A 56,131-nucleotide genomic window follows, 5' to 3' on the forward strand; every position below is an offset into this window, starting at 1 on the left:
GGGACTGATCGCAAGTCTTCGGAAAAATAGTTTGCGCATGCCCCGCGAATCCCCATAGGTTCTAGGCACGGAAGCGGCGGCCTTCTCGAAGGCACCGAATCCGTGCTGTACTTGCACATCCGACGGACCGACGCATATCGGTCCCCCTAAGACGCCGAGAGGAGGCGAGTCCCGTGATCAGCATCGAAGCCAGCATCATCAGCGCGGCCAAACTGACCGATTCCCCGACCGTCTCCCTGTGCGTTCCCGGCACTCCCGTCCCCGGCACCGGTCTGTCCGGTGTCAATGCCGCACGCTCGGCGTCCTCCATCGCTCCCGTGGCTCTTCTGGTCCGCGAAGGCGATGAGCGACCGACCTGGGCACCGGCAGCAGCAGAGGCACAGGCAACCGCCTATGCCTTCGCGGCGACCGGTGCCGGATTCCGGAAGCAGACGACGCAGCACCACCAGATGTGGGCCTTCCGTGGGCCAGAACCCTGGAGTGATCCAGCCTGATCGCCGATCAGGCAGGTGCCTCCAGGGCCGCGGAACCCCATCCGGGAACCGCGGCCCTTCTGTTTGTCCCGAACAGGGACGGACAGCACCGAGGCGCCTCGGGACAACAGAAGAATCGGTATCAAAGCCGCCTCCCGGTCAACCGGCCGGACCTGAGAAGACGAGGAACACCACCCGTGCAACTCCAGACGCACGCCCCGTCCGTACCGCCCTCACCCACGCTCCCGCCCGGCTCCACGGAGGACCCCGCCTTGACCCCCCTGACCGCGCTCTCCGCGCTCGACGACGCCATCGAGAACCTCGGCGTACCCGTCCCCTGCCGCGCCTACGACCCCGAGGTCTTCTTCGCCGAGTCCCCGGCCGACGTCGAGTACGCCAAGTCCCTCTGCCGCACCTGCCCGCTGATGGAGGCGTGCCTCGCCGGTGCCAAGGAGCGGCGCGAGCCGTGGGGTGTCTGGGGCGGCGAGCTGTTCGTCCAGGGTGTCGTCGTCGCCCGGAAGCGGCCCCGTGGCCGTCCGCGCAAGAACCCGGTCACCGCATGAACATCACCGGAACGATCGACCGCCCCCTCACGCACGACCCCAAGAAGCAGGCCCCGATGAAGCCGTCCGCCCACGAGCCCCTCCGCTCAGCGACCACAGACTCCAGCAGCAACCGCGCGACCGCCTCGCGCCAGAACAGGACCCGAGAGATGCAACTCATCCCAGAAGCCCTGGCCCGTGCCCATATGCACGCCCAGCTGCACCACGCCGAGCGGGAGCGCCGGGCCATGCGCCTGGCCACCGCCCGGCGGATGCAGCGCCGTGCCGAGCGCGCCTCGCTGCGCGCCCGCCGCGCGCTGGCGATGGCCGTCATGCAGTAACCCGCTTCCACCGAAGCGGTGACCTCCCACGGCTGGGGAGGCGAACCATTCCACGGGGGCCGGTCCGGCAGAACGGACCGGCCCCCGCCGCATGCCCGGCGCCCTGTCCGCACCCCTGGCCGGTCACCCCCGGCCGGTTGGCGGCGGCGGGCCGAGGGGGCGGGTCGGGAGCGGTCCGTCAGCGATCGGTCAGCGATCGGTCAGCGGTCCGTCAGCGGCGGCGCGTGCTCACGCCTCCGCCGCCGCTTCCGGTTCCCGGTCGTCCTCCTCCGGACCGTCCTCCTCCAGGCCGTCCGGCTCCTCGTCCAGCGGGGCGAAGCCCGGCAGCCACTCCTCCAGCTCATCGCGCAGCCGCACCGTCGCGCCGAGCTGGCACAGCACACCGATCGTGCTCAGCGTGACCCGGTGGATCAGCAGATAGGCGGGCGGCAGGTTCAGCCGCTTGCCGAGCTGGTAGGCGGGGGAGCGGGGGTCCGCGATCCGGGCGGCCTGACCGCGCATCCAGGACCGGGTGAACGTGAACTCCTCCACCCGCGCCGGTTCGATGATCGGCAGCAGATAGTCGAGTACGGCGTCCGGGTCCAGCTCCATGTCGTCCTTGACGAAGCCCTCCTCGCACAGCAGCTCGTACACCGACTCCGCCTCGCCGTCCAGCGTCATCCGCAGCGAGTGGCCGATCGGCTCGGGCAGCCCGCCGGGCAGCCGGTCCACCGTGCCGAAGTCCAGCACCCCGAGCCGCCAGTCGTCGTCCCCGCCGGGACCGCCCGGCAGCAGCCGGAAGTTGCCCGGATGCGGGTCGGCGTGCAGCAGACCGGTGCGCGCCGGACCGGAGAACAGGAAGCGGGCCAGCAGCTGCCCCGCCCGGTCCCGCTGCTCGGGCGTACCGTCCGCGATCACCTCCGACAGCGGGACGCCGTCGATCCACTCCGTCACCAGCACCTGCTCGCACTGGTGCACCACCGCCGGGACCAGCACGTCCGGATCGTCCGCGAACTCCAGCGCGTGCGCCTCCTGGGAACTCGCCTCCAGCGCGTAGTCCAGCTCCTCGGAGACCCGGTCGCGCATCTCCGCGATCAGCGGCTTGATGTCCATACCGGGGATCAGCGGACCCAACAGCCGAGCGAACCGGCTCAGTTGGTTCAGGTCCGAGAGCAGGGCCTCACCGGCGCCCGGATACTGCACCTTCACCGCGACCGCGCGGCCGTCGTGCCACACCGCCCGGTGCACCTGCCCGATCGAGGCCGCCGCCGCGGGCCGGTCGTCGAACTCGACGAACAGCTCCTGCCAGTCCTCGCCCAGCCGCTCCGCGAGCACCCGGTGCACCGTGCTCGTCGGCATCGGCGGCGCCGCCTCCTGGAGCTTGGTCAGCGCCACCCGGTACGGCCCCGCCACCTCCTCGGGAAGGGCCGACTCGAAGACGGAGAGCGCCTGCCCGAACTTCATGGCGCCCCCCTTCAACTCGCCGAGCACCTTGAACAACTGCTCCGCCGTGCGCTGCTGCAGCTCTCTGCCGACGATCTCCGCGGACTCGCCCACGATGCGCTTGCCCAGCCCCCACGTGGCCCGGCCCGCGAAGCCGAGCGGGAGCGCGGCGAGCTTGGCGGTACGGGTGACCGCCTTGCGGGGAAGATCAGACATGCGCCCTCCAGGTCCCATTCGGCCGCGTCGGCACCGTCTCGGTTCCGTGCTCCGCCGACGGCCGTCGCACCGCCATTGTCGCGCGTGCCTCCCCCTCGGCGGAGGAGTGTTCCGCCGTGACTCTCTCCACAGCGCCGCACCCGCACTCCGGATGAGGCCGCACGGGCCGGGAACGCCAGCCCAGACCGGGCAGCGACGCCTCCCAGCGGGCGTTCGCCACCGACGGCGCGCCGCCGTCCAGGAAGGCCAGGGCGTGCGCGGCGGCGAGCCCCGCGACCGCCGTGGCGAGCGCCAGATCGCAGGCGCCCACCCGGCGCGCCCGGCCGCCGCGCCACTGGGCCACCAGCCGGGGCCAGACCGGATCACGGTCCGCGCGGCCGTGGTGCAGGCACCGCGCGCACGCCGTGGCCCCCGGTACCACCAGCGGCCCCACCACTCCGGTGCCCTCCACCACCCCCGCGTACAGATGAGGTGTGCCCGAGGCCATCAGCGGCTCCGCGGTGACCGGGTCCGGGGCGTGCACGGCGACGTCGTCCCGCGGGGCGACGATCACCAGCGCGTGGCTCTCCTCGCGGGCGGCGTGCCGTACGGCGACGGTGGTGCGCCGGGGGCGGCCGGGCGCGGCCCGCCGCACCGCCGCCCGCGCGGCCGTCTCCCGGCGCTCGCGCAGCGCGTCGGCCGACAGGCCGCCCGGCGCCACGTCCCACGGCTCCACCCGGCCCACGTCCCGCACATCCACCTCGCCCACCCCCGCCCCCGCGAGGACCGAGGCCAGCACCGCGCCCACCCGGCCCGCACCGCGCACCTGGACCCGCAGCGCACCCCGCGCGGCCAGCAGGGCGAGGGCATCGCCGGGCCCCGACGTGGTCAGCGACAGCGAGGCGAGGTCGGGCCGCAGCCGTTCCAGCACGTCCGCCCGCTCGCGCAGCGCGTCCGCCGCCGGACCGCCGCCCCGCGCGTCGTCCAGCAGCCCCGCCCCGGCCAACCCCGCCACCAGCGCGTCCACCTGCCCGTCCGACAAGTCCATCCGGCGGCCCTCCTCCCGCAGCAGCGGCAGCCCCCGCGTGCCGTTGAGCAGGTCCAGGAAGCTGCCCGACGCGGTGTCCATCGGGCCCACGGTCATCGCGTGCGCGGGCGTCATCCCGAACTGCACCGTGTTGAGGTCGCGCCAGCCGCGCCGCAGCGCCGGTTTCACCATCGGATGCATGGCAGGGTCCCCCTGATTCCGTACGGGTTCGTGCTTGCCGGTCCGGACGGCCGTTCGGCACGCCGGGATTCCGGCGGGACCGGTCACGCCCCGCCGACGTCCCTCAGCATGCCGCCCGCCGCGAAAGGGCGTCGCCGGTTGTCCACAGGCACGGGATGATCGTCGTACGAATGCCGCGCATGGCGGTCCCGTGCCTCGCCGAACGGTTCCCCGCCCGGGACTTCCGACCCTCCAGCGGGTAACGTCGGGGCGTGCCCGCCGATCCCCTGCACCGCGCCGGAAAACCACAGCGCAGCGCGTCGAGTCAGCCCCCGAGTGGCTCGGGAACCAGCGCGATCGAGGTCCGCAGGAGTACCCGGCGCCGCCGGACCGTCTCCGCGTACCGCGAGGGCGACCGCACGATCGTGCTGATCCCCGCCCGGATGTCCAAGGCGGAGGAGAAGCGCTGGGTGACGGTCATGCTCGACCGGCTCGCCGCCCAGGAGAGCCGGCGAAAACTGGGCGACAGCGACCTGGGCGAACGCGCCGGGCGGCTGTCCGCGCAGTTCTTCGGCGGCCGGGCCCGCCCCGCCTCGGTCCGCTGGGTCACCAACCAGAACACCCGCTGGGGCTCGTGCACCCCGGCCGAGGGCAGCATCCGCCTCTCCCACCGGCTCCAGGCCATGCCGGAGTACGTCGTGGACTACGTGCTCTGCCACGAGCTGGCCCATCTGCTGGTGCCCGGCCACGGACCGGACTTCTGGAAGCTGCTGGAGTCGTACCCGCGCACCGAGCGGGCCCGCGGCTACCTGGAGGGCGTCGCGGCGGCCGAACGGCTCCCCGGCGCGGCGGACGCGGCGGAGGCGTCGGAGGAGGAGTAGCGCCCGGCGCCCGAGGGAGGCACGGCGTCCGGAGGAGGCGCGGCGTCCCGAGGAGGCGCGGGCCCGCGCCCGTGCGTCTCACGGTCCTGTTCTGTACCGGCTCTGTACCGACCGCGTCCGTTGTCGGGGTTTGCGGTTAGCCTGGCGCGACGCAATCGCATTCGGGATGGGGGACGGTCGTAGCGTATGGCCAGGGAATTCCAACGCGGCCACAAGGCCAGGATCAGTGACCTGACGGCGGGCACCGATCTGTACGTGGGTGTGCAGATCTCCGGACCCGGACTGACCTTCGACATCAGCGCCTTCGGGCTCGACGCCGACGAACGCCTCTCCGACGACCGGTACTTCGTCTTCTTCAACCAGCCGAAGTCCCCGGAGGAGTCCATCCAGCTCCTCGGCGCGCAGGCGGGCGACAGCGAGTCCTTCCGCGTCACGCTGGACCGCATCCCCCCGCAGGTCCGGAAGCTGGCGTTCACCGCGACCCTCGACGGCGCCGGGCAGATGTCCCAGATCGGCCCCGGCCATGTGCGCGTCGTCGCGGGCGGCGAGGAAGTCGCCCGGTACTCCTTCGACGGGTCGGAGTTCACCACCGAACGGGCCGTCATGCTCGCCGACTTCTACTTCAAGGACGTGTGGCGGTTCGCCGCCGTCGGCCAGGGTTTCGACGGCGGTCTGGACGCACTGCTGAAGAACTTCGGCGGCGAAGTGCTGGAGGAGGAGGCCCCGCAGCAGCCCCAACAGGGCGGCGCCGCGCCCGCGTTCGCCCCACCGTCCTTCGCCCCGCCCGCCCATTCCGGCCCCCCGGCCCCCGTACCCCCGCAGGCACCGGCGCCCCCCGCGCCGACCCCGCCGGGATTCACCCCGCCCCCGGCACCCGGCCCCGGCGCCCCCGCGCCCGCCCTGCACGGCGCGCCCACGGTCATCGCGCCGCTCACCGCCCCGCCGGGCGCCCCCGTACCCCCGCCCGCCCCGGCCCCCGCGCCCTACGGCGGGCCCCCGCAGCCCTCGTACGGCGGCGCGCCCGGCACCCCGCCGGGGCCGCCCGGACCTCCCGGACCGCCCCTGCCTCCCGGCTACGGCCAGCAGCCCCCCGCCCCCTATGGGCAGCCCCCCGGCCAGCCCTCGTACACCGTGCCCCAGGGTGTCCCGCAGGGCGGCGGCGGAGTCTCGGCCGCGCTCCAGAAGTTCAAGGAGGCGCCCACCGGGCAGCGCTGGACGCAGCAGAACAGCAAGCTGATGCGGGTCGATCTCGGCGTCGGCGGCCAGCCGGTGCTGGCCCGTCAGGGCAGCATGGTGCTGTACCAGGGCAAGGTCGATTTCAGCTACAAGGGCGCCGGGATCGCCGGACGCCTGGTCGGCAACGCCACCGGCCAAGAGATGCAGCTGATGCGCTGCACCGGCCAGGGACAGGTGTTCCTCGCCGAGGACTCCACCCACCTCCACCCCGTCGAGCTCCAGGGCGACGCGATCTGCGTCTCCGCGGAGAACGTCCTCGCCTTCGACGAGAGCCTTCAGTACGAGGTGCGGCGCATCGAGGGCCACGGCATCCCCGGCGGCGCGCTGTTCACCATGCAGTTCCAGGGCACCGGCACGATCATCGTCAAGACGCACGGCACGCCCGTCGTGCTGCCGGTCACCCCGACCACCTTCGCGGACTGCAACGCGGTCGTCGCCTGGTCGGCGGCGTCCCAGGTGATCGTCTCCAGCCAGGTCCGGATGCGGCGCAACGCCTACCCCGGTGACACCGGCGAGGGCGTGAACCTCCAGTTCCGGGGCGCCCCCGGCAACTTCATCGTCGTCCAGCCGTACGAGGTCTGAGGGAGCCCGTCATGAACCAGCCGCTCGCGGGCTTCGCGCCCGCACCCGTCACCGCCCGCATGGAGAACCACGGCAACCACATGCTGAAGGTCGCCCTCCAGACCGGGCACGACCTGCTCGCCCGGGTGGGCTCGATGGTCGCCTACGAGGGCTTCGTGCAGTACGAGCCCAACCCGCCCGCCGTCCGGCAGATCGCCCGCGACTGGATCACCGGCGAGGGCGCCCCGCTGATGAAGTGCTCCGGCGACGGACTGCTGTACCTCGCGGACTACGGCGCCGATGTCGTCGTCATCAACCTCGACGGCGACGGGATCTCCGTCAACGCCACCAACCTGCTCGCCTTCGACGCCCATCTGAGCTGGGGCGTGGAGCGCGTCAAGGGGCTCGCCAAGTTCGCCGGGCAGGGCCTGTGGAACACCAGGATCTCCGGGCAGGGCTGGGTCGCGCTGACCTCGCGCGGCACCCCGATCGTCGTGGACTGCGGCGGCGGCGAGGACGAGACCTACGTCGATCCGGACGCGCTCGTCGCCTGGTCGCCCAACCTGAAGGTCAAGGGCAAGCGCAGCTTCAAGGCGCAGTCCCTGATCGGCCGGGGCAGCGGCGAGGCGTACCAGATGGCCTTCTCCGGTCAGGGGATCGTCGTCGTCCAGCCCAGCGAGGACAGCACCGACCGGCTCAGGGTCCGGGGCTGAGGGGGAGTTCGGAACACCATGCAGAGTTCGCTTTTCGCACACAACGACTCCCAGACCCAGGACCGCTGGAGCCTGCAGAACAAGCAGCTGCTGCGCGTCCTTCTGGACGGCCGTGACGACCTGCTGGCCCGCAAGGGCAGCATGGTCGCCTACCAGGGGATGGTCGAGTTCGACGCCGAGTACCGCACCCGCGGCCAGTCCCGCGCGCGGGCACGCACCGGCGAGGGCCTTGACCTGATGCGCTGCCACGGCCAGGGCGTCGTCTACCTCGCCAACCTCGCGCAGTACGTGCACGTCCTGGACGTCGAACCCGAGGGCCTGACCGTGGACAGCGGTTACGTCCTGGCGATGGACTCCGGGCTGCACCACGAGGTGATCGCCGTGGACAGTCTCTACGGCATCGCCGGGTCCGGGAAGTACCAGCTCAACATCACCGGCCACGGCAAGGTCGCCCTGATGACCTCCGGCGCCCCCCTGCTGATGCGGGTCACGCCCGACCGGTACGTCAACTGCGACGCCGACGCCATCGTAGCCTGGTCCACCGGTCTGCGGGTGCAGATGCAGGCGCAGACGCACTCCTCCGGCGTCTGGCGGCGCCGGGGCAACACCGGCGAGGGCTGGGAACTGAGCTTCATGGGCACCGGGTTCGCCCTGGTCCAGCCCAGTGAACTGCTGCCGCCGCAGAACGCGGTCATCGGCGGCGGTGTCGCCGCCCAGTTCGGCATGGGCCGGCACGGCGCCCACGGCCACAACCAGGGCAACGTCTGGAGCTGACCGCTCCCCCGGGCAGAACGTGTAAGGGGCGACCGCAGTGGCGGTCGCCCCTTACACGCACCTGCTGTGGCCCCAGCGACCCGGCAGCGGACGCGCACCCGCGCTCACAGCAGCGCACCCGCGCTCACAGCCGCGCGCGTGTCGCCTCCAGCAGCCGTACGACCGACCCGTCCGCCACATCGGGGACCTCGGCGTACGGGAACCAGCGCACATCCAGCGACTCGTCGCTCACCACGGGCACCGCACCGGACGGCGCGAGCGCCGCGTACTGCACGTCGAAGTGCCAGTGGCAGGGCGCCGGGATCGCGTGCCGGTCCAGCCGCACCGGGCCGCCGGGCAGCAGCGTCAGGCCGGACAGGCCGGACTCCTCGGTGGCCTCGCGCAGGGCCGCCGCCGCGAGCGTGGGATCACCCGGCTCGCAGTGGCCGCCCATCTGGAGCCACATCCGCAGCTTGCGGTGCAGCGTGAGCAGCACCCGCCCGCGCTCGGGGTCGATCACCAGCGCGCTCGCCGTGAGGTGCCCGGCACGGCAGGACTTCCACATGCCGTCCGGGTGGGCCGCCAGATGGTCCAGATACGACCGGCACAGCTCCGGCTGGTCCTCGTACCCCTTGAGGACGAGGACCGCGTCGTCGGCGAGGGTCACTCGGCGCCGTCGCCCTTCTGCTCCGGCTTCTCCGGGCCGTCCTCGCCGTCGCTCTCCGGCCGCTGCTTCGGGTCCGGCTTCCCGGCGGCCTCGCCGAGCATCCTGTCCAGCTCGGAGAAGTCGAGCTGCTCACGGTGGACGAAGCCGTCCGGGTCGTCCAGGTCGGTCGCCGTCGGCAGCATGTCCGGGTGGGCCCACAGGCCGTCCCGGCCGTCCACCCCGCGCGCGTCCGTGAGCGACGCCCACAGCCGCGAGGCGTCCCGCAGCCGACGCGGACGCAGCTCCAGGCCGATCAGCGTGGCGAAGGTCTGCTCCGCCGGACCGCCGGAGGCGCGGCGGCGGCGCAGCGTCTCGCGCAGCGCGTCGGCCGACGACAGCCGGGGCTTGGCGGCACTGTGCACCACCGCGTCCACCCAGCCCTCGACCAGCGCGAGCGCCGTCTCCAGGCGGGCCAGCGCCGCCTTCTGCTCGGGCGTGTCCTCGGGCTGGAACATGCCCTGCTGAAGCGCATCCTGGAGCTGCTCGGGGTTCTGCGGGTCGAACTGGCCGACCACGTCCTCCAGCTTGGCGGTGTCCACCTTGATGCCCCGCGCGTAGCCGTCCACCGCGCCGAACAGGTGCGACCGCAGCCACGGCACATGCGTGAAAAGCCGCTGGTGGGCGGCCTCGCGCAGCGCCAGATACAGCCGGACCTCCTCCTGCGGCACCCCGAGGTCCTTGCCGAACGCCTCGACGTTGGCCGGGAGCAGCGCGGCCCGCCCGGCCGGACCCAGCGGCAGCCCGATGTCGGTCGAGCCGACCACCTCGCCCGCCAGCATGCCCACGGCCTGCCCGATCTGGGTGCCGAACATGGCACCGCCCATCGAGCGCATCATGCCGATCAGCGGGCCCGCCATCGCCTGCATCTCCTCCGGCAGGACGTCGCCCATCGCCGCGCCGACCCGCTCGGCGACCGGATCGACCAGCTCCTTCCAGGCGGGCAGGGTCGCCTCGACCCACTCCGCGCGGGACCAGGCCACCGAGGTTCCCGCACCGGACGGCAGGGAGGTGGCGTCGTCCAGCCAGAGGTCGGCCAGCCGGACCGCCTCCTGCACCCAGGCCCGCTCGGCGCCGCCCACGCTGGCGTCCTTGACGCCGTCCGCGGTGCCCTGGGACACGGTCTGGCGGGCGATCTGCTTGGCCATGTCCCAGTTCACCGGGCCGCCCTCGTAGGAGAGCATCTGGCCCAGCTGCTGGAACGCCGCGCCCAGGTCCGTGGGGTTCATCGAACCGAACATCGCCGCGAACGGGTTGTCGGCGCCGGGGCCGCCCGGCCCGCCCGCCCCCGGCAGTCCGCCGAAGCCGAACGGGTTGGCCGGTCCCTGCCCACCACCGCTCTGCTGGTCCTTCTTCTTGCCCTCGTCGCCGTCGTCCGGCTCCTCCGGCGGAAGGCCGAATCCGAATGGGGTGTCACTCACGGGGTTCCTCGGCTGGTAGGGCCACCGGACTCGATCCGGCGGCGCGGCTGCCCGACATCACCACCCAGCGTAGACACCCCGACCCGATCGGGGCTCGGTGCTTCGTCCACGGACGGCCTGCGGCAGGATGGATGCTCCTGGTACGGGCGCGTCGTCCGCACCCGTACTGAAGACAACCGCTGGAGACGCCTGGTGAGTTCCCCAGATCCGCAGGTTCGCGCAGCGCGAAACCCCGAGACCGGTCCCGCGCCCGACCCGCGCGCCCCGGCCGCGCGCACCGGCCCGGCGCCCGCCGTACGCGGTCCCGTCGTGGCGGTCACCGGCGCGGCCGGCGGGGTGGGCGCCCTGCTCACCGAGCGGCTCGCCGCGTCCGAGGAGATCCGGCAGGTCGTCGCCATCGACGAGCGGCGCGGCGCGTGCGCCGAGGCCCGCTGGCACATCCTTGACGTCCGTGACCCGGCCATCGCGGACAAGCTGCGCGGCGCCGACGTGGTGGTGCATCTCGCGCTCGACCTCGATCTGGGCAGCGACCCGGCGGCCCGTACCGCCTACAACGTGCGCGGCACCCAGACCGTGCTGACCGCCGCCGCCGCTGCCGGGGTGCACCGGGTGGTGCTGTGCACGTCGGCGATGGTCTACGGGGCGCTGCCCGACAACGAGCTGCCGCTGTCGGAGGACGCCGAGCTGCGCGCCACCGCCGAGGCCACCGGCGTCGGCGACCTGCTGGAGATCGAGCGGCTCGCCCGGCGCGCCCCCCGCGCGCATCCGGGGCTGAACGTCACCGTGGTGCGCCCCGCGGTGCTGGTCGGCGGCACCGACACCGCCCTCACCCGCTACTTCGAGTCGCCCCGCCTGCTGGTCGTGGCCGGGTCCCGCCCGGCCTGGCAGTTCTGCCACGTCGATGACCTGTGCACGGCGCTGGAGTACGCGGTGCTGGAGAAGGTGGAGGGGGAACTCGCGGTCGGCTGCGACGGCTGGCTGGAGCAGGAGGAGGTCGAGGAGCTGAGCGGCATCCGCCGGATGGAGCTGCCCTCCGCGGTGGCGCTCGGCGCGGCGGCCCGGCTGCACCGCATCGGCCTCACCCCGTCCCCGGCGGGCGACCTGGCGTACACGATGTACCCGTGGGTGGTCAGCGGCAGTCGGCTGCACGACGCCGGGTGGCGTCCGGCGTGGACCAACGAGGACGTGCTCGCGGAACTGCTGGCGGAGGTCTCCGGGCGGCACACGGTCGCCGGACGGCGGCTGGGCCGGGTGGACGCCACGGCGGCCGGTGCGGCGGGCGCCACGGTGGCCCTGCTGGGCGCGGCGGCCGTGGTGCGCCGGGCCCGCAAGGCCCGCCGCCGCTGACCGGAACGCCCGCTTCCCGAGGCGGGAGGCGCCCGTTGGGCCGTACGGCTGACACGGGATCGGCCAAACGCGGCCGGGCGGGTGCCCGGCGGACGTCGTATTCCACCTCCTCCGGCGCGTACGGCACCATTGAGGCATGGCACCCATGAACAGTCATCCAGGCGAACAGGCGGCCGACGACCCGGTCAGGCTGATCGCGGTACGCGAGTCCCCGCTGTCGCTGGACGAGGTGTTCCGTGCTCTCGGGGACGAGGCGGCGGGCGGGATCGCCCTGTTCGTCGGCACCGTGCGCAACCACGACGGCGGTTCCGACGTGTCCGGGCTCGGCTACTCCTGCCACCCCTCGGTCGAGACCGAGATGCGGAGCATCGCGGAGAAGGTCGCCGTCGAGTTCCCGGTGCGGGCGCTGGCCGCCGTCCACCGGGTGGGCGATCTGGCGATCGGGGATCTGGCGGTGGTCGTCGGCGTGTCCTGCGCGCACCGGGGCGACGCCTTCGACGCCTGCCGTCGGCTGATCGACGACATCAAGCACCAGGTGCCCATCTGGAAGCACCAGACGTTCTCCGACGGCACCGACGAATGGGTCGGCGCCTGCTGACCGGGCGGCCCGCGCACCCGTCCGGCCCACCGCGGCCTCCGGTTGCGTAACCGGCCCCCTGCCGTGAGCGTTGTCTGTGCGAATGGTTAATCTGCTGATCAGTCAGTCGCGGACGCTCATGGGGTTGGGAGGTCGGTCGGCATGGCGGCGCTCGCCTGGTTGCTGATCCCGCTGGTGGCGGCGGTCGGTGCCGCTCTGTGGGGCAGCTGGGCCAACCGGACGCGCAGGGCCCGCAGCGACGGGCCCGAACTCGACGGGTACGCCCGGTTCCGTGAGGCGATGGAGAAGTCGGACAGTGGAGCGCGCGGCGCCTGAGCCGGCCCGCACGGGTGCCCTGACAGTGCGCTGACAGAGGCGTCACGTACTGTCGGTGCATGCCACGCCGCACCGCGACGATGCTCGCCTCCACCCTGATGCTCATCGCGCTCCTGTGCGCGGGAGTGCTCATCCCCGTGCCGTACTCGGAGATGTCGCCGGGGCCGACCGTCAACACGCTCGGGGACCACGGCGGCGAGCCGGTGCTGCAGATCTCCGGGCGCAGGACGTATCCCACCGACGGCCATCTGAACATGACCACGGTCCGGGTCACCAGCGCCGACTACCGGATGAACCTCGTGGAGGCCGTCTACGGCTGGCTGGCGCACGACGACAAGGTCGTGCCGCACGACACGCTGTACCCGGACGGCAAGACCGAGCAGCAGTCCACCCAGGAGAACGCCGAGGAGTTCTCGCAGTCCCAGGAGAGCGCCAAGGTCGCCGCCCTGAAGGAACTGCACGTCCCGGTGAAGTCCTGGGTGATCGTCTCCACGGTCGTCAAGGGCTCCCCGGCCGAGGGGAAGCTGCACGCCGGGGACGTGATCAAGGCCGTGGACGGCAAGGCGGTCACGCAGCCCGGTGACGTGGCCAAGCTGGTCACCCGGCACAAGCCCGGCCAGGACGTGGTGTTCACGGTGGTCCCGGCCAAGGACCAGGCCGCCGCCGAGAAGGCGAACCGGACGGCGACCACCACCCGCGACATCACCGTGCGGACCGCCGCCTCCCACGACGAGGGACCCGAGCGGGCCATCGTCGGCATCTCCGCCGGGACCGACCACACCTTCCCGTTCAAGATCGACATCAAGCTCGCGGACGTGGGCGGGCCCAGCGCGGGCCTGATGTTCGCGCTCGGCATCTACGACAAGCTGACGCCGGGCAGCCTCACCGGCGGCACATTCGTCGCGGGCACCGGCACCATCGACGACAACGGCACGGTCGGGCCCATCGGCGGCATCGAGATGAAGACCGTCGGCGCCCGCGACAAGGGCGCCCTGTACTTCCTGACGCCCGCCGACAACTGCGCCGCCGCCGCGTCGGACACCCCGAACGGGCTCACCCTCGTCAAGGTGCGCACCATCGGGGACGCGCTCGGCGCCCTCAAGGACATCCGCGAGGGCCACACCTCCGACCTCCCCAGGTGCGCCAAGAGCTGAACGACGCGCGGCGGTACGTACCGAGGGGCGCCCCTTCCAGGACGGAAAGGGGCGCCCCTCGGCCGTGTCGCTCCGAGCCCTCAGTCCTCGAACGTGGCCGCCAGCGCGTCCGCCAGGCCCGGCACCAGATCCCGGCCGGTGAGCACCTCGGTGGGGGAGTCCTTCTCGCGCAGCCGCACCGCCGCGTCACGGGTGCCGTCGCGCAGCACCGCCACCGTCATCCGCACCTCCTGCCGCTCCGGGTGCTCGGCCACCCAGCGGGTCAGCTTCGCGTCGCTGAGCCCCTTGGGGACCTGCGCCTCGGCGGACGGCGGCAGCATCAGCCGCTCCACGGTGAGCGCGCAGCCCACCACCGCGTCCGGCCAGGCGATGGTGCCGAGGAACTCGTCCAGCGCGCGGTCGGCCGGCACCTCGTCCTGTTCGATCGGGGTGAGTCCGGCGGACTCGGACTCGGTGTCGAGCCCGAGCTGGGTGGCGAGCGAGGGCTCCTGGGTGCGCAGCCGCGCGGTGTCTACCAGGGCGAAGAGTCGTGCGGGCCGGTCCCAGCCGAGCCCCGAGGCGTACTCGTCGATCTCCAGTACGGCGCGGGTCAGCGGGTTTCCTGCCATCGGTGTGTTGGACATGGTCACAATCCTGCCTCGTTCGCGGCCGGAATCGGGAACCGAGTAAACCGTGAGTAAGTTGGCATAGGTGGGGGCCCGCGATCTCGGGGGGCCGCCCGAGGTCCGCGAACGCCGGACCTGACGGATCGACAGCGAACTTCGAGGTGCGCACCTTGGCTTTCCAGATGCCGGACCGCGGCGGCGGCCCGACGGGACCGCGGATCAGAGCGGGCCGCCCGTCCCGGCGGGCCCGGACCCTGCTCATGACCCTGGGCGTCCTCGCCGTCCTCGGCATGGCGTTCACCATGTTCGCGGGGTTCTGGACGGACTGGCTGTGGTACCGCTCGGTGCGGTACTCCTCGGTGTTCACCACCACGCTGTGGACGAAGATCGGGCTGTTCTTCGTCTTCGGCCTGCTGATGGCCGTCGTCGTGGGGCTCAACGTCTGGCTGGCGCACCGGATGCGTCCCCCGCTGAGCGCCATGTCCCTGGAGCAGCAGAACCTCGACCGCTACCGCATGGGCATCGCGCCGTACAAGACGTGGCTGCTGCTCGCGGTGTCCGCCGTCGTGGGGCTGATCGCCGGTGCCTCGGCGGCCGGGCAGTGGCGCACCTGGCTGATGTGGGTGAACGCGGTGCCCTTCCACCAGAAGGACCCGCAGTTCCATCTGGACGTCGCCTTCTACGCGTTCGACCTGCCGTGGTACCGGTTCCTGCTCGGCTTCGGCTTCGCCGCGACCATCCTCGGCCTGATCGCCGCCGCGCTCACGCACTACCTGTACGGCGGACTGCGCGTCACCAGCCCCGGCGCCCGCGCCACCGCCGCCGCCACCGGCCACCTCTCGGTGCTGCTCGGGGTGTTCGTGGCGCTCAAGGCGGTCGCCTACTGGCTCGACCGGTACGGCCTGGCCGTGAAGTCCAGCGACTTCCGGGCCACCGACAACTGGACCGGCCTGAGGTACGTGGACGCCAACGCGTATCTGCCCGCCAAGACCATCCTGTTCTGCATCGCGGTCATCTGCGCGCTGCTGTTCTTCGCCACGCTGTGGCGGCGGACCTGGCAGCTGCCCGTCATCGGCTTCGGCCTGATGGTGCTCTCCGCGATCCTCATCGGCGGGCTCTACCCCGCCATCGTGCAGAAGTTCCAGGTCCAGCCCAACGAGCAGGCCAAGGAAGCGCCGTACGTCCAGAAGAACCTCAAGGCGACCCGCGAGGCGTACGGCATCGACGACACCAGGGTCAGCGAGTATCCGGGCACCTCGTCGGCGAAGGACCTCGCCGGGCTGCGCGACAAGGTGGCCGACACCGCCAGCCTGCGCATCATGGACCCGAACGTCGTCTCCCCGACCTTCCAGCAGCTCCAGCAGATCAGGAACTACTACGGGTTCCCGAACAACCTGGACGTGGACCGCTACCGGGTGGACGGCAAGGAGCAGGACACCGTCATCGGCCTGCGTGAGCTGAACCTGGACGGTATCCCGAAGAACAACTGGATCAACGACCACTTCCGTTACACGCACGGCTACGGCGCGGTCGCCGCCAAGGGCACCGAGGCCGACGAGGAGGGGCGCCCGGTCTTCACCGAGAAGAACCTCCCCTCGCGCGGCGACCTCGGCACCTACCAGCAGCAGATCTACTACGGCGAGAAGACCACCACCTACTCCATCGTGGGCGGCCCGCAGAAGGAGGTGGACTACTCCGACGACGAGGGCGAGAAGACCACCAGCTACACCGGCGGGAGCGGGGTCAACCTCGACAACGCGGTCAACCGGGCCGCCTACGCGGTGGCGTTCAACGAGCCGCAGATCCTGTACTCCGGGGCCATCGGCAAGGGCTCGCGCATCCTGTACAACCGCACGCCCAAGGACCGCGTGGAGGCCGTCGCCCCCTGGCTGACCATCGACGGCGACGCCTACCCGGCGGTGATCGACGGCCGCATCCAGTGGATCGTGGACGCCTACACCACCAGCAACGGCTATCCGTACGCCTCGCGCACCACCCTGGGCGACACCACGGCCGACTCGCTGACCGCCGCCAACAACTCCCGTGCGGTGGTGGCCCAGCAGAACCAGGTCAACTACATCCGCAACTCGGTCAAGGCGACCGTGGACGCCTACACCGGCGCCGTGAAGCTGTACCAGTGGGACAGCGCCGACCCGGTGCTGAAGACCTGGATGAAGGCGTTCCCCGGTACGGTGCAGCCCCGGTCGGACATCTCGACGGCGCTGATGGACCATCTCCGGTACCCGCAGGACCTGTTCAAGGTCCAGCGCGAACTGCTCACCCAGTACCACGTCACCGACGCGCAGACCTTCCTCAGCGGCAGTGAGGTGTGGCAGGTCCCCGACGACCCGAGCAACGACTCGCGCAGCGCGGTCCCGCCGTACTACCTGAGCATGAAGATGCCCGATCAGGCACGGCAGGCGTTCTCGCTGACGACCACCTTCACGCCCAACGGCCGGGACAACCTGGGCGCGTTCATGGCCGTGAACTCCGATCCGCGCACCTCGGACTACGGCCGGATCAGAATCCTGAAGCTGCCGACCAGTACGACGGTCGCCGGGCCCAAACAGGTGCAGAGCCAGTTCAACTCCGAGCAGGACATCGCCGAGACGATCAGCCTCCTCAGCAGAGGCCACTCCAAGGTCGAGTACGGCAACCTGCTCACCGTCCCGCTCGACGGCGGCCTGCTGTACGCGGAACCCGTCTATGTGCGCGGCGGCGAGCTGAAGTACCCGCTGCTGCGCAAGGTGCTCGTCACCTACGGCGGCCGGACCGCGTTCGAGGACACCCTCGACGAGGCGCTGGACAAGGTGTTCGGCACGGACGGCTCGCCCCCGCCCCCGGACACCGGCACCACCCCGCCGAGCACCACCGACCCCTCGGTGAAGGCCGCCCTGGACGACGCCCAGAAGGCCGTGGACGCCGGGAAGGACGCCCTCAAGGCGCCCGACGGCCCGGACTGGGGTGCGTACGCCAAGGCGCAGAAGGACCTGGAGGACGCCCTGAAGCGGGCCGAGGAGGCCCAGGCGAGGGCGACCGCGAAGCCCGGCGCGGGCTCCGGCGGCTCCGGGGGGAAGAAGAGCTGATCACAGCCCTCCCGCGCCGTGGTACGGTTGACACACAACGGCGCGGGGTGGAGCAGCTCGGTAGCTCGCTGGGCTCATAACCCAGAGGTCGCAGGTTCAAATCCTGTCCCCGCTACTACAGTTCAAAGGCCCGGATTCTCAGGAATCCGGGCCTTTGTGGTGTGCGAACCCTTGTGCTGGAAACCGGTACGGCCGTGCCGCCGTGGGGAGTTGGGACCTTCGTGTTTCACTTGTCTCTCTGTGGGCATGTCGATAAAACGCTGAAGTGACCTCAATGGCTTGGCGTATACCGGGTGTACCCAGGTTACGGGTGGTGCGACGATGGACGTTATGGGGGACAAGGCAACTCTGTTCACGACAGGGCGATTTGTGCGGCCTTCGGGTGAGGACCCGGTGCGGGACGAGATGGCCGAGACGGGAGAGGTCGCGGACGAGGTCAGGCTGCGGCTCGCGGCGCGCGCCGGGGACGCCGAGGCGATGAGCGTGCTCGGCGCGATGCTGCTGCGCGCCGGTGACCTGGACGCGGCCGAACCCCATCTGCGCGCCGCCACCGCGGCCGGTGACCGTGCCGCCGCCAACAACCTGGGTGTCCTGCTGCACCAGCGCGGCCATGTGGACGAGGCCGCCGGATGGTGGCGGGTCGCCGCCGTCGCCGGGTCCGCGCCCGCCGCGCACGCCCTCGGCCGCCATCACCGCGAGCGCGGCGACGAGCCCGCCGCCGAGTACTGGCTGCGCCAGTCCGCCGAACAGGGCCATGTCCTCGGCGCCTACGCCCTCGCCGACCTCCTGGAGCACCGGGGCGACAGCGGCGCCGGGCACTGGATGCGGGCCGCCGCCGAGCGCGGCCACCGCGAGGCCGCCTACCGGCTGGCCCGCTCCCTCGACCCCGCCGCCGACGCCGAGGGGACGGCCCGCAGGCCCGCCGACGGCGCCGCCGAGGAGGCCGAGCAGTGGTACCGGCAGGCCGCCGCGCGCGGTCACCGGCAGGGCGCGCTGCACCTCGGCGCCATCCTGGAGCGGCGCGGCGAGCTGAAGGAGGCGGGGCGCTGGTATCTGACCTCCGCCAAGGACGGCGAGCCGCGCGCCGCCTGCGCGCTGGGCTTCCTGCTGCGCGACGCCGGGGACACCGAGAGCGCCGCCGTCTGGTGGCTCAGAGCCGCCCAGGACGGCGACGGCAACGCCGCCAACGCCCTGGGCGCGCTGTACGCCGAGCGGGGCGAGACGCAGACCGCCGAGCGCTGGTACCGGGCCGCTCTGGACGCCGGTGACGACAACGGGGCGTACAACCTGGGGCTGCTCTGCGCCGAGCAGGGCCGGACCGCGCAGGCCGAGCAGTGGTACCGCCGGGCCGCCTACGCCGGGCACCGGGAGGCGGCCAACGCGCTCGCCATCCTGCTGCTGCGGATGGGCGACTCCGGCGGCGCGCAGCCCTGGTTCTCCAAGGCCGCCGAGGCGGGCAGTGTGGACGCCGCGTTCAACCTGGGCATCCTGCACGCCGGGCGGGACACCGCCGAGGACGCCCGGCAGGCGCTGCGCTGGTACGAGCGGGCGGCTGCCGCCGGGCACACCGAGGCGGCCCTCCAGGTCGGCATCGCGCGGCTGCGGGAGGGCGACGAGCAGGCGGCCGAGCGGCATCTGCGGTGCGCGGCGGGCGGCGGCAGCGCGGAGGCCGCGTACCGGCTGGCCACCGTGCTGGACGCGCGCCGTCCGCCGGAGCCCGCGCACGAACTGGGCGAGATCGCGCACGAGAAGACCGAGTGCGAGGAGTGGTACGAGCGGGCCGCGACCCAGGGGCACCGGCGTGCCCAGGTGCGCGTCGGCATGCTGGCCGCCGCGCGCGGCGACGTGGTCGAGGCGGCCCGTTGGTACCGGGAGGCGGCCGAGGCGGGCTCCCGCAACGGCGCCTTCAACCTCGGGCTGCTGCTGGCGCGTGAGGGCAGCGAGCCGGAGGCGGCGATGTGGTGGAAGCGTGCGGCGGGTGCCGGTCACGGCCGCGCGGCGCTGCGCCTCGCCCTGGTCTGCGCGCGGCGCGGCGACCTCACGGAGGGCCAGTACTGGGCCGACCGCGCGGTCGCGCTCGGTCCCGCCGAGGTCGCGGAGCGGGCGGGCCGACTGCGGGACGCGCTGCGCCAGGAACTGTCCGCCTAGCGGACGGTTCCTTCTCCGGCCGACGCCGCCGGAGGCTTCGCGGAATGGATTTGCCTCGCCGCGCTCCTCTCGCGTAGTGTCGTGTTCACCGACGCGGGGTGGAGCAGCTCGGTAGCTCGCTGGGCTCATAACCCAGAGGTCGCAGGTTCAAATCCTGTCCCCGCTACTCAAGGCCGAGGGCCGGAATCCGAGAAACGGATTCCGGCCCTCGGTGCGTTTGCGGCCGCGCGCACGCAAAAGGCGAGCGCGGAGGGCAACGGAAAGAGGGGCCCCGCGCGGGGCCCCTCTTCTGTCATCTCCGGTGCGCGGCTAAGCGCCCGCGCAGTTCGGGCACAGGCCCCGGTACGTCACCTCGACCTCGGACACCGTGAAGCCGAAGCGCTCCGCGTCCGGGAGGTCGGCGAGCGGGTTGCCCGAGGGGTGCACGTCGCGGATCGCGCCGCAGTGGGCGCACACGAGGTGGTGGTGGGGGCGGTGCGCGTTCGGGTCGTACCGCTTGGCGCGCCGGTCGGTGGCCACTTCCAGCACCTCGCCGAGCGAGACCAGCTCGCCCAGGGTGTTGTAGACGGTGGCCCGTGAGATCTCGGGCAGCTTGACGACGGCCCGCGCGTGGACCTCGTCGGCGGTCAGGTGTACGTGCTCGCCGTCGAGGACCTCGGCCACGACACGTCGCTGCGCGGTCATCCGCCATCCGCGTCCGCGCAGCCGTTCCAGAAGGTCGCTCATGTCCGTCAGGGTAACAGTCCGCGCTCCGGATTCCGAACGGGTGTTGTTTTGGATCGGCATTTGACTTGGACTAAGTCCAATGTAGGATCGAGCCTGGCTTTGGTCGAGGAACAGGGACCGGGCCGCTGAACAGACACCGGCCGGTCGTCAGGGCCGGTGGCAGCAATCGCAGGAGGCACGCGTGACGCAGGGACCGCTCACCACGGAGGCCGGGGCACCGGTCGCGGACAACCAGAACAGCGAGACCGCGGGGACCGGCGGCCCGGTGCTGGTGCAGGACCAGCACCTCCTGGAGAAGCTCGCCCACTTCAACCGCGAGCGCATCCCGGAGCGCGTCGTCCACGCCCGCGGCGCCGGGGCGTACGGCACCTTCACGGTGACCGCCGACGTCACGCCGTACACGCGGGCCGCGTTCCTCGCCGGGATCGGCAAGGAGACCGAGGTCTTCCTGCGGTTCTCCACCGTGGCCGGAAACCTGGGCGCCGCCGACGCCGTGCGCGACCCGCGCGGTTTCGCGTTGAAGTTCTACACCGAGGAGGGCAACTACGACCTCGTCGGCAACAACACCCCGGTGTTCTTCATCCGGGACGCGATCAAGTTCCCCGACTTCATCCACACCCAGAAGCGCGACCCGTACACGGGCAGCCAGGAGGCGGACAACGTCTGGGACTTCTGGGGGCTGTCGCCGGAGTCCACGCACCAGGTGACCTGGCTGTTCGGCGACCGGGGCATCCCGGCGTCGTACCGGCACATGGACGGCTTCGGCTCGCACACCTACCAGTGGAGCAACGCGGCCGGTGAGGCGTACTGGGTGAAGTACCACTTCAAGACCGACCAGGGCATCCGCACGCTCACCGCCGGGGAGGCCGAGGTCCTCGCGGGCAAGGACCCCGACTCCCACCAGCGGGACCTGCGCGAGTCCATCGAGCGCGGGGAGTTCCCGAGCTGGACCGTGGGCGTGCAGCTGATGCCGGTCGCGGACGCGGCGACGTACCGGTTCAACCCGTTCGACCTGACCAAGGTGTGGCCGCACGCGGACTACCCGGTCGTCGAGATCGGCCGCCTGGAGCTGAACCGGAACCCGCGCAACGTGTTCGCGGAGGTCGAGCAGTCGGTCTTCTCCCCGGCCCACTTCGTGCCCGGCATCGGCCCCTCGCCCGACAAGATGCTCCAGGGCCGCCTGTTCGCGTACGGCGACGCCCACCGCTACCGCGTCGGTGTCAACGCCGACCACCTGCCGGTCAACCGCCCGCACGCCACCGAGGCGCGCACCCACGGCCGGGACGGCTTCCTCTACGACGGCCGCCACGAGGGCGCGAAGAACTACGAGCCCAACAGCTTCGGCGGGCCCGCCGAGACCGGCCGCGCGCTGTGGGAGCCGGTCGCGGTGTCCGGCGCCACCGGTGCCCACGTCACCCCGGTGCACGCCGAGGACGACGACTTCCGGCAGGCCGGTGACCTCTACCGGCTGATGCCCGAGGACGCCAGGGAGCGGCTCATCGCCAACCTGGCGGGCTCCCTCGCGGGCGTCTCCCGCGCCGACATCGCCGAGCGGGCGATCGGCAACTTCCGCGCCGCGGACGAGGACTTCGGCAAGCGGCTGGAGGCCGCGGTACAGGCCCTGCGCGGCTGATCTCCAGCACTGGACCGCTTGCCGAACGGCGATGGACCGGCTCCCCCGGGGGGCCGGTCCATCCGTCTGTCCGGAGGGTCATGCCGGGGGGCCGGGGGTCGCTCAGGCCGCCAGGCGGCCTTCCGTCGGGGCCCAGCAGCGGATGATGTCGCGGACCGAGACGATGCCCGCAGGGGTGCCCCGGTCCAGCACGATCAGATGGCGGAACCCGCCGTGCGCCATCGCGCGGGCCGCCTCCTGGAGCGACCAGGCCGGGGCCGCGAAGACCACGTTGTTGGTGGTGTGGGCGTGGATGCGCTCCGTGTCCGGGTCCTGCCCGAGGCCGACGGAGTTCAGGATGTCGCGCTCGGTCAGGATGCCGGGGCCGCCGGCGTCGGGGTCGAGGACCAGGGCCGCGCCCACCCTGCGGGCGGACATCAGCGCGGCTGCCTGGCGGAGGGTGTGGTCGGGGCCGAGGGTGAGGACCACGGTGCTCATGGCGTCACGGACGAGCATGGGGCGGAGCCACCTCCTGGGAGAACCCGCGAATCCCGCGCCGCGCACACCGGCCGGGGTTCACAAACGCACAAATGGGGGTGGCTTCAGAGTGGCAGGTAAAGAGCGGGTCAACAAGGGGGCGCGTGCGGCCGGTCGAGGGCGCGCGCGGCACCCCGCCGACCCACGGCAGCGCCGGTACGAGGCACAGGCGTACGGGTTCCAGCCGTACGAGGTGTCAGCGGTACGGGGCGTCAGCGATGCGGGGCTCGGCGGCGCGGGTTTCAGCGGCGCTGGTTGACGAAGTCCAGCAGCTCGTCATGGAGCAGCCCGTTGGAGGCCGCCGCGTTGCCGCTGTGCGGACCGGGCCGCCCGTCCAGACCGGTGAAGGTGCCGCCCGCCTCGGTGACGATGACCGCGTTCGCCGCCATGTCCCACAGCGACAGCTCCGGCTCCGCGCACAGGTCCACCGCACCCTCGGCGACCAGCATGTACGGCCAGAAGTCGCCGTACGCGCGGGTCCGCCACACCGAGCGGGTCAGGTCCAAGAAGCCGTTCAGGCGCCCCTGCTCCTCCCAGCCCGACAGCGAGGAGTACGCGAACGAGGCGTCCGCGAGGCGGCCCACGCGGGAGACGTGGATGCGGGACGCCGAGGTCAGACCGCGTCCGGTGAACGCGCCGTGCCCCTCCGCCGCCCACCAGCGGCGGCCCAGCGCGGGCGCCGAGACCAGGCCCACCACCGGACGGAAACCGCCCTCGCCCGCCTCCATCAGCGAGATCAGGGTCGCCCAGACGGGCACCCCGCGCACGTAGTTCTTGGTCCCGTCGATCGGGTCGATCACCCAGCGGCGTGGGCCGGTGCCCCGCACGCCGTACTCCTCGCCGAGGACCGCGTCGCGCGGGCGGGCCCGCTGGAGATGGCCGCGGATCACCTCCTCGGCCGCCTTGTCCGCCTCGCTGACCGGGGTCATGTCCGGCTTGGTCTCGACCTTGAGGTCGAGCGCCTTGAAACGGGCCGTGGTCGCGGCGTCGGCCGCGTCGGCGAGGACATGGGCGAGACGGAGGTCGTCGAGGTAGTCCGGCATGTCAGGAACCGTATCGGCCCGGACCATTCCGGGCCACAAGGGGGGCCGGACCGGACGGGAGACACGGGCGGGGCACCCGGTGCGCGCGGGGCGTCCCGGTACGGACAGGTGCTCCCGCGCGCCGACGCGCACCCTTGACAGTGCTGGTGGGCGCGTCAAATCTGGGTGCTCAGCCGCTGGCCCCCTCCAGGGAGGCGATGATGCCCGCAGCCAGGGAATCGCTCTTGGACGCCGCCCGCACCGCCCTCGCGCGCCGACCCTGGTCCGCGGTGCGCATGGTCGAGGTCGCCGCGTCCGCCGGGGTGTCCCGGCAGACCCTGTACAACGAGTTCGGCGGCAAGGAAGGGCTCGCGCGGGCGCTGGTGCGCCGGGAGGCCGAGGGCTATCTCGCCGGGATCGACCGGGCGCTGGCCGCGCACACCGACGCGGGCGACCGGCTGACCGCCGCCGCCGAGTGGACCGCGTCCGCCGCCCGCGACAACGCGCTGCTGCGGGCCCTGCTCACCGGCTGCTGGAACGAGTGGCTGCCCGGCCCGCCGCCGGTGCCGACGCCCGGCGAGTTCGTACGGCTCGTCCGGGACCGCGCGGTCACCGCGCTGCTGCCGCCCGCCGCGCCCCCCGAGGACGTCGTCGCCCTCACCCGCGCCTGCGAACTCGCCGTCCGCGTCGGCCTGTCCTGCGTCTGCGCCCCGCCGGGCGGCGGCGGCACGGGGGACCTCGTACGGCGGACCCTGCGGGGCTGGACCGACCGGGGACCCGTGGTTCCGGTCCCCGGGGCCGCTCGGACAGGCCCTGGTGGGACTAGTGGGACGACCCCGAGAGCTGGAGGCCGATCACCCCGAGGATGACCAGGGTGATGGAGAGCAGCTTCAGGGTGGAGACGAGGTCCCCGAGGAAGACCATGCCGTAGATCGCGGTGCCCGCCGCGCCGATCCCGGTCCACACCGCGTACGCCGGGCCCACGTCGAGCTTCTTCAGCGAGAGGGTCAGCAGACCGAAGCTGCCCAGCGCGAACGCGGCGAACGCGATCGTCGGCCAGAGCCGGGTGAACCCGTGCGACAGCTTCAGGCACACGGCGAAACCGGTCTCCAGAATTCCGGCCACTATCACCAGCAGCCACGCCATGTGCTGTCCTCCCGCGTCGGTCCGGCACCGCCGGTTCGGTGCGATTATGCACTTACCGGCGGTCCGGACCCGCAAACACGCGGTGATCAGTCGCCTTCCCTGCGGTCCCTGGTGGCGAGCAGCCGACGCAGCGAGTACAGCCGCGCCGGATCGGCGTGGCCCTCCGCCACCCAGGCGTCCAGCGCGCAGTCCTGCTCGTCGTGGCCGCACGCGCGCGGACAGCCCTCGGTGCCGGGCACCAGGTCCGGGAAGGCGTTGATCACCCGCGAGGGATCGATGTGCGCCAGCCCGAACGACCGTACGCCCGGCGTGTCCACGACCCACTCGTCCTCGCCGCTCAGCGGCAGCGCCAGCGCGGAGGTGGTGGTGTGCCGACCGCGCCCGGTCACCGCGTTGACGTGGCCGGTGCTGCGCCGTCGGTCCTGCGGGACGAGGGCGTTCACCAGGGTGGTCTTGCCGACGCCGGAGTGCCCGACGAACGCGGTGATCCGGCCGCGCAGATGGGCGCGGACCCGCTCCGCCGCGTCCCCGTTCTCCAGCTCGTCCCGGCTGGTCACCACGTAGGGGATGTCCAGGTCGCCGTAGAGCTCCAGGAGCTTGTCCGGCGGGGCCAGGTCCGACTTGGTCAGCACCAGCAGCGGCTCCAGACCGCCGTCGTACGCCGCGACCAGGCAGCGGTCGATCAGGCGCGGCCGGGGCTCGGGGTCGGCGAGCGCGGTGACGATGGCGAGCTGGTCGGCGTTGGCGACGACCACCCGCTCGTACGGGTCGTCGTCGTCGGCGGTGCGGCGCAGCACCGAGGCGCGCGGCTCGATGCGCACGATCCGCGCCAGGGTGTCCTTCGTGCCGGACAGGTCCCCGACCAGGGCGACCCGGTCGCCCACCACGGCCGCCTTCCGGCCCAGTTCGCGGGCCTTCATCGCGGTGACCGCGCGCCCGTCCACCAGGCAGGTCAGGCGGCCCCGGTCCACGGTGAGGACCATGCCCTCGGCCGCGTCCTCGTGCTTGGGCCGGATATGGGTGCGCGGCCGGTTCCCCTTGCGGTTGGGGCGGCTGCGGATGTCGTCCTCGTCGGTGTGCTTGCCGTAGCGGCGCATGATCCCGGTCCGCCCGTCAGTTCCCGAGCATCCCGGTCCACAGATCGGGGAAGTCCGGCAGGGTCTTTGCCGTCGTCCCCACGTTCTCGATCTCCACGCCCGCGACCGCCAGGCCGATGATCGCACCGGCGGTGGCCATGCGGTGGTCGTCGTAGGTGTGGAAGACCCCGCCGTGCAGCGGACGCGGCCGGATGTGCAGGCCGTCGGCGGTCTCGGTGACGTCGCCGCCCAGCTCGTTGATCTCCTTGGTGAGCGCGGCCAGCCGGTCCGTCTCGTGCAGCCGCAGATGGGCCACCCCGCGCAGCGTCGAGGGGGAGTCGGCGAGCGCCGCCACCGCCGCGATGCCCGGCGTCAGCTCACCCACGTCACCGAGGTCCACGTCGATGCCGTGGACGCGTCCGGTGCCGGTGAACGACAGCCCGGCGTCGGTGAGTTCGCAGGCGCCGCCCATCTCGGTGAAGATCTCCCGCAGCCGGTCGCCCGGCTGCGTGGTGCGGGCCGGCCAGTCCGGGACCAGCACCTTGCCGCCCGTGACCAGCGCCGCCGCGAGGAACGGCTGCGCGTTGGACAGGTCGGGCTCGACGGTCAGGTCCCGGCCGAGCAGCGCGCCCGGCGTCACCCGCCACACGTTCGGCTCGCCGCCCGACTCCGGGGTGTCCACCTGGGCGCCGACCGCGCGCAGCATGTCCACGGTCATCCGGATGTGCGGCAGCGACGGCAGGGTCGCACCGGTGTGCCGGACCTCGACACCCTGGTTGAAGCGGGGCGCGGAGAGCAGCAGCGCCGAGACGAACTGCGAGGACGCGGACGCGTCGATCGACACCGGGCCGCCGTCCAGCGCCCCGACGCCGTGCACGGTGAGCGGCAGCGCGCCCCGGTCCTCGTCGTCGATCCGGGCACCGAGCACGCGCAGCGCGTCGATCACGCCGTGCAGCGGACGCTCGTACGAACGCGGGTCGCCGTCGAAGCGGACGGGGCCGTTCGCCAGCGCGGCCACCGGCGGCAGGAAGCGCATCACCGTGCCCGCGTTGCCGACGTCCACCGTGGCCGGGCCGCGCAGCCCGTCGGGCAGCACCCGCCACGCCTCGCCCGAGCCGTCCGGGCCGACGCCCTCCTCGATCTCCACGCCCATCGCGCGCAGCGCGCCCGCCATCAGCAGCGTGTCCCGCGAGCGCAGCGGGCGGCGCAGCCAGCCCGGCTCGGAGGCGAGCGCCGCCAGCACCAGGGCACGGTTGGTGACGGACTTGGACCCCGGCACGTGGACCGTGGCGTCCACGGCCCCGCTCGCGTGCGGGGCGGGCCAGAGGGCGGGGGGAGCGGTGTTCGGGGCCATGAGGCCACTTTATAGGGGGCTCTACAAGGGAAGGGCGGGCGTCGCGGCTGCGGGGCGGTGGTTACGGGGTGGGGGTGCGGGGTGTGGGGCCGGGGTGGTGGCTGCGGGGGCGGTGGATACGGGGTGCGATGGATACGAGGTGCGGGCCGGGGCTTGCGGCCGCGGGGGGGGGGCGTGGCCGCAAGGCTCACACCTCCAGCAGCCAGCGCCCGCCGCCGATCAGGGAGCACAGGGACACCGCGTGGAACAGGAACAGCCAGAGGGCGGGCGGTACGTGGGTCAGGCGGGCGAGCTGGTCCGCGTCGGAGTCCCCGGCGCCCCCACGGCGCCGCTTGGCCTGGAGTTCGAAGGGCGGACGCACCCCGCCCAGCAGCAGGAACCACACCACCGCGTACGCGAACGCCGCCTGCACCTGGGGCCCCGCCAGCCAGGACACCAGCAGGAACGCGCCGCCCGCCAGCACCACGGTGAGCACGCCGTACGCGTTGCGGATCATCACCAGCATCGCCACCAGCAGCGCGGTCGCCGCCCAGAGCAGCAGCGTGATCCGGCCCGCCGCCAGCAGCGCCGCCCCGCCGAGACCGAGCAGCGAGGGCGCGGTGTACCCGGCGGCGGCCGTGAGGATCATGCCGATGCCGTGCGGCTTGCCCCGGCTGACCGTCAGTCCACTGGTGTCGGAGTGCAGCCGTATCCCGGTCAGCCGCCGTCCGGTGAGCAGCGCCGTCAGCCCGTGCCCGCCCTCGTGCGCGATCGTGATCGCGTTCCGCGACACCCGCCACACCGGATGCGGCACCACCACGACCAGCGCCGCGACCAGCGTGGCCACGACCACCCACAGGTCCGGATCGGGCTGCAGCCCGGTGAGCCGGTCCCAGAGATCGGTCGGCGAGGAGACGGCCATGCTGCTGTCCATGTCGGTCGGTGGCTCCCTGTCCTGTCCCGGCCGGGGTCCCCGCCCCGGCCCGCGTCTCCGTCCCACGCTCCGCGCCCGCGCATCCGTCCCGGCACGGCACGGTGGCACGCGTGTGCGGACGCTATCTGAGACGCGGGGGCGGGGGGAATCGTTCCTGGTCGGAACCGCCGTTCCGAAGGGAGGCTCCGTCCCGAGCCGCCGAGGAACCCGCGCTTGGGTTCCAGCCCGGACCTCGCCGTACGCTGGCCCTGCGGCAACTGGTGTGGCGGAGTGGAGGTGGGCCGGGTGTGCGGGCGGTATGCGGCCAGTCGGGGGGTCGGGGAGTTGGCCGGGGTTTTCGGGGTTGAGCGGTGGGAGCCCGAGGAGGCGCTCGCGCCCGATTACAACGTGGCGCCGACCAAAGAGGTGTACGCCGTCCTCGACCGCCCGCTGAAGGACAGCGCGGACCCGCGCCCTGTGCGTCAACTGCGCAGGCTGAAGTGGGGACTTGTGCCGTCGTGGGCCAAGACGCCCGAGGGGGCGGCGCGGATGATCAACGCGCGGGCCGAGACGGTGCACGAGAAGCCGTCGTACCGCCGGGCGTTCGCCGCGCGGCGCTGCGTTCTGCCCGCCGACGGGTACTACGAGTGGGTCACCGGGACGCAGGAGCGGGAGCTGGAGGTGGAGGGGCGCAAGAAGCGTCCCCGGAAGCAGCCGTACTTCGTACTGCCCGCCGACGGCTCGGTGTTCGCGATGGCGGGGCTGTACGAGTTCTGGCGGGACCGGACACTGCCCGACGACCATCCGTCGGCCTGGTGGGCGACCTGCTCGGTGATCACCACCGAGGCCGAGGACACCCCGTTGGCCGTGGCGCCCGCCGAAGGGCCCCGCTCGCTGGCCGACATCCACCCCCGCATGCCCCTGATGCTCACCCCGGACCGCTGGGACGACTGGCTCGACCCCCGCCACACCGACCCCGGCGCGCTCAGGGAACTCCTCGCCCCGCCGCCCACCGGCCTGATGCGCGCCTACCCGGTCTCCACCGCCGTCAGCAACGTCCGCAACGAGGGCCCCGAGCTGTTGAAGGAGCTGGAGGGACCCGAAGAGGGCACCCTGTTCTGAGCGGTCCGGGGCCGTCGTCCCGTCTACGGTGTTCCGGTGACCCCTCTCCCTCCCACCGAGACCGTCGAGACCCCCGCCGGTACCGCCCGCGTCACCTGGCACCGGGCCCCCGCCGCCCGGCTGGTGCTCGCGCTGAGTCACGGGGCGGGGGGTGGCATCGAGGCGCGCGATCTCGACGTGATCGCCCGCGTCCTGCCCGCGCACGGGGTCACCGTCGCCCTCGTCGAGCAGCCCTGGCGGGTCGCCGGGAAGAAGGTCGCGCCCGCGCCGAAGACGCTGGACGTGGGGTGGCGCGGGGTGTGGCCGGTGCTTGCCGGGCGCGGGTTGCCGGTGGTGTCCGGCGGGCGGAGTGCCGGAGCCCGTGTCGCCTGCCGTACCGCCACCGAGCTGGGCGCGCACGCCGTGCTCGCGCTGAGCTTCCCGCTGCACCCGCCGGGCCGCCCGGAGAAGTCCCGCGCGGCCGAACTCCTGGGCGTGGAACGGCCCGTACTCGTCGTACAGGGCGCCAACGACCCGTTCGGGCGGCCCGGGGAGTTCCCCGAGGGTGACTTCCGCCTCGTCCCCGTCCCCGACGCCGATCACGGGTTCGCCGTGGGGAAGCGGGCGGCGACCGGGCAGGAACGCGCGCTGGAGATCGTCGCGGAGGCCGTCGCCGGGTGGGCCGTGTCGCTCGGGTGACGGTGACGCTCGGACGGCGGTGACGCTCACATGGCTGCCCCGCCCCACCGTGCTGCCCGCCCCACCGTGTCGCCGCCCAGCCCACCGTGTCGCCCCCGTCGCGCCGGGAATGCCGGGCCGCCGGGCGCTGTTGTGCGGGACGTACGTGCCGAACCTAGGCACCCGCGAACCGAGGAGAGGAAGCCCGCCGCATGGGTCCGACCATCTGCCCGACCGCAGCCCGTGAGCGCACGGGTGGCGAGGCGCTGCGCGCGGCGGCGCCCGAGGTCCGCGGTGACCGCGCTGACCTGGAGTGGACGGTGCTGCACGCGGCCCGGACCGCTCCCGTTCGAGCGGCGGCGGACACCGGTCGTGTTCTATCCTCCGAAACGAGCGGGACCGGATTCGGCCCCGTCGTGGAGCGCGAGGAGGTGGGTCCGGTCACTGGGACCGACGCGGGGACCGACAACGGCCAGGCGGAGCTGCCCGAGGGCCGGAACGAGGGTACGGAGAACAAGGCCACGGAGACCGCCACCGAGCGCAGCGCGCGCTTCGAACGCGACGCACTCGAATTCCTCGACCAGATGTACTCGGCGGCGCTGCGCATGACGCGCAACCCGGCCGACGCCGAGGACCTGGTGCAGGAGACCTACGCCAAGGCGTACGCGTCCTTCCACCAGTTCCGCGAGGGCACCAACCTCAAGGCGTGGCTGTACCGCATCCTCACCAACACCTTCATCAACTCGTACCGCAAGAAGCAGCGCGAACCCCAGCGCAGCGCGGCCGAGGAGATCGAGGACTGGCAGCTCGCGCGGGCCGAGTCGCACATGTCCACCGGGCTGCGCTCGGCGGAGTCGCAGGCGCTGGACCACCTGCCCGACTCGGACGTGAAGTCGGCGCTGCAGGCGATCCCGGAGGAGTTCCGCATCGCCGTGTATCTCGCGGACGTAGAGGGCTTTGCGTACAAGGAGATCGCGGACATCATGGGGACACCCATCGGTACGGTGATGTCCCGGCTGCACCGGGGCCGCCGTCAGCTGCGCGGCATGCTGGAGGACTACGCGCGCGAGCGCGGCCTGGTCCCCGCGGGCGCCGGAGAGTCGGACGAAGCGAAAGGCTCGGGCTCATGAGCTGCGGAGAGCCGCACGAGACGGACTGCAGTGAGGTCCTGGACCACCTGTACGAGTTCCTCGACAGCGAAGTGCCGGTCGGCGACCGGGACAAGTTCCAGCACCACTTCGAGGAATGCTCCCCGTGCCTGGAGAAGTACGGCCTGGAGCAGGCTGTGAAGAAGCTGGTCAAGCGGTGCTGCGGCCATGACGACGTGCCCTCCGATCTGCGCGCCAAGGTCATGGGCCGGATCGACCTGATCCGCTCCGGGCAGACCGTCCCCGAGCACGACGTGACGACGGCCTCGCCGGAGGGCTGAGCCCCCGGTGCCCCCCGGGCCCTCCCTGCGGCCCCGCCCGCCGCAGGGCCGGGGACCCCGGCCAATCCCCGGAGACCGCCCGCCCGCCGCACGGCCGGGGTTTCACCCGAATGTGCTAATTCCCCCCGCGCGCGCTCCCGCCGCCCCCACCCCCCGTCCTAGGCTCCGAGCCGGTCGGGCAGGGGCGGGGAGGGCGGTATGGAGGCGGTGCCGGGGAGAGCGCGGGCCCTGGTGGTCCTGGCCGCCGTGCCGGTCGCGCTCTGCGTCGTGCGGCTGCCCGGCACCCGTACCCCGTGGTGGGCGCTGGCCCTGCTCGCCGCCGTGTACGCGGCCGGTGAGCGCGGCCTCGGCGCCCGGTTCGGCGGCACCTTCCACCCCGTCCTGCTGGCCGCCGCGTTCCTGCTCCCCCCGCCCGCCGCCGCCCTCGTCCCGCTCCCGGCCGCGCTGCTCGCCCCCGCCGGGGAGCGGACCGCACCGGTGCGCCGCGTCTGGCGGGCGCTGCGGCTCGCGCTCGCGGTGGGCGCCGCCTCGCTGACGCACTGGGCGCTGGGCGGCCGGGACGCCGTCGTCGGCCCCGACTTCCCGTACGCCCTGCTGCCCGCTGCCGCCGCCGTCCCGGCGTTCTGCCTCGCCCTCACCCTGCTCGACGGCGCGATGCGCGTCGCCGCCGAACGGCTGCCGCCGCGCCGGGCCTGGCGCGGGCTGTTCACCCGCTCGCTCGCCCCGGTCGCCGTGCACGCCCTCGCCGGGCTGATGACGGCCGTCCTGTGGCGCAGTCCCTACGGCCCGCTCTCCGCGCTCCTCGTGCTGCTGCCGATGGGCGTCTCCTGCTGGGCCTTCGCGCAGTACGACCGCGAACGCGCCGCGCACCGGGCCACCATCCGCGCGCTGGTGCGGGCCGTGGACATCAAGGACCGCTACACACGCGGCCACGGCGAACGCGTCGGCCGTGCCTCGGTGCTGATCGCCCGTGAACTCGGCCTGGACGACGGGCGGGTGGAGACACTGCGGCTCGCCGGGATTCTGCACGACATCGGCAAGCTCGGAGTGCCCACCCGGCTGCTCCGCAAGGACGGCCCGCTCACCCCGGAGGAGCGCCGGATCATCGAACTGCACCCCGAGTACGGGCACGAGATGGTGCGCGGCATCTCCTTCCTCGGGGACGCCCGCGCGGCGATCCTGCACCATCACGAACGCCTCGACGGCAGTGGCTACCCGTACGGTCTCGCGGGCGAGCAGATCCCCGAGTGCGCGCGGCTGGTCGCGGTCGCCGACGCCTTCGACGCGATGACCTCCACCCGCTCCTACAGCCGGGGGCGCCCGGTGGAGGCGGCGGTCACCGAACTCCAGCGGTGCGCGGGCACCCACTTCGACCCCCGGATGGTCACCGCGCTGGCCCGCGCCCTCGCCCGGCACGGCTGGAACCCGGCGGTCACCGCCGACGAGCCCCCGCTGCCCGCACCCCGGCCCCCGTCCCGCGACCCGAGCGGGGCGCACCGGTGAGGGGGCCGGCCCCCCGTCCGGACCGCGCCGCGCACGCCCGCCCGCACCGGCGGCACCCCGCGCGCCGCCCCCGGCCACGCCGGTACTCCACGCGCCGCCCGCACCGGGACCCCGCCGCCCGTCCCGCCGTGCACCCCCGCCTCGTCCACCTGGCCGCCGCCCTCGTCGCCGTCGGCTGTCTCGCGGGCACCCTGTGGGGCGGGCTGGTGGAGCGTGAAGTGGCCCTGGCGTTCGGGGCGTTCGTGGTCCTCGGCGAGCTGACACGCTGGAGCGGGGAGCCGGGACACCGGGCCGCTCCGCTGGGCACCGCCGGGTCGCTGGCGTACGCGCTGGTCGCCGCCGACGCGGGGCGCCCGCTGCACCACGGCCCGGCGCAGGCGGTCACCGTGGTGCTGGCCGCCTCGCTGCTCGGGGGACTGCCCCAGGTCCGGCGCGGGGGGACCCCGGTGCTCGACCATCTGGCCCGCCGGGTGCTCACCGTGGGGTTCGCCGCCGCCTGCTGCCAGCCGCTGCGCGCACGGGGCGTACCGGAGGCCTGGAGCGGGACCGCGCAGGCGCTGCTGATCGTCGTGCTCCTGGCGCTCACCGCGCTGTGCGACGCCCTGCTCGCCGCCGCGCTGGCCCGCGCCCGCCGCCCGTTCGGTGCCGCGCTCCGCGAGGAGCTGCGCGCGCTGCGCGGGATCGGCGCCGCCGTCGGCGCGACCGGCGCGGTCACCGCACCGGCGGTCGCGGTCGCCGGACTGTGGGCGCTGCCGGTGTTCTGCGTGCCGCTGCTGCTCGCCCAGACGTCCCTGCGGCGGCACGAGGCGGTCCGCGCCACCTACCGGCAGACCATCGCCTCGCTGGCCCGCGCCACCGAGACGGCCGGCTGCACCCCGGCCGGGCACGCCCGCCGGGTCGCCGCGCTCAGTGTCGAGGTGGGCCGGGACCTGGGCCTCACCGGCAAGGACCTGACCGTCCTGGAGTACGCGGCGCTGATGCACGACATCGGACAGCTCAGCCTCGTCGATCCGGTCCCGGGCGGTGCCACCGCCGTGCTGCCCCCGGCCGAGCAGCGCCGTATCGCCCTGCTCGGGGGCGCCGTCGTACGGCAGACCGGGGTGGACGCGCGGGTCGCCGCCGTGGTCGAGCGGCAGGCCGACCCCGCCGACGGGCAGCCGCTCGCCGCCCGCATCGTACGGACGGTGAACGCCTACGAGGAGACCGCCCGCCGGGCCGGTCCGGGCGGGCCGCTGAGCGCGCTGGAGGAACTCCGCCTGACCGGGGCGGCGGCGTACGCCCCGGAGGTGGTCGCGGCGCTGGCCCGCGTGCTGTCCCGAGGGGGTCTGAGTCTGCCCGCTCCGGGGTAACCCACGGGTAATGAGCGCCCTTCCCGCCGTCCGTGGTTGGATGCGAGGGAAGAGGGTGTCCGGGGGCATCGAGCCAGCCCACGAGCGGAAACGGAACTGGCAGGCGGGAATCGTGAGGATCTTCGGCAAGGGACGGCACCGGCCCTCCGCCTCCTGGCGGCAGGCCACCGACCGGGCGTTCACGCTCATCGGCGACGGCCGGTACGAGGACGCGGGTGAGCTGCTGACACGGGCGGCCGACCTGGAACCCTGGCTCGCCGAGTCCTGGTTCAACCTCGCCCTGCTGCACAAGTTCCGGCACGACTGGGAGCAGGCCCGCGCCGCCGGACTGCGCGCGGTGGCCCTGCTGGACCGGGAGACCGGCGCCCCCGACTGGTGGAACGTGGGCATCGCCGCGACCGCGCTCCAGGACTGGCCGCTGGCCCGCCGCGCCTGGCAGGCGTACGGCCTGAAGGTGCCCGGCGGGGCGACCGCCGCCGGGGAACCCCTCGGCATGGATCTGGGCAGCGCGGCCGTACGTCTCTCCCCGGAGGGCGAGGCCGAGGTGGTGTGGGGACGCAGGCTGGACCCCGCCCGCATGGAGGTGCTGTCGATCCCGCTGCCGTCCTCCGGGCGCCGCTGGGGCGAGGTCGTGCTGCACGACGGTGTCCCGCACGGCGAGCGCACCACCTCCGACGGGCACGCCTTCCCGGTGTTCGACGAGATCGAGCTGTGGGCGCCCTCCCCGGTGCCGACCTGGGTGGTGCTGCTGGAGGCGGCCACCGAGGCGGACCGGGACGCGCTGGAACAGCTCGCCGCCGACGCCGGGTTCGCCGCCGAGGACTGGTCGTCCTCGGTGCGGCTGCTGTGCCGGATGTGCTCGGAGTCGCGGATGCCGTCCGACGAGGGCGACGGCGAGCACCTGGACCCGCACGACCACAGCGAGCCCGGCCACCCCGGCCCGCTCGGCCACCGCACCGACGGACGGCTGTGGGTGCCGGAGCGCGAGTGCGGGGTGGCCGCGCCGCCGTCCCTGGTGCGCGGGCTGCTGGACGGCTGGGTCGCCGACAGCCCCGACTCCCGCGACTGGCGGGACCTCGAAGAGGTCTGCTGAGCCGGTGCCGCTGCCGGGGACCGTGCCCGGCGCGGGCCGTCGGCCCCGTACCCTGTAGCAGCAGTCCCAGCAGTCTCCCCCCTCATCTTGTGCAGGAAGGCGTACGTCGGTCATGGCGCAGCAGGACACCGATCAGCAGCACGCGGGCGTGCTCCCCGTGGACGGCGAGGGCTACGTCGTCGATACGGAGGACTGCGAGGGCCGCGAGCAGGCGTGGCGCGAGCGCGGCACCTCCCGGCCGGTCACGGTCGTGGGCAACCCCGTGCTGCACACGGAGTGCCGGGACGTCACCGAGTTCGGCCCCGAGCTGGAGCAGCTGGTCGCGGACATGTTCGCCAGCCAGCGCACCGCCGAGGGCGTGGGTCTGGCCGCCAACCAGATCGGCGTGGACCTGAAGGTCTTCGTCTACGACTGCCAGGACGACGAGGGCACCCGGCACGTCGGCGTGGTCTGTAACCCCCGGCCGGTCGAGCTGGCCGCCGACCGCCGCCGCCTGGACGACAGCAACGAGGGCTGCCTGTCGGTCCCCGGCGCGTACGCGGCGCTCGCGCGCCCCGACTACGCCGAGATCACCGGCCAGGACGAGAAGGGCAACTCGGTCAGGGTGCGGGGCACCGGCTACTTCTCGCGCTGCCTCCAGCACGAGACCGACCACCTCTACGGCCACCTCTACATCGACCGCCTCTCCAAGCGCGACCGCAAGGACGCGCTGCGGCAGATGGCCGAGAACGAACCGCGCTACCCGGTGGTCGCCAACGACTGACCTCTCCAGGCCGGGACACCGGCCGTCCGAACTGCGCCGACGCCCGGCCGGGATCATCCCGGCCGGGCGTCGGTCGTTCCCGTGGTGCTCCGGGACCGGACATCCGGGGGTAGTGAATGGAGCAAATCCGTTCCCAGAACGGTCAGTTGTAGTGCTGAATGGGAAGCGCGGGGATACACGACGGCGCACGCCCGGCTCCACACCGAGGGGTGTGCGCCGCAGGCGGCTGAGAGGGGACTGTTCGTGCACGCTTTCTCACACGGCACCACAACGCCGACGGCGGTCGCGGTACCGCCGTCCCTCGCCCTCCCGTTGATCGAGGACGCCTTTCCCCGGCAGCTCCACCCGTATTGGCCGAAGCTCCAGGAGAAGACCCGCCAGTGGCTCCTGGAAAAGCGGCTGATGACGCCGGAGAAGGTGCGGGAATATGCCGACAGCCTGTGCTACACGGACCTCATGGCGGGCTACTACCTCGGTGCCCCCGACGAGGTCCTCCAGGCCATAGCGGACTACAGCGCGTGGTTCTTCGTCTGGGACGACCGTCACGACCGCGACATCGTGCACGGCCGCCCCGCCGACTGGTCGCTGCTGCGCCGACGCCTGCACGCGGCACTCGACGCGCCCCGGCACCACCTGCACCACCAGGACCCACTGGTCGCCGGGTTCGCGGACAGCGTGCTGCGCCTGGACTCCTTCCTCCCGGTCACCTGGAACGAGCGTTTCGCCCGCCATTTCCACGAGGTCATCGAGGCGTACGACCGTGAATTCCACAACCGGGTCACCGGTACCGTCCCCACGGTCGCGGAATATCTCGCGCTCCGGCGGCTCACCTTCGCCCACTGGATATGGACGGATCTCCTGGAGCCGAGCGCCGGATGCGAACTCCCGGAATCCGTGCGGAAGAATCCCGCTTTCCGCCGGGCGGCGCTGCTGAGCCAGGAATTCGCCGCCTGGTACAACGACCTCTGTTCCCTGCCCAAGGAAATAGCGGGCGACGAGGTCCACAATCTCGGCATCAGTCTCATCACCCATGAGGGGCTGACCCTCGAAGAAGCGGTGCGTGAAGTACGGCGCCGGGTCGAGGAATGCGTCACCGAATTCCTGGTGGCCGAACGGGACGCCCTCGCGTTCGCCGCGTCGCTCGCCGACGGCACCCCGCGCGGCGACGGACTCGCCGCCGCCGTCCGCGCCTGCGTCGGCAACATGCGCAACTGGTTCAGCTCCGTCTACTGGTTCCACCACGAGTCCGGCCGCTACATGGTGGACACCTGGGACGACCGCTCCACACCCCCGTACGTCAACAACGAAGCAGCAGGTGAGAAATGACCGTCGAGTCAGTGCAGCCCGCGACGTCCGGGGCGCCGGAGCCGCGCGACCCGCTCCCGGCCGGTGGCGCCGTCCCGGTGCTCGGCCACGGCCTGAAACTGGTGCGCGACCCGCTCGCGTACATGGCCGCGCTGCGCGACCACGGCGAGGTGGTGCGCCTGAGGCTCGGACCCAAGACGGTGTACGCCGTCACCACGCCGGAGCTGACCGGCGCACTCGCGCTGAACCCCAACTTCACCGTCGCGGGCCCCCTGTGGGAGTCCCTGGAGGGGCTGCTCGGCAAGGAGGGCGTCGCCACCGCCAACGGCCCCCGCCACCGCCGCCAGCGCCGCACCATCCAGCCCGCGTTCCGGCTGGACGCGATACCCGGCTACGGCTCGGTCATGGAGGAGGAGGCGCACGCGCTCACCGAGCGCTGGCAGCCCGGCCGCACGATCGAGGCGACCTCGGAGGCGTTCCGCACCGCCGTGCGCATCGCCGCCCGCTGTCTGCTGCGCGGCGACTTCATGGACGAGCGCGCCGAACGCCTCAGCAACGACCTCACCGTCGTCTTCGGCGGTATGTACCGGCGCATGGTCGTTCCCCTCGGACCGCTGTACCGGCTGCCCTTCCCGGCAAACCGGGAATTCAACCGGGCATTGGCCGATCTGCATCTGCTGGTGGACGAGATCATCGCCGAGCGCCGGGCGAGCGGTCAAAAGCCGGACGATTTGCTGACGGCATTGCTGGAGGCGAAGGACGACAATGGCGACCCCATCGGGGAACAGGAGATCCACGACCAAGTCGTCGCCATCCTCACCCCCGGCAGCGAAACCGTCGCCTCCACGATCATGTGGCTGCTGCACATCCTCGCCACCCACCCGGAACAGGCCGAGAAGGTACGCGCCGAAGTCGAATCCGTGACCGGCGGCCGACCCGTCCGATTCGAGGACGTACGCTCCCTCACGCACACCAACAACGTCATCGTCGAGACCATGCGGCTGTACCCCGCGGTATGGATACTGACGCGCCGCGCGACCGCCGACACCGACCTCGGCGGCTATCGCATTCCGGCCGGTGCCGACATCATCCACAGCCCCTACGCCGTCCAGCGCGACCCCCGCTCCTACGACGCCCACCTCGACTTCGACCCCGACCGCTGGCTGCCCGAGCGGGCCAGAGAGGTGCCCCGGCACGCGATGAGCCCGTTCAGCGTCGGCAACCGCAAGTGCCCCAGCGACCACTTCTCGATGGCGCTGCTCAGCCTGATCGTCGCCGCTGTCTCCGCGGAGTACCGCTTCGAACCGGTCCCCGGCTCCGACCCGGCCACCCGGGTCGGCATCACGCTGCGCCCGCAGCGGCTGCTGGTACGGCCCGTGGCCTGGTGAACCGGGCGTACCGGCGCGCGGTCAGGCGGCCTCCGGGCCCCGGAACGCGCGCCGGTACGCCTGCGGTGTGGTGCCGAGGGCGCGGGTGAACTGGTGGCGCAGCGCGGCCCCGGTGCCGAACCCGGTGCGCACCGCGACGGCGTCCGTCGTCTCGTCCGTGCCCTCCAGCAACTCCTGCGCCAGCAGCACCCGTTGCCGCAGAATCCAGCGGTACGGCGTGGTCCCCGTCTCCTGCTGGAAGCGGCGGGCGAAGGTGCGCGGCGCCATGTGCGCGCGGGCGGCGAGCCGGTCCACCGTGATCTCCTCGTGCAGATGCTCCTGGAGCCACACCAGGACCTCGCCGACGGTGTCGCAGGGCCCGGTGGGCAGCGGGCGCTCGATGAACTGCGCCTGTCCGCCGTCCCGGTGCGGCGGCACCACCATCCGCCGGGCGATCTTCGCCGCCACCTCGGGCCCCTGCTCCTTGCGCACGATGTGCAGACAGGCGTCGATCCCGGCCGCCGTCCCCGCCGAGGTGAACACCGGGTCCTCGTCGGCGTAGAGCACATCGGGCTCGACGGTCAGCCGGGGGAACCGGCGGGCCAGACTCTCCGCGTGGCGCCAGTGCACGGCGGCCCGGCGCCCGTCCAGCAGCCCGGCCGCCGCCAGCACGAACACCCCCGAGCAGACGCTGAGCACCCGTGTGCCGCGCGCCACCGCCCGGCGCAGCGCGTCGAGCAGTTCCCCGGGGTACTCCCGCTCCGCGAAGGTCTCGCCCGCCGGGACCGCGATCAGGTCGGCCTCCTCCAGCCGGTCCAGACCGTGCGGGGTGCTGAGGGTGAACCCGGCGTTGGTGTATCGACCGCGAACTCCGCGCGGCCGAGCGGTCCGGCGCCCCGGAACCCGGGGCGCCGGAGCGCGGGACCCGGATGGATCCCGGCGTTTCGAAGGCGTGGGAGACTCAGAAGTCCTCGTCCAGGTCCACGGTGCCCTCCACCGCGACCTGATACGCCGACGGACGGCGCTCGAAGAAGTTGGTCAGCTCCTGCACACCCTGCAACTCCATGAAGGAGAACGGGTTCTCCGAGCCGTAGACGGGGGCGAAACCCAGCCGGGCGAGACGCTGGTCGGCGACGCACTCCAGGTACTGCCGCATCGAGTCGGTGTTCATGCCCGGCAGGCCGTCGCCGCACAGGTCCCGCGCGAACTGGAGTTCCGCCTCCACGGCCTCCCGGAGCATGCCGGTGACCTCGCGGCCCAGCTCCTCGTCGAAGAGGTCCGGCTCCTCCTTGCGGACGGTGTCCACCACGTCGAACGCGAACGACATGTGCATCGTCTCGTCCCGGAACACCCAGTTGGTGCCGGTCGCCAGACCGTGCAGCAGACCCCGGCTGCGGAACCAGTAGACGTAGGCGAAGGCGCCGTAGAAGAACAGGCCCTCGATGCACGCGGCGAAGCAGATCAGGTTCAGCAGGAACTTCCGGCGGTCGGCCCGGGACTCCAGCTGGTCCAGCCGGTCCACCGAGTCCATCCAGCGGAAGCAGAACTCCGCCTTCTCCCGGATGGACGGGATGTTCTCCACGGCCGCGAACGCGGCGGCGCGGTCCTCCGGGTCGGGCAGATAGGTGTCGAGCAGCGTCAGATAGAACTGGACGTGCACGGCCTCCTCGAACAGCTGCCGGGACAGGTACAGCCGCGCCTCGGGCGAGTTGATGTGCTTGTACAGCGTCAGCACCAGATTGTTGGCGACGATCGAGTCACCGGTGGCGAAGAACGCCACCAGCCGCCCGATCATGTGCTGTTCGGCCGGGGTCAGCTTCGCCAGGTCGGCCACGTCGGAGTGCAGGTCCACCTCCTCCACGGTCCAGGTGTTCTTGATCGCGTCCCGGTAGCGGTCGTAGAAGTCCGGGTAGCGCATCGGACGCAGGGTCAGCTCGAAGCCGGGGTCGAGCAGGTTCGTGTTACGGGCGGCAGACTGTGCTGACATCACTGACAGGCCTCGCAGGACTCGGGGTTCTCCAGGGAGCAGGCGACCGCGTCGGGGTCGGCGGCCTGCTGGGCGGGGATCGGGACCTCCGCCGGTGCCTGCGCGCGGGCGGCGCGGGCGATGCGCGTCGCCGGGCGCGAGCGCAGGTAGTACGTCGTCTTCAGCCCCGACTTCCAGGCGTACGCGTACATCGAGGAGAGCTTGCCGATGGTCGGCGTCTCCAGGAACAGGTTCAGCGACTGGGCCTGGTCCAGATACGGGGTGCGGGCCGCCGCCATGTCGATCAGACCGCGCTGCGGGATCTCCCACGCCGTGCGGTACAGCGCCCGCACCTCCGCCGGAATCCACGCGAAGTCCTGCACCGAGCCGCTCGACTCGCGCAGCGCCTCACGGGTCCGCGCGTCCCAGACGCCCAGCTCCTTCAGGTCGTTCACCAGATACGAGTTGACCTGGAGGAACTCGCCCGACAGCGTCTCGCGCTTGAACAGGTTGGACACCTGCGGCTCGATGCACTCGTAGACCCCCGCGATGGACGCGATGGTCGCGGTCGGCGCGATCGCCAGCAGCAGCGAGTTGCGCAGGCCCACCGACGCGATCCGCGCGCGCAGCGCCGCCCACCGCTCCGGCCAGACCGGTTCCACGTCGTAGTGGTCGGGGTGCAGCACCCCGCGCGCGGTCCGCGTCTTCTCCCAGGCGGGCAGCGTGCCGTGCCGCTCGGCCAGGTCGGCGGACGCCTCGTAGGCGGCCAGCATGATCCGCTCGGAGATCCGGGTGGAGAGCGCCTTCGCCTCCGCCGAGTCGAACGGCAGCCGCAGCTTGAAGAACACGTCCTGCAACCCCATCGCGCCCAGGCCCACCGGACGCCACTTGGCGTTGGAGCGGCCCGCCTGCTCGGTCGGGTAGAAGTTGATGTCCACCACGCGGTCCAGGAACGTCACGGCCGTGCGGACCGTCTCGTCCAGCCGCGCCCAGTCGATGTCCCCGTCCGCCACGAAGGCACCCAGGTTGACCGAGCCGAGGTTGCACACCGCCGTCTCGCCGTCGTCGGTGACCTCAAGGATCTCCGTGCACAGGTTGGAGGAGTGCACCACGTGGCCCGGCTCCGCCGTCTGGTTGGCGGTGCGGTTGGCCGCGTCCTTGAAGGTCATCCAGCCGTTGCCGGTCTGCGCCAGGGTGCGCATCATCCGGCCGTACAGCTCACGCGCCGGGATGGTCCGCCGGGCCAGCCCCGCCGCCTCCGCCCTCGCGTAGGCGGCGGTGAACTCCTCGCCCCACAGGTCCACCAGCTCGGGCACGTCCGACGGGGAGAACAGCGACCACGGCTCGTCCGCGTTCACCCGGCGCATGAACTCGTCCGGAATCCAGTGCGCCAGGTTCAGGTTGTGGGTGCGCCGGGCGTCCTCACCGGTGTTGTCCCGCAGCTCCAGGAACTCCTCGATGTCGGAGTGCCAGGTCTCCAGGTACACCGCCGCCGCGCCCTTGCGCCGCCCGCCCTGGTTCACCGCGGCCACCGACGCGTCCAGCGTCTTCAGGAACGGCACGATGCCGTTGGAGTGCCCGTTGGTGCCCCGGATCAGCGAACCGCGCGAACGGATCCGGCTGTACGACAGCCCGATGCCACCGGCGTGCTTGGAGAGCCGGGCGACCTGGTGGTAGCGGTCGTAGAGCGAGTCGAGTTCGTCCAGCGGGGAGTCCAGCAGATAGCAGGACGACATCTGGGGGTGCCGGGTGCCGGAGTTGAACAGGGTGGGGGAGGACGGCAGGTAGTCCAGGCGGCTCATCAGGCGGTACAGCGCGGCCACTTCGTCCAGCGCGCGGACCGAGTCGTCCTCCGCGAGCCCGGCGGCGACCCGGAGCAGGAAGTGCTGCGGGGTCTCGATCACCTTGCGGGTGAGGGGGTGGCGCAGCAGGTAGCGGCTGTGCAGGGTGCGCAGCCCGAAGTAGCCGAAGCGGTCGTCGGCGGTGGGGTCGGTCAGCGCGTCCAGCCGGGCCGCGTGCAGCGCCACGAAGTCCGCGGTGCGGTCCGCGATCAGGCCCTCGCGGTGCCCGGTCGCCACCGACCCGGTGAAGGAGGTGACGCCCTGGGAGGCGGCCTCCGCGCGGATGCCGAGGGTGAGCAGCCGGGCGGCGAGCCGGGAGTACGCCGGGTCCTCGGAGATCAGTCCGGCGGCGGCCTCGGTGGCCAGGTCGCGCAGCTCCGCCTCGTCGGCCCGCGCCGACCGGCCGCGCAGCGCGGCGGCGGCCACCCGGCCGGGGTCGGCGTCGGGGAGGTCCGCGGTCAGACCGGTCAGGGTCCGCAGCAGCGCGGCTCCGGGTCCGTCGGCCTCCACCGGGGCGTCGGTCACCTGGACGGCTGAAGCCGGATCGGCTGGCGCGATGGTCACTGGGGCTCTCCCTCGCTCGGCACGGGGCCTCAAAGCGGACAGGGGGGAGCACGGGCGCGCGGCGCCGCGTCCACCGGCCCATTCCACGAGGCCCGGACGTCTGAAGCGCGCCCGTGCCAGGACGGCGGGGCGCACGCTGCCGACAGGTTTTCGGACTGGACGGGCGTGCCGCGGCACGCGAGTTCACCGTTGCGGGACAGTTCCGGATTCACACCGGATTCCCCTGCGGCGACAGCGAGGACGAGCATACATCTAGTGCCGGGGCGTGGTGTCACCCCCAGATGTTGTGTCTGCCGTGTGTCGCCGTGCCGGTGAGCGGCGGGGCCGGTCATGACGGAGGGCCGCCGGGACAGGTGTCCCGGCGGCCCTCGCGGCGCGGTGGTTCAGTGCCCAGCGCCCGACGCGGCGGATGGCAGATCCGCCTGTACGCCCCGGTCGCCCGCGTCCACCGTGTAGTCCTCCGGGCTGGTCTCGTCCACCCCGTCCGGCGCCTTCAGGGCCCGCAGCACGACCGTGAGTACCACCGTCACGACGACGTTCAGCACGAACGCCGTCAGACCGATGTAGCCGATCTCACCGATGCCCGGGATCTCCTTCGCCGAGCCGCCGAAGTGCTTCTGCGTCGGCGAGGCCACCCCGTACGCGGCGAGCGTGCCGTAGACCATGCCGACCGCCCAGCCCGCCAGCAGCGCCCAGCGGTGGAACCAGCGGGTGAACAGACCGCCGACCAGTGCCGGGAAGGTCTGGAGAATCCAGATGCCGCCCAGCAGCTGGAAGTTGATGGCGACCGTCTTGTCCATCGTCAGGACGAAGACCAGCGCGCCCACCTTCACCAGCAGGGACACGATCTTGGAGACCCGCGTCTCCTGCGCCGGTGTGGCGTCCGGGCGGATGAAGTCCCGGTAGATGTTGCGGGTGAACAGGTTGGCCGCCGCGATCGACATGATCGCCGCCGGGACCAGCGCGCCGATCCCGATCGCCGCGAACGCCACCCCCGCGAACCACGAGGGGAACATGTCCTCGAACAACTGCGGGATCGCCAGCTGCCCGTTGGTCACCTTCACCCCGGCCGCGATCGCCATGAACCCGAGCAGCGCCAGCAGGCCCAGCATCAGCGAGTACAGCGGCAGGATCGTGGTGTTGCGCCGGATCACCTCACGGCTGCGGGAGGACAGCGTCGCGGTGATCGAGTGCGGATACATGAACAGCGCCAGCGCCGAGCCGAGGGCCAGCGTGGCGTACGTCCACTGCCCCGCGGGCGCCGGTACGACCGAACCGACGCCGGTGCTCGCGTACTTCTCGCCCGCCGCCGCGAAGATGTGCCCGAACCCGCCCAGCTTGATCGGGATGTAGATGATCGCCACCGCGATCACGATGTAGATCAGCGTGTCCTTCACGAACGCGATCAGCGCGGGCGCCCGCAGCCCCGACGAGTAGGTGTACGCGGCCAGCACACCGAACGCGATCAGCAGCGGCAGGTCCTTCACGAACCAGTTGGTGCTCTCGCCGCCGCCCACGCCCATCACGTCCAGCACGGCCTGGATGCCGACCAGTTGGAGCGCGATGTACGGCATGGTGGCGAGGATGCCGGTGAGCGCCACCGCCAGCGACAGCCCCCTGGACCCGAACCGCCCGCGCACGAAGTCCGACGTGGTGACGTACCCGTGCCGGTGCGAGACCGACCAGAGCCGGGGCAGGAAGGTGAAGATCAGCGGGTACACCAGGATCGTGTACGGCACCGCGAAGAACCCGGACGCGCCCGCCGCGTAGATCGCCGCCGGGACGGCCACGAAGGTGTAGGCGGTGTACAGGTCGCCACCGAGCAGGAACCACGTGATCCAGGTGCCGAACGACCGGCCGCCCAGCCCCCATTCGTCGAGGGTGTGCTCGGTCTCGGCCCGGCGCCAGCGCGCGGCGAGGAAGCCCATGACCGTGACGGCCACGAAGAAGAAGATGAAGACGCCGAGCGCGACGCCGTTGACGCCGTCCTTCATCGCGCCGCCCCCTTGCCGTCCGCGCCCCCGCGACCCGCCCGGTCCCGCTTCCACAGCTTGTACGCGAGCATCGTGAGCGCCGTCGAGATCAGCACCCAGAGCATCTGGTACCAGTAGAAGAACGGGATGCCGATGAACGTCGGGTCGGTCTTGGCGTACGAACCCACCCACAGCATCGCCACGAACGGCGCGAGCAGGCACACGCCGATGACGACCCGCACCGGTGTCACCACCGGCGGTCTCACTTCAGGTGTTTCGGACATGCCACGGCTCCGTCCCCTCGTTGATCACCTGTGTGACGTGCGGGCAATCTAGTGACGGGGCGGCGGCGGGGGAAGACCCCGCTCACATCTCGGCCGGTCGATCTGGCGTTTGAGGTGTGACGAAGCCGTGCAGGTGACGGCGGTGGAGCGTCCCGGCGGGCGGGTCCCGGCGGGGCGCTCAGTCCAGCGGGCGCTTGAGCCGGGCGACGAACTTGTACCGGTCGCCCCGGTACACCGAGCGCACCCACTCCACCGGCCGCCCCGCGTGGTCCAGGGAGTGCCGGGAGAGCATCAGCATCGGCAGACCCACGTCGGTGCCCAGCAGCCCCGCCTCGCGGGGGGTGGCCAGCGAGGTCTCGATGGTCTCCTCGGCCTCGGCCAGATGCACGTCGTACACCTCGGCGAGCGCCGTGTAGAGCGACGTGTACTTCACCAGCGAGCGGCGCAGCGCCGGGAAGCGCTTGGCCGACAGGTGGGTGGTCTCTATCGCCATCGGCTCGCCGTTGGCCATCCGCAGCCGCTCGATGCGCAGCACCCGGCCGCCCGCGGTGATGTCCAGCAGCCCGGCGAGCCGCTCGTCCGCCGTGACGTACCCGATGTCGAGCAGCTGCGAGGTGGGCTCCAGGCCCTGCGCCCGCATGTCCTCGGTGTACGAGGTGAGCTGGAGCGCCTGCGAGACCTTCGGCTTGGCGACGAACGTGCCCTTGCCCTGGATGCGCTCCAGGCGGCCCTCGACCACCAGCTCCTGGAGGGCCTGGCGGACGGTGGTGCGGGAGGTGTCGAACTCGGCCGCGAGCGTGCGCTCGGGCGGCACCGGTGTGCCGGGGGACTGCGTCTCCGTCATGTCGAGCAGGTGCTTCTTCAAGCGGTAGTACTTGGGCACGCGCGCGGTACGGACCACGGTCCCCGCCTCGTTCCCCGCACTGCCGACCTCGGTGCTCATGTTCTGCCTTCCCGGCTCCGGATGCCGAAATCGGCCGGCATCCCCTCGGCCACGGTTCTCATCGTGGCACGGCACGGGCGCACGGGCCCCACCCGCACCCTCCGTGATCTCCTCTGTATAGCGCCGGACCCGCTTTTGGTCTAGTCCACAGACCGGCCCTGGTGGGGACGGGTGGGCCGGGGCCCCGGGCGGCTCAGATGCCCTGCCACTCCGGCTTGTCCGCCCAGGTGTGGCGGAAGTAGTCGGCCAGCTTCAGCTTGGAGGCGGCGGCCTCGTCCACGACGACGGTGGCGTGCGGATGCAGCTGGAGCGCCGAGGCCGGGCAGACGGCGGCGACCGGGCCCTCCACGGTCGCGGCGACCGCGTCCGCCTTGCCCTCCCCGGTGGCCAGCAGGACGAGGTGCCGGGCCTCCAGGATGGTGCCGATGCCCTGGGTGATCACATGGTGCGGGACCTGCGTGACGTCTCCGTCGAAGAAGCGCGCGTTGTCGATCCGGGTCTGCTCGGTGAGCGTCTTGATCCGGGTGCGCGAGGCGAGCGAGGAGCACGGCTCGTTGAACCCGATGTGCCCGTCCGTGCCGATCCCCAGCAGTTGCAGATCGACGCCCCCGGCCGCCGCGAGCGCCCGGTCGTACGCCGCGCAGGCCCCCGGCACGTCGGCCGCCGTGCCGTCCGGGCCGAGGAAGGCGTCCATGCCGATGCCGAGCGGCTCCAGCACCTCGCGGGCGAGCACCGAGCGGTAGGACTCGGGGTGGTCGGCGGGCAGGCCCACGTACTCGTCGAGCTGCGCTATCCGGGCGTGGGAGACGTCCGCCGTGCCCGCGCGCACCCGGGCGGCCAGCGCCCGGTACACGGGCAGCGGGGTGGACCCGGTGGCCACCCCGAGCAGGGCGTCGGGCCTGCGCCGCAGCAGCGCGGCCAGGGCCTCGGCGATCAGCTCGCCGCCCGCCTGCGCGTCCGGGACGATGACAACTTCCACGCTGGGTCCGCCGTTCTGAGAGGTCGGTGGAGGGGCCGGTGAAGAGGCTAGTGGTTTAGACCAATCTAGCAGAGCGGTCCCCGTCGGCCCAGGGGAGAACGGGGTCCGGGCCCCTGTTCCCGGCCCGCGGTGCCCCCGCCGGGACCCCTTCTCGCCGGGCGCCCGGGACGCGTACCGCCGGGCGCATGGACAGGCCGCGTGGTCTAGTCCAGAATGCACGAGGACGCTCTGTTCGAGGTGTCGAACGGGTGTCCCGTACGCAGGACCGAACAGCTTCCGTCCTCCCCGCACAGGAGGGCGGACCGAGGAGACCCGCGGCTCTCTGCCCTGACTGCCCCGACTCCTCGGCCTTCGGCCGACGGGGCCGCACACCCCGTGGCCGATGATGCTCCGGGCTGCGGTGCCGGGAGGGCTGAGGGTCCCTCCCAGGCGCCGCGGCCCGCGGGTGTTTTTTCCGGCCTCCGGAGACCCCCGGTACGCTCGGACCGTGCCCTCCATGAACGAACTCGTACGCCAGCACACCGCTCTCGGTGACTCCGACCTGGAGTGGCTGCACCTGCTGGTCTCGGAGTGGCAGCTGCTCTCCGACCTCTCCTTCGCCGACCTCGTGCTGTGGGTGCCGACCAGCGACGGCGCCCGGTACGTCTCGGTGGCGCAGATGCGCCCCAACACCGGGCCCACCTCCTACCAGGACGACATGGTCGGCCACCTCGTCCCGCGCGGGCGCCGCCCCATGCTGGACGCGGCCCTGGACGAGGGGCGCATCGTGCGCGAGGGCGACCCGGAGTGGCGCGAGGAGGTCCCGGTCCGCGTCGAGTCGATCCCGGTGCGCCGCGAGGGCCGGGTGCTCGGTGTGATCGCCCGCAACACCAACCTGCTCACCGTGCGCACCCCGAGCCGTCTGGAGCTGACCTACCTCCAGAGCGCCTCCGACCTCGCGCAGATGATCGCTGCCGGATCGTTTCCCTTCCCGGAGCAGCAGGTGGACATGGACGCCTCGCCGCGCGTCGGCGACGGTCTGATCCGGCTGGACGCGGACGGCATCGTCCAGTACGCCTCACCGAACGCGCTCTCCGCGTACCACCGGCTGGGGCTCGCCGCCGACCTGCTCGGCCAGGAACTCGGCCAGACCACCGCCGAACTCGCCCCGACGCGGGGCCCGGTGGACGAGGCGCTGGCCAAGGCGGCGAGCGGCTGGGCGCCCCGCGAGTTCGAGATCGAGGCCAGCGACGGCGTCATCCAGTTCCGTGCCATCCCGCTCAAACCCAAGGGCACCCGCATCGGTTCACTCGTGCTCTGCCGGGACGTCACCGAACTGCGCCGCCGCGAGCGCGAGTTGATCACCAAGGACGCGACCATCCGGGAGATCCACCACCGGGTGAAGAACAACCTCCAGACGGTGGCGGCCCTGTTGCGGCTCCAGGCCCGGCGCATCGAGTCCGAACGCGGGCGGGAGGCACTGGAGGAGGCGGTCCGCCGGGTCGGCTCGATCGCCATCGTCCATGAGACGCTGTCCCAGAACCTGGACGAGCGGGTGGAGTTCGACGACATCGCGGACCGGGTGCTGGCGATGGTCGCGGAGATCTCGCCGGGCAAGGTGACCGGCCGTCGCACCGGGCGCTTCGGGATACTCGACGCCGAGATCGCCACCCCGCTGTCGATGGTGCTCACCGAGATCCTGCAGAACGCGCTGGAACACGGCTTCCGGCAGGGCGACACCGGCACCGTCGAGGTCTCGGCGGTACGCGGCGGCACCACCAAGGAGGCCCGGCTGCTGGTCACCGTGCAGGACGACGGCGTCGGCCTGCCCGAGGGGTTCGACCCGCACCGCTCGGGCAACCTCGGCCTGCAGATCGTACGGACCCTGGTGGAGGGCGAGTTGGGCGGCACCTTCGACATGGTCCCGGCGCCGGGGCACGGGACGCGGGTGATCCTGGACCTTCCGGTACCGGCGCAGAAGTAGCGCGACCGGCTTGTCCGGCAGGGGAGTCGCCGGTTCCGGACCAGCCGTCCCGGACAGCAAAAAGCCCCGGACCATGAGGTCCGAGGCTCGTGCTCGCTGCTGCTCTGCTCACGCTAAGCGCATCGGGGGTACTGCGCGCTGCGGCTCGGGGGCGGGAGATGCGTACGCGCTGTACGCGCCGCCAAGCTCAGGCTGTCGGCAGGGTGGGAGTTGTCAGGCGGAGGCCTGACGAGCCCGGTTGCGGGCGGCGCGGCGCTTCATGGCGCGACGCTCGTCCTCGCTGAGACCACCCCAGACGCCGGAGTCCTGACCGGACTCGAGCGCCCACTGCAGACACTGCTCCATCACCGGGCAGCGACGGCAGACGGCCTTGGCTTCCTCGATCTGCAGCAGCGCGGGACCGGTGTTGCCGATGGGGAAGAAGAGCTCGGGGTCTTCCTCGCGGCAAACGGCGTTGTGACGCCAGTCCATGGCTGCTACCTCTCCTTGGTATTTCACGTACGGTGCTTGTGAATGTGAACGCTTTCACGAATCCCTCAACAAGTGAAGGGCCGATCACCGAGGCTTCCCACGGTGAGGTCCTGAGTTCGAAGAGGGGTTCCGGTGGTCTACGGGAGCCGATGTCGCGGGCCGTCCCGACCGCCACGTAGAGACTCGCAAACCTCAGCGGCGGATACAACCCCTTCTGGAAGATTTTTTTTGATTCCTCGGTGTCAACTGGCTCACAGCCGTACTTCCAGAGGGTGGAGTGTGGCCTAAACGTTCGAGTGAAAGGACTTTCGGTCGTTCCGCTCACACAATCACACGCAGTGCGCGGCGTACGCCTGTGAACGTCACGCTCGTTCGCAGCCCCAGGTGGTCGCCGTCCATCTGAAGGGGCAGCGGCGCCTTCGAATGCAAGGTGAACCGGTCCAGGTCGTGCAGGGCCGCGGCATGCCTGCCGTGGGGTCCCCGCTCGGGGGACGAACCGAGCAATTGCACCGCGTACCGGGCGACCGAGGTGGTCGAGAGGCGGCTGAGACCGAGTACGTCGAGTCCGGCGTCGAACGTGGCCCTGGGGGAGGTGTACATCGGGCGATTGCCGAGATACGTCCACGGCGAGGTGTTCGACACTATGGCGACCACGAGTTCGGACAGCGGTTCCGCGTCCGGGCGTTCCAGTGTGATCGTCCCGTGCCGCCGGTGCTGCTCGCCGAGGAATTGCCGGACCACCTGACGCACGTACAGCGCGTGGGTGGATTTCCTGCCCAACTCCCGCTGCTGCTCGACCCGGCCCACCACACCCGCGTCGAATCCCAGTCCGGCGTTGAAGGTGAACCAGCGGTCCGGCACCGCCTCGTCCTCGGTGCCCGGCGTGCCCGAGGCCAGCCCGAGCCCGACGACCCGCTCCCGGCGCTCGCGCAGCGCGTCCAGCAGCGCGCCGGTCGCCTCGACCGGGTCGTTGGGGAGCCCGAGGGCCCGCGCGAAGACGTTGGTGGAACCGCCGGGCACCACCGCGAGCCCCGGCAGCCGGTCCGGGTCGGGGCCGTCGTGCAGCAGTCCGTTGACCACCTCGTTGACGGTGCCGTCGCCGCCGAGCGCCACGACCAGCTCGACGTCGTCGCTCTCGGCCGCCTGCCGACCGAGGTCGCGGGCGTGACCCCGGTACTCCGTGGCCACCACGTCCAGCTTCATCTCGCTGGCGAGCGCGTGGATCAGGACGTCGCGTCTGCGTGCGCTGGTGGTGGTTGCCGCCGGGTTGACCACGAGAAGTGCACGCATGCAGGGCAGCGTACCTACTGGGAAGTACCCGGCCCAGACCGAGGTGTGGATCGGGTAAGAGGAGAGGGCGTGAGTCCGGACACGCGGGGGCCGTGAGCCCGGACACGCCCCGGCCCCGGCGCGTACGGCACGGGGCTACGCTTCCGGGGTGAGCAGTGAGCAGAACACCACCCCGGAGCGGAACACCCCCGCGGTCGGCGGCACCGCCGAGCAGGGGGCGCCGAACGGACCCCGCCCGCGCCGTCTGACGTACGCCGCCGCACTGGCCGCGCTGGAGGGCGCCGGGCTGGTCGTCGGCGGCGGGTGGACGCTGGTCCTCGGCCTCACCGGAAACCCCGACGGCCGCCAGCAGGCCCTCACCCTGGGCGTCACCCTGATCGTGCTGGCCCTGCTCCCGCTGCTCGCCGCGCGCGGACTGCTGCTGCGCCGGAGCTGGAGCCGGGGCCCGGCCGTCATCACCCAGCTCATGGCCCTGCCGGTCGCCTACAACCTGCTCCAGGCCGAGAGCATGGCGATCCCGGTCGGCATCGTGCTGGCCGTCGTCGCCATCGCCTCGCTGGTCCTGCTGGTGAACCCGGCGACGACCCGCGCCCTGGGCATCAGGACGCCGGGCCGCACGGAGTAGCCCCCGCCGTCCGGGAGGGCCGTCCGCGCCGGGTCGCCTACTCCTCGACGAGCAGCCGTTCCCGCAGCTGGGCCAGGGTGCGGGCCAGCAGCCGGGAGACGTGCATCTGCGAGATGCCGACCTCCTGCGCGATCTGCGACTGGGTCATGTTCCCGAAGAACCGCAGCAGCAGGATGCGCTTCTCGCGCGGCGGCAGATCCTCCAGCAGCGGCTTCAGGGACTCGCGGTACTCGACGCCCTCCAGCGCCTCGTCCTCCGCGCCCAGGGTGTCCGCGACCGCCGGTGACTCGTCGTCGGTGTCGGGCACGTCCAGGGAGAGCGTGGAGTAGGCGTTGGCGGACTCCAGGCCCTCCAGCACCTCCTCCTCGGAGATGGCGAGCTTCTCGGCCAGTTCGTGCACGGTCGGGGAACGGCCGTGCAGCTGCGACAGCTCCGCGGTCGCCGTGGTCAGCGCGAGCCGCAGCTCCTGGAGCCGACGCGGCACCCGCACCGCCCAGCCCTTGTCCCGGAAGTGCCGCTTGATCTCACCGACCACGGTCGGGGTGGCGTAGGTGGAGAACTCCACCCCGCGCTCCGGGTCGAAGCGGTCCACCGACTTGATGAGACCGATGGTGGCGACCTGGGTGAGGTCGTCCAGCGGCTCGCCCCGGTTGCGGAACCGGCGCGCCAGGTGCTCGACCAGCGGCAGATGCATCCGCACCAGCCGGTTGCGCAGCTCCGCGTACTCGGGGCTGCCGTCCTTGAGCGTGCGCAGCTCGACGAAGAGCGCACGCGCGCCACTGCGGTCCTGCGGGTCGTGCCGCCCGGCCCGCACCGGCTCGGCGCCCGCGTCCTTCTCGGCGTACCGCTCGTGCTCGCTCATCGTCCCGCCCGTAGCCCTTCCCCCGGCCCTCGCCCGCGCGCCGGGCGCGGAACCGGCCCCGTCGCGCTCCGCGGAGGGTGTGCTCCGCACGGTGCCGTCGCCGCCCCCGGCGGCGTCCTGCTCCGGGTGCGGTCTGGCCTGCTCGGGGATGGCCTCGACGCCTTCCGGCACCCGCCGTGCGTCGTCGGCCGAGCCGCCGTCCCCCGTCCGCAGCTCGCGTGTGCCGCGCTCTTCGTCCCGCACCGGACCGTCCCCGTTCCTCACGCCGGACCGGGGCCGGCGCCGCGCTGTTTGTAGAGGCTGATGGACACCGTCCGGTCCTCGTCCACGGCGGACGACACCTTGCCCGCGAGCGCCGAGAGCACCGTCCAGGCGAAGGTGTCGCGGGAGGGCGCGTGGCCGTCGGTGGTCGGCGCGGCCACGGTGACCTCGAGGGAGTCGTCCACCAGCCGGAAGACGCAGCTCAGCACCGAGCCGGGCACGGCCTGCTGGAGGAGGATCGCGCACGCCTCGTCCACGGCGATACGGAGATCCTCGATCTCGTCCAGGGTGAAGTCCAAACGAGCCGCGAGACCGGCCGTGGCCGTACGCAGCACCGACAGGTAGGCACCCGCGGCAGGCAGCCGGACTTCCACGAAGTCCTGGGTCGCGGGCTCGCCAGCGATCTGGGACACCCTCACCTCCAAGGTGGTACAGGCTTTACGGGGCCGAGGGTCGCCCCCCGGAGTAACGCACACGTGCTTCCGCGGTGACGCTATCGCGCTGCGAACGGTCTTGTCCTCGGGACCCCGACCCTGGCGTCACTCACAGTAAAGCTCCGGACACGCTCCGTGTCTAGGGGGTCGGCGCTCCCAAATGGGAAGTACGTGCGCCGGGTTGACGTACCCGGACCCCGGACGCCCGAACCTTCCCGGCGGCGCCCCGGCGGCGGCGCGCTGCCCCCGCAGGTGCAGTGTCACACGAGCAGGGGGTCGCGCACACGTGTGCGGCACCGGCGGGACGGCCCCGTGGGCGCCGGGCCGTCCCGGTCGTCGGACCGGGCCGTCCCGCCGGTGCCGGGTCAGGCCAGGACGTGGTCCACGAAGCACCACCGCCAGTTCTCGCCGGGCTCGTGGGTGCGCATCACGGGGTGCCCGGTGGACTCGAAGTGCTCCGTCGCGTGCCGTCCCGGCGAGGAGTCGCAGCAGCCGACATGGCCGCAGGACAGGCAGATCCGGAGCTGCACCGGGTGCGTGCCCCGCGCGAGGCACTCCGGGCAGGTCTCGCTCAGCGGTATGGGCTCCGGGTGCGGCAATGCCTCGACGTGCGTGCACTGTTTCATGATGGCCAGATTACGACGGGTGTGCGGGTGGCCGCGCGAAAACGAGGGTGGGCGAGAAGTATGGACGTGATGCCGCTGCTGTTGCTGGTGGCGGGCAGTGCGGCGGTCGCGGCGGCGGCCCGGCGCGGCCCGGTTCCGGCACCGCTGCTGCTGGTCGCGGTGGGCCTGGCCGTCTCCTACGTCCCCGGCGTGCCCGACTACACCCTCGACCCCGAGGTCGTCCTGCCGCTGCTGCTGCCCCCGCTGCTCTACACGTCCGCGAGCGACAGCTCGTACCTCGGGCTGCGCGCCCAGGTCAGGCCGGTGGCGCTGCTCTCCGTCGGGTACGTGCTGTTCGCCACCTTCGTCGTCGGCTGGGTCGCGTACCGGCTGGTCCCCGGACTGCCGCTGACCGCCGCGCTGGTGCTCGGCGCGGTCGTCGCGCCGCCGGACGCGGTCGCCGCCACCGCGGTCGCCCGCCGGGTCGGGCTGCCGTCCCGGATCACCACCATCCTCCAGGGCGAGTCCCTGATGAACGACGCCACCGCGATCACCGCGTACAAGGTGGCCCTCGCGGCGGCCGTCGGTGAGGGCGCCACCTGGGCGGGCGGCATCCTGGAGTTCGTGATCGCCGCCGTAGGCGGTGTCGGGGTCGGCCTGGTGCTCATGGCGCCCCTGCACTGGCTCCGCACCCACCTGCGGGAACCACTGATCCAGAACACCCTCTCCCTGCTGATCCCGTTCGCCGCCTACGCCATCGCGGAGCAGGTGCACGCCTCCGGTGTGCTCGCGGTGGTCGTCGTCGCGCTCTACCTCGGGCATCGCGCCTGGGAGGTCGATTTCGCCACCCGTCTCCAGGAGGACGCGGTGTGGAAGATGGTCGCCTTCGTCCTGGAGTCGGCGGTCTTCGCGCTGATCGGCCTCCAACTGCCGGTCGTGCTCAAGGGAATCGTGGAGTACGCGGGCGGGCGGGCCGCCTGGTACGCCGTCGCGCTGTTCGCCGCCGTGGTCGTCACCCGGTTCGTCTGGGTCTACCCGGCCACCTTCCTGCCCCGGCTGCTGTCGGCGCGGGTGCGGCGGCGCGAGCAGAACCCGACCTGGCGGGGCGCGATGGTCACCTCGTGGGCCGGGATGCGGGGCGTGGTCTCGCTCGCCATCGCCTTCTCCATCCCGGCCACCGTGCACGGCGCCCCCTTCCCGGAGCGCAACCTGATCCTGTTCCTGACGTTCACCACCGTCATCGGCACCCTGGTCGTGCAGGGGCTGAGCCTGCCCCCGATGATCCGGCTGCTGCGCTTCCCCGGCCGGGACCGGCAGGCCGAGACGCTCGCGGAGGCCAACGCCCAGGCGCAGGCGTCGCTGGCCGCCGAGACCCGCCTCGACGAACTCCTCACCGACGAGCGCAACGCGCTGCCCCCGCCGCTCGCCGACCGGCTCCGCCGGGCCCTGGAGCGCCGCCGCAACGCCGTCTGGGAACGGCTCGGCCAGGCCAACCCGGTCACCGGCGAATCCGTGGACGACACCTACAGCCGACTGTCCCGCGAGATGATCGGCGCCGAACGCGCGGTCTTCGTCCGGCTGCGGGACGGGCGCTTCATCGACGACGAGATGCTGCGGGCGCTGCTGCGGAGACTGGACCTGGAGGAGGCGGCGATCTACCGCGAGGCGGGGTAGAGCGCCTGCGGGCGCCCTTCGTCCGGGAACGGGCGCCCGGTGATCACCGCCGCGACCGACGACCCGCGCGGGAACGCCCCTTCGGCGGCCAGGGCGACCAGTCCCCACAGCAGCTTGGCGACATAGAGGCGTTCCACACCGAACCCGTGCCGCTGCTCGAAGTCCCTTGCGAACGCGTCCAGTTCGGGTGTCGTGCGGGCGTAACCCCCGCAGTGGAAACGGTCGTCGAGGGACCACGTGCCGGTGCGGGCGCCGAACGCGCGCTCCTGGAGGGCCCGCACCTCGCCGCCGAGGAATCCGCCCTTCAACACCGGTACGCCCAGCGCCCGTTGCCCCGCGTCGAGTCCCGCGGCGAGGCCCGCGAGGGTGCCGCCGGTGCCGCAGGCGACGGCCACCGTGTCGGCGGCGCCCCGCAGTTCGGCGCCGAGGGCACGGCAGCCGCGTACCGCCGCGGTGTTGCTGCCGCCCTCCGGGACGACGTACGCGTCCTCCGCGTCCGCCGCGCGCAGCAGCGCCGCCAGGATCTCCGGCTCGTGCTTGCGCCGGTACGCCGCCCGGTCCGCGAAGTGCAGCCGCATGCCGTCGGCCGCGCACCGGGCCAGCGACGGGTTCAGCGGGCGCCGGGCCAGTTCGTCGCCGCGCACCACGCCCACGGTGCCGAAGCCCAGCAGGCGGCCCGCCGCCGCCGTCGCCCGCAGATGGCTGGAGTACGCCCCGCCGAACGTGACCAGCGGGCGGCCCC

General features: G+C 72.4%; 53 protein-coding genes, 2 tRNA genes, 1 pseudogene and 1 riboswitch (2 of these 57 only partly in view). Of the genes and pseudogenes, 31 read left to right on the plus strand and 25 right to left on the minus strand.

The window, feature by feature from the left end:
* The 4 genes from KUM39_RS02035 to KUM39_RS02050 all read left to right on the plus strand — a co-directional run.
* A protein-coding gene (locus KUM39_RS02035) for an ATP-dependent DNA helicase UvrD2 (RefSeq protein ID WP_217783586.1) crosses the window boundary here: on the plus strand, positions 1-8 show its final stretch. 2,188 nt of this gene lie to the left of the window's left edge; the window shows 8 of its 2,196 coding nt (coding positions 2,189-2,196); the start codon falls outside the window, past its left edge; it ends in the stop codon at positions 6-8.
* Positions 9-173: 165 nt separating this feature from the next.
* Entirely contained in the window at positions 174-494 is a 321-nt protein-coding gene (locus KUM39_RS02040) for a hypothetical protein (protein ID WP_217783587.1), read from the plus strand.
* Between the two features lie 176 nt (positions 495-670).
* Complete coding sequence (locus KUM39_RS02045; RefSeq protein ID WP_217783588.1) at positions 671-1,036, plus strand: WhiB family transcriptional regulator; 366 nt, start codon at positions 671-673, stop codon at positions 1,034-1,036.
* Positions 1,033-1,356, plus strand: a complete 324-nt coding sequence (locus tag KUM39_RS02050; protein ID WP_217783589.1) for a putative WhiB-interacting protein — start codon at positions 1,033-1,035, stop codon at positions 1,354-1,356. Before KUM39_RS02045 ends, KUM39_RS02050 begins: the two co-directional genes overlap by 4 nt.
* Before the next feature lie 228 nt (positions 1,357-1,584).
* Here KUM39_RS02050 and KUM39_RS02055 read toward each other — a convergent pair whose 3' ends face one another.
* Both KUM39_RS02055 and KUM39_RS02060 read right to left on the minus strand, forming a co-directional pair.
* Positions 1,585-2,994, minus strand: a complete 1,410-nt coding sequence (locus KUM39_RS02055; protein ID WP_217783590.1) for an ABC1 kinase family protein — start codon at positions 2,992-2,994, stop codon at positions 1,585-1,587.
* The gene (locus tag KUM39_RS02060; protein ID WP_217783591.1) at positions 2,987-4,201 is read right to left on the minus strand and encodes a TOMM precursor leader peptide-binding protein; all 1,215 of its coding nucleotides are present in this window, start codon (positions 4,199-4,201) and stop codon (positions 2,987-2,989) included. The genes KUM39_RS02055 and KUM39_RS02060 overlap by 8 nt, the downstream gene beginning before the upstream one ends.
* A 251-nt stretch (positions 4,202-4,452) precedes the next feature.
* On the opposite strand from KUM39_RS02060, the gene KUM39_RS02065 reads away from it, so the two are divergent.
* From KUM39_RS02065 to KUM39_RS02080, 4 genes are all read left to right on the plus strand, one after another.
* Positions 4,453-5,061 carry a M48 metallopeptidase family protein gene (locus KUM39_RS02065; RefSeq protein ID WP_217783592.1) on the plus strand — a complete coding sequence of 203 codons (609 nt, stop codon included), beginning with the start codon at positions 4,453-4,455 and terminating at the stop codon, positions 5,059-5,061.
* A gap of 186 nt (positions 5,062-5,247) precedes the next feature.
* Positions 5,248-6,879 (plus strand): TerD family protein, encoded by a 1,632-nt coding sequence (locus KUM39_RS02070; RefSeq protein WP_217783593.1) that lies wholly within the window; start codon positions 5,248-5,250, stop codon positions 6,877-6,879.
* Positions 6,880-6,890: 11 nt separating this feature from the next.
* A complete protein-coding gene (locus KUM39_RS02075; RefSeq protein WP_217783594.1) occupies positions 6,891-7,571 on the plus strand; it encodes an AIM24 family protein in 681 nt (226 codons plus the stop codon).
* An 18-nt stretch (positions 7,572-7,589) separates the two neighbouring features.
* Positions 7,590-8,345, plus strand: coding sequence for an AIM24 family protein (locus KUM39_RS02080; protein WP_217783595.1), 756 nt, complete (start codon positions 7,590-7,592; stop codon positions 8,343-8,345).
* A gap of 124 nt (positions 8,346-8,469) precedes the next feature.
* Here KUM39_RS02080 and KUM39_RS02085 read toward each other — a convergent pair whose 3' ends face one another.
* Both KUM39_RS02085 and KUM39_RS02090 read right to left on the minus strand, forming a co-directional pair.
* A complete protein-coding gene (locus KUM39_RS02085; RefSeq protein WP_217783596.1) occupies positions 8,470-8,991 on the minus strand; it encodes an NUDIX hydrolase in 522 nt (173 codons plus the stop codon).
* Positions 8,988-10,448, minus strand: a complete 1,461-nt coding sequence (locus tag KUM39_RS02090) for a zinc-dependent metalloprotease (RefSeq protein ID WP_217783597.1) — start codon at positions 10,446-10,448, stop codon at positions 8,988-8,990. The genes KUM39_RS02085 and KUM39_RS02090 overlap by 4 nt, the downstream gene beginning before the upstream one ends.
* A 192-nt stretch (positions 10,449-10,640) precedes the next feature.
* Here KUM39_RS02090 and KUM39_RS02095 point away from each other — a divergent pair, with 192 nt between their 5' ends.
* From KUM39_RS02095 to KUM39_RS02110, 4 genes are all read left to right on the plus strand, one after another.
* Positions 10,641-11,795, plus strand: coding sequence for an SDR family oxidoreductase (locus tag KUM39_RS02095; RefSeq protein WP_217783598.1), 1,155 nt, complete (start codon positions 10,641-10,643; stop codon positions 11,793-11,795).
* A 136-nt stretch (positions 11,796-11,931) separates the two neighbouring features.
* Positions 11,932-12,393, plus strand: coding sequence for a molybdenum cofactor biosynthesis protein MoaE (locus tag KUM39_RS02100; RefSeq protein ID WP_217783599.1), 462 nt, complete (start codon positions 11,932-11,934; stop codon positions 12,391-12,393).
* 141 nt (positions 12,394-12,534) lie between these two features.
* The gene (locus KUM39_RS02105) at positions 12,535-12,708 is read left to right on the plus strand and encodes a hypothetical protein (RefSeq protein WP_217783600.1); all 174 of its coding nucleotides are present in this window, start codon (positions 12,535-12,537) and stop codon (positions 12,706-12,708) included.
* A gap of 59 nt (positions 12,709-12,767) precedes the next feature.
* Complete coding sequence (locus KUM39_RS02110; RefSeq protein ID WP_217783601.1) at positions 12,768-13,862, plus strand: YlbL family protein; 1,095 nt, start codon at positions 12,768-12,770, stop codon at positions 13,860-13,862.
* 80 nt (positions 13,863-13,942) lie between these two features.
* On the opposite strand, the gene KUM39_RS02115 is transcribed toward KUM39_RS02110, so the two are convergent.
* Positions 13,943-14,485, minus strand: a complete 543-nt coding sequence (locus KUM39_RS02115) for a PPA1309 family protein (protein ID WP_217783602.1) — start codon at positions 14,483-14,485, stop codon at positions 13,943-13,945.
* Positions 14,486-14,649: 164 nt separating this feature from the next.
* On the opposite strand from KUM39_RS02115, the gene KUM39_RS02120 reads away from it, so the two are divergent.
* From KUM39_RS02120 to KUM39_RS02135, 4 genes are all read left to right on the plus strand, one after another.
* Complete coding sequence (locus tag KUM39_RS02120; RefSeq protein WP_217783763.1) at positions 14,650-17,553, plus strand: UPF0182 family membrane protein; 2,904 nt, start codon at positions 14,650-14,652, stop codon at positions 17,551-17,553.
* A 41-nt stretch (positions 17,554-17,594) separates the two neighbouring features.
* Positions 17,595-17,668 (plus strand) — tRNA-Met (locus tag KUM39_RS02125).
* A 215-nt stretch (positions 17,669-17,883) separates the two neighbouring features.
* The gene (locus KUM39_RS02130; RefSeq protein WP_372455694.1) at positions 17,884-19,701 is read left to right on the plus strand and encodes a tetratricopeptide repeat protein; all 1,818 of its coding nucleotides are present in this window, start codon (positions 17,884-17,886) and stop codon (positions 19,699-19,701) included.
* Positions 19,702-19,793: 92 nt separating this feature from the next.
* Positions 19,794-19,867: transfer RNA gene (locus KUM39_RS02135), tRNA-Met, on the plus strand.
* Positions 19,868-20,010: 143 nt separating this feature from the next.
* On the opposite strand, the gene KUM39_RS02140 is transcribed toward KUM39_RS02135, so the two are convergent.
* The gene (locus KUM39_RS02140; protein WP_217783604.1) at positions 20,011-20,427 is read right to left on the minus strand and encodes a Fur family transcriptional regulator; all 417 of its coding nucleotides are present in this window, start codon (positions 20,425-20,427) and stop codon (positions 20,011-20,013) included.
* A gap of 181 nt (positions 20,428-20,608) precedes the next feature.
* Between KUM39_RS02140 and KUM39_RS02145 the strand changes: the two genes are divergently transcribed.
* Positions 20,609-22,060: a catalase gene (locus KUM39_RS02145; RefSeq protein ID WP_217783605.1), complete on the plus strand. Its 1,452-nt coding sequence runs from the start codon at positions 20,609-20,611 to the stop codon at positions 22,058-22,060.
* 102 nt (positions 22,061-22,162) lie between these two features.
* Here KUM39_RS02145 and KUM39_RS02150 read toward each other — a convergent pair whose 3' ends face one another.
* Positions 22,163-22,555, minus strand: a complete 393-nt coding sequence (locus KUM39_RS02150) for a CBS domain-containing protein (protein WP_217783606.1) — start codon at positions 22,553-22,555, stop codon at positions 22,163-22,165.
* Between the two features lie 263 nt (positions 22,556-22,818).
* Complete coding sequence (gene hisN / locus KUM39_RS02155; RefSeq protein WP_217783607.1) at positions 22,819-23,619, minus strand: histidinol-phosphatase; 801 nt, start codon at positions 23,617-23,619, stop codon at positions 22,819-22,821.
* 200 nt (positions 23,620-23,819) lie between these two features.
* Here hisN and KUM39_RS02160 point away from each other — a divergent pair, with 200 nt between their 5' ends.
* The gene (locus KUM39_RS02160; protein WP_217783608.1) at positions 23,820-24,467 is read left to right on the plus strand and encodes a TetR/AcrR family transcriptional regulator; all 648 of its coding nucleotides are present in this window, start codon (positions 23,820-23,822) and stop codon (positions 24,465-24,467) included.
* Here KUM39_RS02160 and KUM39_RS02165 read toward each other — a convergent pair.
* From KUM39_RS02165 to KUM39_RS02180, 4 genes are all read right to left on the minus strand, one after another.
* Positions 24,421-24,744: a DMT family transporter gene (locus tag KUM39_RS02165; protein ID WP_217783609.1), complete on the minus strand. Its 324-nt coding sequence runs from the start codon at positions 24,742-24,744 to the stop codon at positions 24,421-24,423. The two genes, KUM39_RS02160 and KUM39_RS02165, sit on opposite strands and share 47 nt — an antisense overlap.
* An 86-nt stretch (positions 24,745-24,830) precedes the next feature.
* Positions 24,831-25,841, minus strand: coding sequence for a ribosome small subunit-dependent GTPase A (rsgA, locus tag KUM39_RS02170; protein WP_217783610.1), 1,011 nt, complete (start codon positions 25,839-25,841; stop codon positions 24,831-24,833).
* A gap of 16 nt (positions 25,842-25,857) precedes the next feature.
* Positions 25,858-27,174, minus strand: coding sequence for a 3-phosphoshikimate 1-carboxyvinyltransferase (gene aroA / locus KUM39_RS02175; protein ID WP_217783611.1), 1,317 nt, complete (start codon positions 27,172-27,174; stop codon positions 25,858-25,860).
* Positions 27,175-27,361: 187 nt separating this feature from the next.
* Complete coding sequence (locus KUM39_RS02180) at positions 27,362-28,087, minus strand: M50 family metallopeptidase (protein ID WP_217783612.1); 726 nt, start codon at positions 28,085-28,087, stop codon at positions 27,362-27,364.
* Between the two features lie 285 nt (positions 28,088-28,372).
* On the opposite strand from KUM39_RS02180, the gene KUM39_RS02185 reads away from it, so the two are divergent.
* The 10 genes from KUM39_RS02185 (at position 28,373) to KUM39_RS02230 (ending at position 38,675) form a co-directional block, all read left to right on the plus strand.
* Positions 28,373-29,188, plus strand: a complete 816-nt coding sequence (locus KUM39_RS02185; RefSeq protein ID WP_217783764.1) for an SOS response-associated peptidase — start codon at positions 28,373-28,375, stop codon at positions 29,186-29,188.
* A 36-nt stretch (positions 29,189-29,224) separates the two neighbouring features.
* The gene (locus KUM39_RS02190) at positions 29,225-29,866 is read left to right on the plus strand and encodes an alpha/beta hydrolase family protein (RefSeq protein ID WP_217783613.1); all 642 of its coding nucleotides are present in this window, start codon (positions 29,225-29,227) and stop codon (positions 29,864-29,866) included.
* A gap of 410 nt (positions 29,867-30,276) precedes the next feature.
* A complete protein-coding gene (locus KUM39_RS02195; protein ID WP_217783765.1) occupies positions 30,277-30,975 on the plus strand; it encodes a sigma-70 family RNA polymerase sigma factor in 699 nt (232 codons plus the stop codon).
* Positions 30,972-31,274, plus strand: coding sequence for a mycothiol system anti-sigma-R factor (gene rsrA / locus KUM39_RS02200; RefSeq protein ID WP_217783614.1), 303 nt, complete (start codon positions 30,972-30,974; stop codon positions 31,272-31,274). The genes KUM39_RS02195 and rsrA overlap by 4 nt, the downstream gene beginning before the upstream one ends.
* A 198-nt stretch (positions 31,275-31,472) precedes the next feature.
* Positions 31,473-32,777 carry an HD-GYP domain-containing protein gene (locus KUM39_RS02205; protein WP_217783615.1) on the plus strand — a complete coding sequence of 435 codons (1,305 nt, stop codon included), beginning with the start codon at positions 31,473-31,475 and terminating at the stop codon, positions 32,775-32,777.
* A 128-nt stretch (positions 32,778-32,905) separates the two neighbouring features.
* Positions 32,906-34,126, plus strand: a complete 1,221-nt coding sequence (locus KUM39_RS02210; RefSeq protein WP_217783616.1) for an HD-GYP domain-containing protein — start codon at positions 32,906-32,908, stop codon at positions 34,124-34,126.
* Positions 34,127-34,238: 112 nt separating this feature from the next.
* Positions 34,239-35,219: a hypothetical protein gene (locus tag KUM39_RS02215; RefSeq protein WP_217783617.1), complete on the plus strand. Its 981-nt coding sequence runs from the start codon at positions 34,239-34,241 to the stop codon at positions 35,217-35,219.
* Positions 35,220-35,331: 112 nt separating this feature from the next.
* Complete coding sequence (def, locus tag KUM39_RS02220) at positions 35,332-35,982, plus strand: peptide deformylase (protein WP_217783618.1); 651 nt, start codon at positions 35,332-35,334, stop codon at positions 35,980-35,982.
* Positions 35,983-36,225: 243 nt separating this feature from the next.
* Positions 36,226-37,308, plus strand: a complete 1,083-nt coding sequence (cyc1, locus tag KUM39_RS02225; protein ID WP_217783619.1) for an epi-isozizaene synthase — start codon at positions 36,226-36,228, stop codon at positions 37,306-37,308.
* Positions 37,305-38,675, plus strand: coding sequence for a bifunctional albaflavenone monooxygenase/terpene synthase (locus KUM39_RS02230; protein WP_217783620.1), 1,371 nt, complete (start codon positions 37,305-37,307; stop codon positions 38,673-38,675). The genes cyc1 and KUM39_RS02230 overlap by 4 nt, the downstream gene beginning before the upstream one ends.
* A gap of 21 nt (positions 38,676-38,696) precedes the next feature.
* Here KUM39_RS02230 and KUM39_RS02235 read toward each other — a convergent pair.
* The 7 genes and pseudogenes from KUM39_RS02235 to nagB form a co-directional block, all read right to left on the minus strand.
* A pseudogene (locus KUM39_RS02235) lies at positions 38,697-39,509 on the minus strand (helix-turn-helix domain-containing protein); the annotation flags it as partial.
* Positions 39,510-39,615: 106 nt separating this feature from the next.
* On the minus strand, positions 39,616-40,641 hold the full coding sequence (locus KUM39_RS02240) for a ribonucleotide-diphosphate reductase subunit beta (protein WP_217783621.1): 1,026 nt from the start codon (positions 40,639-40,641) through the stop codon (positions 39,616-39,618).
* Positions 40,641-43,025, minus strand: a complete 2,385-nt coding sequence (locus KUM39_RS02245) for a ribonucleoside-diphosphate reductase subunit alpha (RefSeq protein WP_217783622.1) — start codon at positions 43,023-43,025, stop codon at positions 40,641-40,643. The genes KUM39_RS02240 and KUM39_RS02245 overlap by 1 nt, the downstream gene beginning before the upstream one ends.
* A 124-nt stretch (positions 43,026-43,149) precedes the next feature.
* Positions 43,150-43,273, minus strand: a riboswitch (cobalamin riboswitch).
* A gap of 135 nt (positions 43,274-43,408) precedes the next feature.
* Complete coding sequence (gene mctP, locus KUM39_RS02250) at positions 43,409-45,019, minus strand: monocarboxylate uptake permease MctP (protein ID WP_217783623.1); 1,611 nt, start codon at positions 45,017-45,019, stop codon at positions 43,409-43,411.
* Positions 45,016-45,282 carry a DUF3311 domain-containing protein gene (locus KUM39_RS02255; protein ID WP_217783624.1) on the minus strand — a complete coding sequence of 89 codons (267 nt, stop codon included), beginning with the start codon at positions 45,280-45,282 and terminating at the stop codon, positions 45,016-45,018. Before KUM39_RS02255 ends, mctP begins: the two co-directional genes overlap by 4 nt.
* A 178-nt stretch (positions 45,283-45,460) precedes the next feature.
* A complete protein-coding gene (locus KUM39_RS02260; RefSeq protein WP_217783625.1) occupies positions 45,461-46,225 on the minus strand; it encodes a GntR family transcriptional regulator in 765 nt (254 codons plus the stop codon).
* Positions 46,226-46,418: 193 nt separating this feature from the next.
* Positions 46,419-47,204, minus strand: coding sequence for a glucosamine-6-phosphate deaminase (nagB, locus tag KUM39_RS02265; protein WP_217783626.1), 786 nt, complete (start codon positions 47,202-47,204; stop codon positions 46,419-46,421).
* Between the two features lie 487 nt (positions 47,205-47,691).
* Between nagB and KUM39_RS02270 the strand changes: the two genes are divergently transcribed.
* A complete protein-coding gene (locus KUM39_RS02270; RefSeq protein WP_217783627.1) occupies positions 47,692-49,167 on the plus strand; it encodes a sensor histidine kinase in 1,476 nt (491 codons plus the stop codon).
* Positions 49,168-49,380: 213 nt separating this feature from the next.
* Here KUM39_RS02270 and KUM39_RS02275 read toward each other — a convergent pair whose 3' ends face one another.
* A complete protein-coding gene (locus KUM39_RS02275; RefSeq protein ID WP_016639615.1) occupies positions 49,381-49,638 on the minus strand; it encodes a WhiB family transcriptional regulator in 258 nt (85 codons plus the stop codon).
* A gap of 321 nt (positions 49,639-49,959) precedes the next feature.
* Complete coding sequence (locus KUM39_RS02280; RefSeq protein ID WP_217783628.1) at positions 49,960-50,928, minus strand: diacylglycerol/lipid kinase family protein; 969 nt, start codon at positions 50,926-50,928, stop codon at positions 49,960-49,962.
* A gap of 148 nt (positions 50,929-51,076) precedes the next feature.
* Between KUM39_RS02280 and KUM39_RS02285 the strand changes: the two genes are divergently transcribed.
* Positions 51,077-51,553, plus strand: coding sequence for a hypothetical protein (locus KUM39_RS02285; protein ID WP_217783629.1), 477 nt, complete (start codon positions 51,077-51,079; stop codon positions 51,551-51,553).
* 37 nt (positions 51,554-51,590) lie between these two features.
* Here KUM39_RS02285 and KUM39_RS02290 read toward each other — a convergent pair whose 3' ends face one another.
* The 3 genes from KUM39_RS02290 to KUM39_RS02300 all read right to left on the minus strand — a co-directional run bounded on the left by KUM39_RS02290 (position 51,591) and on the right by KUM39_RS02300 (position 53,736).
* The gene (locus tag KUM39_RS02290) at positions 51,591-52,658 is read right to left on the minus strand and encodes an RNA polymerase sigma factor SigF (RefSeq protein ID WP_372455699.1); all 1,068 of its coding nucleotides are present in this window, start codon (positions 52,656-52,658) and stop codon (positions 51,591-51,593) included.
* Between the two features lie 17 nt (positions 52,659-52,675).
* On the minus strand, positions 52,676-53,089 hold the full coding sequence (locus KUM39_RS02295; protein WP_217783631.1) for an ATP-binding protein: 414 nt from the start codon (positions 53,087-53,089) through the stop codon (positions 52,676-52,678).
* Positions 53,090-53,475: 386 nt separating this feature from the next.
* On the minus strand, positions 53,476-53,736 hold the full coding sequence (locus KUM39_RS02300) for a UBP-type zinc finger domain-containing protein (RefSeq protein ID WP_217783632.1): 261 nt from the start codon (positions 53,734-53,736) through the stop codon (positions 53,476-53,478).
* Between the two features lie 60 nt (positions 53,737-53,796).
* Between KUM39_RS02300 and KUM39_RS02305 the strand changes: the two genes are divergently transcribed.
* Complete coding sequence (locus KUM39_RS02305) at positions 53,797-55,389, plus strand: Na+/H+ antiporter (protein WP_217783633.1); 1,593 nt, start codon at positions 53,797-53,799, stop codon at positions 55,387-55,389.
* Here KUM39_RS02305 and KUM39_RS02310 read toward each other — a convergent pair.
* Positions 55,371-56,131 carry the 3' portion of a 1-aminocyclopropane-1-carboxylate deaminase/D-cysteine desulfhydrase gene (locus KUM39_RS02310; RefSeq protein ID WP_217783767.1) on the minus strand. It continues 160 nt past the right edge of the window, so 761 of the gene's 921 nt are visible here — the last part of the coding sequence; the start codon falls outside the window, past its right edge; it ends in the stop codon at positions 55,371-55,373. The genes KUM39_RS02305 and KUM39_RS02310 overlap by 19 nt on opposite strands.

Origin of the sequence: Streptomyces corallincola (assembly GCF_019104725.1) — a bacterium.
Classification (GTDB): domain Bacteria; phylum Actinomycetota; class Actinomycetes; order Streptomycetales; family Streptomycetaceae; genus Streptomyces; species Streptomyces corallincola.

Bases quoted from the DNA above. Each gene is read 5' to 3' on its own strand.
- KUM39_RS02050 (WP_217783589.1), top strand. From the start codon at position 1,033: ATGAACATCACCGGAACGATCGACCGCCCCCTCACGCACGACCCCAAG.
- KUM39_RS02055 (WP_217783590.1), bottom strand. From the start codon at position 2,994: ATGTCTGATCTTCCCCGCAAGGCGGTCACCCGTACCGCCAAGCTCGCC.
- KUM39_RS02060 (WP_217783591.1), bottom strand. From the start codon at position 4,201: ATGCATCCGATGGTGAAACCGGCGCTGCGGCGCGGCTGGCGCGACCTC.
- KUM39_RS02070 (WP_217783593.1), top strand. From the start codon at position 5,248: ATGGCCAGGGAATTCCAACGCGGCCACAAGGCCAGGATCAGTGACCTG.
- KUM39_RS02075 (WP_217783594.1), top strand. From the start codon at position 6,891: ATGAACCAGCCGCTCGCGGGCTTCGCGCCCGCACCCGTCACCGCCCGC.
- KUM39_RS02080 (WP_217783595.1), top strand. From the start codon at position 7,590: ATGCAGAGTTCGCTTTTCGCACACAACGACTCCCAGACCCAGGACCGC.
- KUM39_RS02100 (WP_217783599.1), top strand. From the start codon at position 11,932: ATGGCACCCATGAACAGTCATCCAGGCGAACAGGCGGCCGACGACCCG.
- KUM39_RS02105 (WP_217783600.1), top strand. From the start codon at position 12,535: ATGGCGGCGCTCGCCTGGTTGCTGATCCCGCTGGTGGCGGCGGTCGGT.
- KUM39_RS02110 (WP_217783601.1), top strand. From the start codon at position 12,768: ATGCCACGCCGCACCGCGACGATGCTCGCCTCCACCCTGATGCTCATC.
- KUM39_RS02115 (WP_217783602.1), bottom strand. From the start codon at position 14,485: ATGTCCAACACACCGATGGCAGGAAACCCGCTGACCCGCGCCGTACTG.
- KUM39_RS02120 (WP_217783763.1), top strand. From the start codon at position 14,650: ATGCCGGACCGCGGCGGCGGCCCGACGGGACCGCGGATCAGAGCGGGC.
- KUM39_RS02130 (WP_372455694.1), top strand. From the start codon at position 17,884: ATGGGGGACAAGGCAACTCTGTTCACGACAGGGCGATTTGTGCGGCCT.
- KUM39_RS02140 (WP_217783604.1), bottom strand. From the start codon at position 20,427: ATGAGCGACCTTCTGGAACGGCTGCGCGGACGCGGATGGCGGATGACC.
- KUM39_RS02150 (WP_217783606.1), bottom strand. From the start codon at position 22,555: ATGCTCGTCCGTGACGCCATGAGCACCGTGGTCCTCACCCTCGGCCCC.
- hisN (WP_217783607.1), bottom strand. From the start codon at position 23,619: ATGCCGGACTACCTCGACGACCTCCGTCTCGCCCATGTCCTCGCCGAC.
- KUM39_RS02160 (WP_217783608.1), top strand. From the start codon at position 23,820: ATGCCCGCAGCCAGGGAATCGCTCTTGGACGCCGCCCGCACCGCCCTC.
- KUM39_RS02165 (WP_217783609.1), bottom strand. From the start codon at position 24,744: ATGGCGTGGCTGCTGGTGATAGTGGCCGGAATTCTGGAGACCGGTTTC.
- rsgA (WP_217783610.1), bottom strand. From the start codon at position 25,841: ATGCGCCGCTACGGCAAGCACACCGACGAGGACGACATCCGCAGCCGC.
- aroA (WP_217783611.1), bottom strand. From the start codon at position 27,174: ATGGCCCCGAACACCGCTCCCCCCGCCCTCTGGCCCGCCCCGCACGCG.
- KUM39_RS02180 (WP_217783612.1), bottom strand. From the start codon at position 28,087: ATGGACAGCAGCATGGCCGTCTCCTCGCCGACCGATCTCTGGGACCGG.
- rsrA (WP_217783614.1), top strand. From the start codon at position 30,972: ATGAGCTGCGGAGAGCCGCACGAGACGGACTGCAGTGAGGTCCTGGAC.
- KUM39_RS02205 (WP_217783615.1), top strand. From the start codon at position 31,473: ATGGAGGCGGTGCCGGGGAGAGCGCGGGCCCTGGTGGTCCTGGCCGCC.
- def (WP_217783618.1), top strand. From the start codon at position 35,332: ATGGCGCAGCAGGACACCGATCAGCAGCACGCGGGCGTGCTCCCCGTG.
- KUM39_RS02230 (WP_217783620.1), top strand. From the start codon at position 37,305: ATGACCGTCGAGTCAGTGCAGCCCGCGACGTCCGGGGCGCCGGAGCCG.
- KUM39_RS02240 (WP_217783621.1), bottom strand. From the start codon at position 40,641: ATGTCAGCACAGTCTGCCGCCCGTAACACGAACCTGCTCGACCCCGGC.
- mctP (WP_217783623.1), bottom strand. From the start codon at position 45,019: ATGAAGGACGGCGTCAACGGCGTCGCGCTCGGCGTCTTCATCTTCTTC.
- KUM39_RS02255 (WP_217783624.1), bottom strand. From the start codon at position 45,282: ATGTCCGAAACACCTGAAGTGAGACCGCCGGTGGTGACACCGGTGCGG.
- KUM39_RS02260 (WP_217783625.1), bottom strand. From the start codon at position 46,225: ATGAGCACCGAGGTCGGCAGTGCGGGGAACGAGGCGGGGACCGTGGTC.
- KUM39_RS02275 (WP_016639615.1), bottom strand. From the start codon at position 49,638: ATGGACTGGCGTCACAACGCCGTTTGCCGCGAGGAAGACCCCGAGCTC.
- KUM39_RS02280 (WP_217783628.1), bottom strand. From the start codon at position 50,928: ATGCGTGCACTTCTCGTGGTCAACCCGGCGGCAACCACCACCAGCGCA.
- KUM39_RS02300 (WP_217783632.1), bottom strand. From the start codon at position 53,736: ATGAAACAGTGCACGCACGTCGAGGCATTGCCGCACCCGGAGCCCATA.
- KUM39_RS02305 (WP_217783633.1), top strand. From the start codon at position 53,797: ATGGACGTGATGCCGCTGCTGTTGCTGGTGGCGGGCAGTGCGGCGGTC.